General features: G+C 69.2%; 44 protein-coding genes and 9 pseudogenes (2 of these 53 cut by a window edge). 29 read left to right on the top strand and 24 right to left on the bottom strand.

Going from position 1 to position 57,671, the window contains the following annotated elements; all coding sequences use genetic code 11:
• The 4 genes and pseudogenes from metE to ACN6LD_RS12060 all read left to right on the top strand — a co-directional run.
• On the top strand, window positions 1–391 hold the 3' end of the coding sequence (metE, locus tag ACN6LD_RS12075) for a 5-methyltetrahydropteroyltriglutamate--homocysteine S-methyltransferase (RefSeq protein WP_334450133.1). The gene continues 1,928 nt to the left of window position 1, outside the view; 391 of the gene's 2,319 nt are visible here — the last part of the coding sequence; its start codon lies beyond the left edge, outside the window; the stop codon is at window positions 389–391.
• An 83-nt stretch (window positions 392–474) separates the two neighbouring features.
• A pseudogene (locus ACN6LD_RS12070) lies at window positions 475–939 on the top strand (methylenetetrahydrofolate reductase); the annotation flags it as partial.
• A gap of 26 nt (window positions 940–965) precedes the next feature.
• Window positions 966–1,169: a hypothetical protein gene (locus ACN6LD_RS12065; protein WP_443042338.1), complete on the top strand. Its 204-nt coding sequence runs from the start codon at window positions 966–968 to the stop codon at window positions 1,167–1,169.
• A gap of 22 nt (window positions 1,170–1,191) precedes the next feature.
• Window positions 1,192–1,418: pseudogene (locus tag ACN6LD_RS12060) on the top strand (short-chain fatty acyl-CoA regulator family protein); the annotation flags it as partial.
• On the opposite strand, the gene ACN6LD_RS12055 reads toward ACN6LD_RS12060, so the two are convergent.
• Window positions 1,387–2,472, bottom strand: a complete 1,086-nt coding sequence (locus tag ACN6LD_RS12055; protein ID WP_334450131.1) for an IS110 family RNA-guided transposase — start codon at window positions 2,470–2,472, stop codon at window positions 1,387–1,389. The pseudogene ACN6LD_RS12060 and the gene ACN6LD_RS12055 sit on opposite strands and share 32 nt — an antisense overlap.
• A gap of 793 nt (window positions 2,473–3,265) precedes the next feature.
• On the opposite strand from ACN6LD_RS12055, the gene ACN6LD_RS12050 reads away from it, so the two are divergent.
• The 5 genes from ACN6LD_RS12050 (at window position 3,266) to ACN6LD_RS12030 (ending at window position 11,646) form a co-directional block, all read left to right on the top strand.
• Entirely contained in the window at window positions 3,266–6,748 is a 3,483-nt protein-coding gene (locus tag ACN6LD_RS12050; protein ID WP_445035812.1) for a hypothetical protein, read from the top strand.
• 7 nt (window positions 6,749–6,755) lie between these two features.
• A complete protein-coding gene (locus ACN6LD_RS12045; RefSeq protein WP_334450127.1) occupies window positions 6,756–8,384 on the top strand; it encodes a TolB-like translocation protein in 1,629 nt (542 codons plus the stop codon).
• A gap of 146 nt (window positions 8,385–8,530) precedes the next feature.
• On the top strand, window positions 8,531–9,637 hold the full coding sequence (locus tag ACN6LD_RS12040; protein WP_334450126.1) for a hypothetical protein: 1,107 nt from the start codon (window positions 8,531–8,533) through the stop codon (window positions 9,635–9,637).
• Window positions 9,638–9,663: 26 nt separating this feature from the next.
• Complete coding sequence (locus ACN6LD_RS12035) at window positions 9,664–11,031, top strand: hypothetical protein (protein ID WP_334450124.1); 1,368 nt, start codon at window positions 9,664–9,666, stop codon at window positions 11,029–11,031.
• Window positions 11,032–11,127: 96 nt separating this feature from the next.
• Window positions 11,128–11,646: an SLATT domain-containing protein gene (locus tag ACN6LD_RS12030; RefSeq protein ID WP_334450122.1), complete on the top strand. Its 519-nt coding sequence runs from the start codon at window positions 11,128–11,130 to the stop codon at window positions 11,644–11,646.
• Here the strand turns inward: ACN6LD_RS12030 and ACN6LD_RS12025 are convergent.
• Window positions 11,639–11,752 (bottom strand): annotated as a pseudogene (locus tag ACN6LD_RS12025) (DUF6069 family protein); the annotation flags it as partial. The gene ACN6LD_RS12030 and the pseudogene ACN6LD_RS12025 overlap by 8 nt on opposite strands.
• Before the next feature lie 109 nt (window positions 11,753–11,861).
• Here ACN6LD_RS12025 and ACN6LD_RS12020 point away from each other — a divergent pair.
• The 4 genes from ACN6LD_RS12020 to ACN6LD_RS12005 all read left to right on the top strand — a co-directional run bounded on the left by ACN6LD_RS12020 (window position 11,862) and on the right by ACN6LD_RS12005 (window position 14,635).
• Entirely contained in the window at window positions 11,862–12,248 is a 387-nt protein-coding gene (locus tag ACN6LD_RS12020) for a hypothetical protein (protein WP_445036565.1), read from the top strand.
• A gap of 172 nt (window positions 12,249–12,420) precedes the next feature.
• On the top strand, window positions 12,421–12,738 hold the full coding sequence (locus tag ACN6LD_RS12015; RefSeq protein ID WP_334450118.1) for a hypothetical protein: 318 nt from the start codon (window positions 12,421–12,423) through the stop codon (window positions 12,736–12,738).
• A 90-nt stretch (window positions 12,739–12,828) separates the two neighbouring features.
• Window positions 12,829–13,275: a hypothetical protein gene (locus ACN6LD_RS12010; RefSeq protein WP_445036566.1), complete on the top strand. Its 447-nt coding sequence runs from the start codon at window positions 12,829–12,831 to the stop codon at window positions 13,273–13,275.
• Between the two features lie 133 nt (window positions 13,276–13,408).
• Window positions 13,409–14,635 carry a hypothetical protein gene (locus ACN6LD_RS12005; protein ID WP_334450114.1) on the top strand — a complete coding sequence of 409 codons (1,227 nt, stop codon included), beginning with the start codon at window positions 13,409–13,411 and terminating at the stop codon, window positions 14,633–14,635.
• A gap of 173 nt (window positions 14,636–14,808) precedes the next feature.
• On the opposite strand, the gene ACN6LD_RS12000 is transcribed toward ACN6LD_RS12005, so the two are convergent.
• The 10 genes and pseudogenes from ACN6LD_RS12000 to ACN6LD_RS11955 form a co-directional block, all read right to left on the bottom strand.
• Window positions 14,809–15,198: a hypothetical protein gene (locus tag ACN6LD_RS12000; RefSeq protein ID WP_445036567.1), complete on the bottom strand. Its 390-nt coding sequence runs from the start codon at window positions 15,196–15,198 to the stop codon at window positions 14,809–14,811.
• A 173-nt stretch (window positions 15,199–15,371) separates the two neighbouring features.
• The gene (locus tag ACN6LD_RS11995) at window positions 15,372–15,620 is read right to left on the bottom strand and encodes a CHAT domain-containing protein (RefSeq protein ID WP_445043139.1); all 249 of its coding nucleotides are present in this window, start codon (window positions 15,618–15,620) and stop codon (window positions 15,372–15,374) included.
• Window positions 15,617–15,799: pseudogene (locus tag ACN6LD_RS11990) on the bottom strand (CHAT domain-containing protein); the annotation flags it as partial. The gene ACN6LD_RS11995 and the pseudogene ACN6LD_RS11990, both read right to left, overlap by 4 nt.
• A gap of 41 nt (window positions 15,800–15,840) precedes the next feature.
• The gene (locus ACN6LD_RS11985) at window positions 15,841–16,257 is read right to left on the bottom strand and encodes a CHAT domain-containing protein (protein ID WP_445036568.1); all 417 of its coding nucleotides are present in this window, start codon (window positions 16,255–16,257) and stop codon (window positions 15,841–15,843) included.
• A pseudogene (locus ACN6LD_RS11980) lies at window positions 16,220–16,417 on the bottom strand (transposase); the annotation flags it as partial. The pseudogene ACN6LD_RS11980 and the gene ACN6LD_RS11985, both read right to left, overlap by 38 nt.
• Before the next feature lie 392 nt (window positions 16,418–16,809).
• Window positions 16,810–17,334, bottom strand: coding sequence for a peptidylprolyl isomerase (locus ACN6LD_RS11975; protein ID WP_445036569.1), 525 nt, complete (start codon window positions 17,332–17,334; stop codon window positions 16,810–16,812).
• Window positions 17,335–17,841: 507 nt separating this feature from the next.
• Window positions 17,842–19,014 (bottom strand): hypothetical protein, encoded by a 1,173-nt coding sequence (locus tag ACN6LD_RS11970; protein ID WP_445036570.1) that lies wholly within the window; start codon window positions 19,012–19,014, stop codon window positions 17,842–17,844.
• Between the two features lie 225 nt (window positions 19,015–19,239).
• Complete coding sequence (locus tag ACN6LD_RS11965) at window positions 19,240–19,383, bottom strand: hypothetical protein (protein WP_445036571.1); 144 nt, start codon at window positions 19,381–19,383, stop codon at window positions 19,240–19,242.
• 477 nt (window positions 19,384–19,860) lie between these two features.
• On the bottom strand, window positions 19,861–20,178 hold the full coding sequence (locus ACN6LD_RS11960) for a tyrosine-type recombinase/integrase (protein WP_445043134.1): 318 nt from the start codon (window positions 20,176–20,178) through the stop codon (window positions 19,861–19,863).
• A gap of 611 nt (window positions 20,179–20,789) precedes the next feature.
• A pseudogene (locus ACN6LD_RS11955) lies at window positions 20,790–20,882 on the bottom strand (hypothetical protein); the annotation flags it as partial.
• Window positions 20,883–21,934: 1,052 nt separating this feature from the next.
• Here ACN6LD_RS11955 and ACN6LD_RS11950 point away from each other — a divergent pair.
• Both ACN6LD_RS11950 and ACN6LD_RS11945 read left to right on the top strand, forming a co-directional pair.
• Window positions 21,935–22,346 (top strand): annotated as a pseudogene (locus ACN6LD_RS11950) (transposase family protein); the annotation flags it as partial.
• A gap of 434 nt (window positions 22,347–22,780) precedes the next feature.
• A pseudogene (locus ACN6LD_RS11945) lies at window positions 22,781–24,666 on the top strand (N-acetylmuramoyl-L-alanine amidase).
• Between the two features lie 168 nt (window positions 24,667–24,834).
• Here ACN6LD_RS11945 and ACN6LD_RS11940 read toward each other — a convergent pair.
• Window positions 24,835–26,331 (bottom strand): N-acetylmuramoyl-L-alanine amidase, encoded by a 1,497-nt coding sequence (locus tag ACN6LD_RS11940; protein WP_445043133.1) that lies wholly within the window; start codon window positions 26,329–26,331, stop codon window positions 24,835–24,837.
• Window positions 26,332–27,518: 1,187 nt separating this feature from the next.
• Between ACN6LD_RS11940 and ACN6LD_RS11935 the strand changes: the two are divergent.
• The 3 genes and pseudogenes from ACN6LD_RS11935 to ACN6LD_RS11925 all read left to right on the top strand — a co-directional run.
• Window positions 27,519–32,945 (top strand): annotated as a pseudogene (locus ACN6LD_RS11935) (DNRLRE domain-containing protein); the annotation flags it as partial.
• Between the two features lie 362 nt (window positions 32,946–33,307).
• Window positions 33,308–33,820 (top strand): hypothetical protein, encoded by a 513-nt coding sequence (locus ACN6LD_RS11930; RefSeq protein WP_319193635.1) that lies wholly within the window; start codon window positions 33,308–33,310, stop codon window positions 33,818–33,820.
• 719 nt (window positions 33,821–34,539) lie between these two features.
• A complete protein-coding gene (locus tag ACN6LD_RS11925; RefSeq protein ID WP_445043132.1) occupies window positions 34,540–35,289 on the top strand; it encodes a transposase family protein in 750 nt (249 codons plus the stop codon).
• On the opposite strand, the gene ACN6LD_RS11920 is transcribed toward ACN6LD_RS11925, so the two are convergent.
• The 7 genes from ACN6LD_RS11920 to ACN6LD_RS11890 all read right to left on the bottom strand — a co-directional run bounded on the left by ACN6LD_RS11920 (window position 35,267) and on the right by ACN6LD_RS11890 (window position 43,740).
• Window positions 35,267–35,725, bottom strand: a complete 459-nt coding sequence (locus tag ACN6LD_RS11920) for a transposase (RefSeq protein WP_445043131.1) — start codon at window positions 35,723–35,725, stop codon at window positions 35,267–35,269. The two genes, ACN6LD_RS11925 and ACN6LD_RS11920, sit on opposite strands and share 23 nt — an antisense overlap.
• Before the next feature lie 587 nt (window positions 35,726–36,312).
• Window positions 36,313–37,410 (bottom strand): IS110 family RNA-guided transposase, encoded by a 1,098-nt coding sequence (locus tag ACN6LD_RS11915; protein ID WP_445043130.1) that lies wholly within the window; start codon window positions 37,408–37,410, stop codon window positions 36,313–36,315.
• Between the two features lie 601 nt (window positions 37,411–38,011).
• Window positions 38,012–38,653, bottom strand: coding sequence for a DUF5959 family protein (locus tag ACN6LD_RS11910; RefSeq protein ID WP_445043129.1), 642 nt, complete (start codon window positions 38,651–38,653; stop codon window positions 38,012–38,014).
• Window positions 38,654–38,766: 113 nt separating this feature from the next.
• Window positions 38,767–40,302: an ABC transporter ATP-binding protein gene (locus ACN6LD_RS11905; protein WP_445043128.1), complete on the bottom strand. Its 1,536-nt coding sequence runs from the start codon at window positions 40,300–40,302 to the stop codon at window positions 38,767–38,769.
• Window positions 40,299–41,183, bottom strand: coding sequence for an ABC transporter permease (locus ACN6LD_RS11900; RefSeq protein WP_445043127.1), 885 nt, complete (start codon window positions 41,181–41,183; stop codon window positions 40,299–40,301). The genes ACN6LD_RS11905 and ACN6LD_RS11900 overlap by 4 nt, the downstream gene beginning before the upstream one ends.
• A complete protein-coding gene (locus tag ACN6LD_RS11895) occupies window positions 41,180–42,202 on the bottom strand; it encodes an ABC transporter permease (protein ID WP_445043126.1) in 1,023 nt (340 codons plus the stop codon). The genes ACN6LD_RS11900 and ACN6LD_RS11895 overlap by 4 nt, the downstream gene beginning before the upstream one ends.
• Entirely contained in the window at window positions 42,187–43,740 is a 1,554-nt protein-coding gene (locus ACN6LD_RS11890) for an ABC transporter substrate-binding protein (RefSeq protein ID WP_445043125.1), read from the bottom strand. Before ACN6LD_RS11890 ends, ACN6LD_RS11895 begins: the two co-directional genes overlap by 16 nt.
• 262 nt (window positions 43,741–44,002) lie before the next feature.
• On the opposite strand from ACN6LD_RS11890, the gene ACN6LD_RS11885 reads away from it, so the two are divergent.
• Genes ACN6LD_RS11885 through ACN6LD_RS11865 form a run of 5 tightly spaced genes read left to right on the top strand, consistent with a single transcriptional unit; the run spans window position 44,003 to window position 49,858 of the window.
• Window positions 44,003–44,950 carry a TauD/TfdA family dioxygenase gene (locus ACN6LD_RS11885; protein ID WP_445043124.1) on the top strand — a complete coding sequence of 316 codons (948 nt, stop codon included), beginning with the start codon at window positions 44,003–44,005 and terminating at the stop codon, window positions 44,948–44,950.
• 29 nt (window positions 44,951–44,979) lie between these two features.
• Window positions 44,980–46,017, top strand: a complete 1,038-nt coding sequence (locus ACN6LD_RS11880; protein ID WP_445043123.1) for an ornithine cyclodeaminase family protein — start codon at window positions 44,980–44,982, stop codon at window positions 46,015–46,017.
• On the top strand, window positions 46,008–47,378 hold the full coding sequence (locus tag ACN6LD_RS11875) for a Y4yA family PLP-dependent enzyme (RefSeq protein ID WP_445043122.1): 1,371 nt from the start codon (window positions 46,008–46,010) through the stop codon (window positions 47,376–47,378). Before ACN6LD_RS11880 ends, ACN6LD_RS11875 begins: the two co-directional genes overlap by 10 nt.
• Before the next feature lie 42 nt (window positions 47,379–47,420).
• On the top strand, window positions 47,421–48,464 hold the full coding sequence (locus tag ACN6LD_RS11870; RefSeq protein WP_445043121.1) for a cysteine synthase family protein: 1,044 nt from the start codon (window positions 47,421–47,423) through the stop codon (window positions 48,462–48,464).
• A complete protein-coding gene (locus ACN6LD_RS11865; RefSeq protein WP_445043120.1) occupies window positions 48,458–49,858 on the top strand; it encodes an MATE family efflux transporter in 1,401 nt (466 codons plus the stop codon). Before ACN6LD_RS11870 ends, ACN6LD_RS11865 begins: the two co-directional genes overlap by 7 nt.
• A gap of 47 nt (window positions 49,859–49,905) precedes the next feature.
• On the opposite strand, the gene ACN6LD_RS11860 is transcribed toward ACN6LD_RS11865, so the two are convergent.
• Complete coding sequence (locus ACN6LD_RS11860) at window positions 49,906–50,835, bottom strand: M48 family metalloprotease (protein ID WP_445043119.1); 930 nt, start codon at window positions 50,833–50,835, stop codon at window positions 49,906–49,908.
• The gene (locus ACN6LD_RS11855) at window positions 50,832–51,203 is read right to left on the bottom strand and encodes a BlaI/MecI/CopY family transcriptional regulator (RefSeq protein ID WP_445043118.1); all 372 of its coding nucleotides are present in this window, start codon (window positions 51,201–51,203) and stop codon (window positions 50,832–50,834) included. The genes ACN6LD_RS11860 and ACN6LD_RS11855 overlap by 4 nt, the downstream gene beginning before the upstream one ends.
• Window positions 51,204–51,319: 116 nt before the next feature.
• Between ACN6LD_RS11855 and ACN6LD_RS11850 the strand changes: the two genes are divergently transcribed.
• From ACN6LD_RS11850 to ACN6LD_RS11830, 5 genes are read left to right on the top strand one after another with little or no spacing between them, the layout of a single operon-like run.
• On the top strand, window positions 51,320–52,006 hold the full coding sequence (locus ACN6LD_RS11850; RefSeq protein WP_445043117.1) for a DedA family protein: 687 nt from the start codon (window positions 51,320–51,322) through the stop codon (window positions 52,004–52,006).
• On the top strand, window positions 52,003–52,605 hold the full coding sequence (locus tag ACN6LD_RS11845) for a phosphatase PAP2 family protein (protein ID WP_445043116.1): 603 nt from the start codon (window positions 52,003–52,005) through the stop codon (window positions 52,603–52,605). Before ACN6LD_RS11850 ends, ACN6LD_RS11845 begins: the two co-directional genes overlap by 4 nt.
• On the top strand, window positions 52,602–53,333 hold the full coding sequence (locus ACN6LD_RS11840; protein ID WP_445043115.1) for a phosphatase PAP2 family protein: 732 nt from the start codon (window positions 52,602–52,604) through the stop codon (window positions 53,331–53,333). Before ACN6LD_RS11845 ends, ACN6LD_RS11840 begins: the two co-directional genes overlap by 4 nt.
• Entirely contained in the window at window positions 53,287–53,961 is a 675-nt protein-coding gene (locus ACN6LD_RS11835) for a response regulator transcription factor (protein WP_445043114.1), read from the top strand. The genes ACN6LD_RS11840 and ACN6LD_RS11835 overlap by 47 nt, the downstream gene beginning before the upstream one ends.
• Complete coding sequence (locus ACN6LD_RS11830; protein ID WP_445043113.1) at window positions 53,958–55,328, top strand: sensor histidine kinase; 1,371 nt, start codon at window positions 53,958–53,960, stop codon at window positions 55,326–55,328. The genes ACN6LD_RS11835 and ACN6LD_RS11830 overlap by 4 nt, the downstream gene beginning before the upstream one ends.
• A gap of 3 nt (window positions 55,329–55,331) precedes the next feature.
• Here the strand turns inward: ACN6LD_RS11830 and ACN6LD_RS11825 are convergent, their stop codons facing one another.
• A complete protein-coding gene (locus ACN6LD_RS11825; RefSeq protein ID WP_445043112.1) occupies window positions 55,332–55,544 on the bottom strand; it encodes a hypothetical protein in 213 nt (70 codons plus the stop codon).
• A gap of 23 nt (window positions 55,545–55,567) precedes the next feature.
• Here ACN6LD_RS11825 and ACN6LD_RS11820 point away from each other — a divergent pair, with 23 nt between their 5' ends.
• Window positions 55,568–56,584, top strand: coding sequence for a Dyp-type peroxidase (locus ACN6LD_RS11820; RefSeq protein ID WP_445043111.1), 1,017 nt, complete (start codon window positions 55,568–55,570; stop codon window positions 56,582–56,584).
• A 127-nt stretch (window positions 56,585–56,711) separates the two neighbouring features.
• On the opposite strand, the gene ACN6LD_RS11815 is transcribed toward ACN6LD_RS11820, so the two are convergent.
• Window positions 56,712–57,671, bottom strand: the 3' portion of a protein-coding gene (locus ACN6LD_RS11815; RefSeq protein ID WP_445043110.1) for an MFS transporter. It continues 309 nt past the right edge of the window; only the last 960 of its 1,269 coding nucleotides appear in the window; its start codon lies beyond the right edge, outside the window; its stop codon occupies window positions 56,712–56,714.

The following is a 57,671-nucleotide window of genomic DNA, read 5'->3' as shown; positions in this document are numbered from 1 at the left end:
CACCAGCGGAGTGCGACCGGACACCCAGATCCACACCCACATGTGCTACGCCGAGTTCGGCGACATCGTCCAGGCCATCGACGACCTCGACGCCGACGTCATCAGCCTGGAGGCCGCCCGCTCCCACATGCAGGTCGCCCGTGAACTCGCCGCCCACGGCTATCCGCGCGAGGCCGGACCCGGCGTCTACGACATCCATTCGCCGCGTATCCCGGGCACCGAGGAAGCGGCCGAACTGCTGCGCACCGGCCTCAAGGCGATCCCCGCCGAGCGGCTGTGGGTCAATCCCGACTGCGGACTGAAGACCCGCGGCTGGCCCGAGACCCGCGCCTCCCTGGAGAACCTGGTCGCCGCCGCCCGCACCGTCCGCGCGGAACTCCCCACGTCCTGACCGCAAGTCCGGCCGGCTGGGGGAGGGCATGCCCTGCCGCCCTCCCCCGGCCCCAGCCCCGGCATCGGAGAAAGCACCCGCCCATGGCTCTCGGTATGCCCAGCACAAGGGCAGACAGCGCACTGTCCATTCGTGACCTCCTCGCGCGGGGAGGCCGCTCCTACTCGTTCGAGTTCATGCCGCCGCGCAGTACGGCGGCCGAAGCCGGGCTCTGGACCGCGATCCGCCGACTGGAGGCCCTGTCCCCCACCTTCGTCTCCGTGACGTACGGCGCCGGCGGTTCGACACGCGGCCGGACGGTCAACGTCACCGGGCGGATCGCCCAGGAGACCACACTCACCCCGGTCGCCCACCTCACCGCGGTCGACCACAGCGTCGCCGAACTGCGCAACATCCTCGGCCACTACGCCGACCAGGGCGTACGCAATGTTCTCGCCCTGCGCGGAGACCCGCCCGGTGATCCGCTCGGCCCCTGGACGAGGCATACGCAGGGCATCCGGTACGCGGCCGAACTGGTCAGCCTCGTCGGGGAGTCGGGAGACTTCTGCAGCTCAAAGCCCGCTTCGACCTCCCCGTGCTGATCTCGCCGTCCCGGAAGTCGTTCCTGCGGACGCTCACCGGGAGCAGCGTTTCCGGGATCGGTCCGGCCACTCTGGCGGCGGAACTGTACGCCGCGCGCAGCGGGGCGGACTACATTCGCACCCACGACGTCGCCGCCCTCCGTGACGCGCTCACCGTGTTCGAAGCCCTGGAATCGGCCAAGGAAGACAGCTGGTGACATCGTCTTGGAGGCTACGGCCCGTGTCGCGGCTCCGATCGGCCTCGGCTGCCGGATCTGCGGGCGCCACGGCAGTGCCCAGCGCGCCCGGCCCCCGGCCGGCGGACCGCTCGCCGTCGAACGGACCGGCGTCCGTACGTCCCCTACCCGGTGGAGAGCGCACCCCATGACACAGCCCGTAGGAGCAACATTGTGACCAGCCGCGTCACCGACGCCCCTATAACGCGGGGGCGCGGGAAACCGGTCTGACCAGGTTAAAGACCTCGCGGGCGGCATACCGCTTGAGGCATCGGACGATCTCACGTCGGGTCTTGCCCTCCTGGGTGCGGCGTTCGTAGTACGCCTGGGTGCGCGGGTCGTGACGCAGGCGGGTGAACACGATGCGGTGCAGGGCGGCGTTGGCCTGACGGTCGCCGCCGTAGTTGAGCCGGCGCGTGATTCGCCGCCCGGAGGAGTACTCGACGGGGCTGACTCCGCAAAGCGCAGCAAAGGATGCCTCGGTGTTCAGCCGCTCGGGGTTGCCTCCCATGGTGATCAGCAGCGTGACGGCGCTGTCCGGGCCGATGCCCACCGGTGCGAGTAGCTGTGGGGCGTGGTCTTCGACGAGCTGGGTCAGGCGTCGGTTCAGCTCATTGATCTGCCCGGTGAGCTGTTCGATACGCTCCGCGAGCATTCTCAGGGTCATGTGGGTGGCCTGGGCCACCGCATTCTCGTCGTCCTCGCCGTCGTCTGGTCCGAGACGTGCGCAGGTGCGGAACAGCTCGCGGTTGCCCAGGCTCGACAGTCGTTCCCGCAGCGCGGGATCGGCGATGACCAGGACGGCTTTGAGCTGGTTGATCGCCTGCGTGCGGGCCTTGACCGCGGAGTCCTTGGCGAGTTTGAACATCCGGGCGCTGTGCACCGGGCCGTCACCGGACTTGGCCCGGGCCCGGGCGCGACCGCTGAGCACGGCCCGCGCAGCAGCCTGTGCATCGAGCGGGTCCGACTTCCCCAGCAGCCTGCGGGCCGAGCGGTCAGGCCGGTTCACCTCGTACACCTCGACCTGCTGCGCCAGCAGGTAGCGGGACAGACCCGCGCCGAAGGTGCCGGTGCCCTCCCGCACCGTACCCCGCTTGCGGGCCCACACGAGCAGGTGTCGGTAGCCGGCCGCCGTCGCAGGGAAGGACTCTGTTCCCAGGATCTTCCCGAGCGGGGAGAGCACGGCGGCGACATGCACCTCGCCGTGCGTGTCCACGCCCAGAACGATCTCGCGCCGAACGGGCGGATCCGTGCTCGAGGAGGTGCGGTGTTGTCTGGTCGTCATGGTAGTTCGCCTCCCGCGTGGTGACGTGCTGGGTGGCTGGCACCAGCCTGGTCGGGCGGTCTGAACCGTGATGGCGCCTGAAAATCGGCAAGGCCCCTATTGGGACACGTCCTGTGGCTCGGTGACAGCAGACACCATCCCGCAACGACAGTCGACAAGCCTGTGACTGGACACTTCGGTCATAAATCTCATGAGTCAGACCCCCGCCCGGGACGGCGTTGCGAAACCTTCCCACCAGCACCGGCACAAAGGCAGCGTCCGATCACTCTCGGAAGACTTCGTCTGGACCGGAGACCAACTGCTGCCGCAAGCCGAGAGAAGGGCTTCACCCTTCGTCTGCTCGTGACCGGCATTGAAAGACACCCAAGTCACCCGCCGCACCAGCCAGATACGACCGGCACGCGCCCGTGGTCCGGGACGCCTCCCTCACCGTCACGCAGCGCGGCGGTGTTCCCTCAGGCGGGGCAGCGAGGAAGCGCAGGGCAGAACTGGACACGGCGACGCCGGACGGGTAGACAAGCATGCGAAGCCTCTGGTGGAGATGGTTCTCTTGGTCGAAAACCCGTCTACCAGGGGCTTCATCTCGCTGTCAGCCCAACTGCCTGGCTGGCACGTGAGGTTGGAAAGGGCTCACGGAGCCGCCCCAGCACGTAGCGGTCAACCAGTCTGAACATCCGGGTTCAGGGCCCCATCCGGATCTCCCCAAATCCCTCTTCTCCTGACACCTCGGCTGCCATCATGTGCCGGTGGACCGGTGGACGGCACGCTGCCGCCGGCGGGGGCATGGGGAGGCATGGTGGCCGACAAGCCGTCAGCAGCGTTGGACGTCGGCGCGTTGCTGACGTCGGAGCTGTCGGTCGCCGACCGGCGAGCCGCCCGGCGCGACTTGCTGTCACCGGAACAGCCCGCCCTCGCCTACCTGCGTGAACGCGTCGCCGACGAGGACACCGAGGTCCTGCGCACCCTCCGCGACGGGGATACGGACGTTCATCGGCTGCTGGCCCCCAGGGCCGCCGCGGCGACCAGCGTCCGGGCTCTTGCGGGGCACGGCCCGTACCGCGCGGACGAACCGGCCGCTGCCCAGGCCCTGCGGGCCTCCGCCGCCATGGCACTCGCGCTGGTGGGCGACGCGGAGGACGCGCCGGGTCAGTTACAGACTGGGCTGCTATGGCTGCGGCACTGCCAGGCCCATCTGCCCCTCGACGGGCTGGAGACGGCGGGCCTGCTGGACCGGGCAGCGCCCGGACACGGGGCACGGATCAACCGGCTGACGGCGGGACTCGGCGAGGACGAGCGGGACCTCGCCCTGCCGGTCCTGCTGTGGCTGCTGACTCTGGACGGGGCGCTGCCCGAGCCGCAGAAGGCGGCCGAGGCAGGCGTGCTGTTCGACGCCGGGCGGGGCGGAGCACGCGGGACACTCACGGTCGCCGTCCTGCCCGACGGGCCGCCCGCGCTGACACCCGACCCCCGCACGATGTCCGGCTTCCGTGCCGACGCGCGGTTCCAGCAGTCCCTCCGGGACGCCTGGACAGCAGCCGGGCACGACGTCACCGGGACCGTGCTGTGGTCCCTGACCGGCGCGGACGGAGTCGTGGGGATGGTGGCCGACCGGTCGCTGGGTTGTGCCTTCGGAGTGCTCATCGGCGAGGCGGGGCACCGGACCGGCATCCGGTCCGGCCCACCTTCCTCCAGACGCCCCCTGGCCTGGTTCTCCCTGCCCGCGTTACGCCGTCTCAACTCCCGTACGGCGCTGGTCGGCGGGCTCGACGGGACGCGCGCGGGTCGGCTGGTCACCGTGGGTGGCTACGCGAGCAAGCTGAAGGCGGCAGACAACGGACAGAACGTGATCGTCCCGAAGGCCGACGAGGACGAGGCCCGTCAGGCGTGGCACGGCGACAGGTCCGCGAACCTCCTGGTCGCCTCCACCGTCACCGAGGCCGCCCGCCTGGCCCGGACCTGGGACGGACCGGCCCTGGCCCGCTGGGCCAAGGTGACCGGGCCCGCGCTCCTGGTCGTCCTCGCGATGGTCACAGGAGTGGCGCTCTTCTTCGCCAAAGTGGGCGACGAGGAGGCGGACAAGGCGCTCGCGGCGGATCTCGCCGCGGAGGCCCTGACACTCCGGCAGACCGACCCCCGTCTCGCGGGCCTGCTCGGCCTCGCCGGAAGCCGTATCCAGCCGGACACCCCGCGGGCCGTCCAGGCGATGCGCGACGTACTGGACACCAACTCCGGCGTACGGCTCTCGTGGCAGGCCAGCCCCGCCAGGGTCGACAGCGTCGCCGTGGACGACAAACGCGACCGCGTCTACACCACGGGCAACGACTCGGGCGTCAAGTCCTGGGACCTGCGCACGGGGAAGCTCCTGGGGAAGGCGCCCGGGGATGTGGGTGGCCTGGTACTCAACGACACGAGCGGGCTGCTCGCCGCCCGCAGCGCCTCGGTCGTCTCCCTGTACGAGGTGCTGGACGAGAGACCTGCCCTGCGAGGCACCTTGCCGGTGCCTACCTGTGCGCGAGCGGACAGCCGGACCGTGGCTATCGCTTTCACAGTCCAGGGAGTCCGGCTCGAGGAAGTACGAAACGACGGCACGCTGGCCCAGTACGACACCACCACCCGTCAGCAGACCGACTGTCGGCGACTCAGCTCGATGGGCGTCCCGGGGCTGCCCGGTGGTGTGCGCGTAGTGGTCGACGCCTCGGTGGCTCTCAGCCCCAATCCGCGCCCCGACCGGGAGCCCGCCGAGGAGCGGGTGGTCCTGCTGTTGGCGAACAACCGTGTGCTCTCGGTCGGCCTCGACAGCCACAAGGCGGAGGTGGAGATCGAGGAGGAGGACGTCCAGGGCACGCCGACGCAGATCGGGGCCAACGACGAATTGATCGTCCTCGCCACCCCTGGAGGCGTCCAGGCTTGGGACCGAGCCCGGCGCCGACAGCTCACCTTCGCCGTGGGCAATCTGCCCACGGCCCCCCGCGCGATGGTCGAGCACAGCGGCAGTGTCGCGATCGCCGGCGACACCGGCACCGCTCTCGTACCGGTTGGCGCCGGGGACGACGCCGCCGCGAGCCGGGGTCTTGACGAGCTCCGTGGGGGTCCGGCTACCGCCGTGGCCGTGGGGGCCGATTTCACGGTGGTCTCCGCAGGGCGCGGCGGGCGCGTCAACGTCCTCGACGACCGGCCCGGGCCGCTGGGCCGCAGCATTGCACCGGCGACCAACGCCGCCTTCGGTACGGACAGCCGCCTGCTCCTCTCCTCCTTCTCGGAACTCGACCACGCCTCCACCGAGCTGTACACGGTGCGTCCGGAGACCGGGGAGAACCTGGCACTCTCCGCCGACACGGACTGGTCGCACGAGACCACCTACCGCTCCCGCGCGTTCTTCGTCAACGACGTCGCGATGAGCGCGGAGTACGTGGCCAGCGCTGGACAGTTCAGCGGGCGGGGCACGATCGCCGTATGGCGGCGGAACGGCACCTGGCTTCGGGACCTGCGGCCGTCCGGCGTGAACGAGACGGGCCGTCCCAGCGCCGAGCGGATCGTCACCGACGTCGCGTTCGTGCCCGAGGCCCACCTGCTGATCGCCCGGCACGTCACCGGCCCAGTGACGGTCTGGTCCACCCGGACCTGGAAAGAACTCGACACCGTTCCTCTCGCCGAGGGCATCGACCTCCGGGTGCACGGGACCCGTGCCGTCACCCTGGAACGGCCGGGCGAGGACGATGCGCGGCTCGTCGCCATCGACCTGACCACTCCGCAGGACGCCACCACCCGAGCGGTGAAGACGCCCGGTGCGTACGGGCTGGACTGGAGCCAGGACGGTTCCCGCCTCGCCCTCCTCGCCAACGGCAATACCATCCGCTACCTGGACGCGAAGATGCGGGACACCGGGCCCCCACTGCGCGTGCCCGACGCCGCCACCGAGGCGAGGACGGTGGCCCTGTCACCCGACGGGAGCCGGACGGCCGTCGCCTTCGCCGACCAGGTCCTCGTCCACGACACCGCGACAGGACTGCTGTCGATGCCCGCCCTGCACCGCAGCGGTGCCGGGGACATCATCCACCTGTACTGGTCCCCGGACGACCGCATGCTGGTCGCCGTCACCCGTTCGTTTCGCACGGACAACGCCGCCGAGCCGCTGAACCTCTGGAAGGTGGGCGGCATCGACTGGCAGCGGAGCATCTGCCGGTGGACCGGCGGCAAAGGGCTCACCCGCGAGGAATGGGCCAAACATGTAGGCGACCGCCATGCGTACATCGATCTGTGCGCCGAGGAGAAGTGACCGACGCATGACTCCCATATCCATGCCCTTCCGCGCCCTGGCTGCTCTCATCCTGTCGTCCGCCGTGATCGCCACCGCCGCGTGCTCGGCGGATCCCGACGACGACAAGGCCCCGGGTGCCCGGGGCGCCAGCCCCTCCTCCTCGGCGGCGAACCGACAGAGGCCCGTCCTCGCCTTCGTCCGGCCGAAGCAACAGGCGGTAATGGTGGCCGACGCCGCCGGCCGTACCTGGCAGGCGGACCGTACCGAAGGGCAGGTGCCGGACCGGCTCAGCTGGTCCCCGGACGGCCGCCGACTGGTCTGGACGGACCCGCAGAAGGAGGACACCACCGGACGGCTGCACGTCCTCGACGTCACCACCGGCAAGAAGGTCTCCCATGCCTGCCCCTGTAGCGGGGCCGGCTTCCTCGGCGAGGACGCCGTCGGTCTCGCGAGCGACGGCAGCGCGCTGCTGGTGTTCCCGGCCACGGGCGATCCGCGGCGGATTGCACTGAACCGGAGCAAGGGCCCCTACGCCAGTCTCGTCACTGGAGGGTCCGAGGACGTCACCCTTTTCACCCCGCTGCCCGAAGGCCCGGGCGTCTTCCGTGGCCAGGGCACACTCGACGCCGTCGACCGGCAGGGACGAGTCCGTCCGCTCCTGCTGGCGAAGCAGCCGTCCACCCTCACGCAGGCATGGCGGGCACCTGACGGCAAGGGCGTCGCCTGGGGCAGCGCGGACAGCGGCGGGGCTTGTTGGACGGTCTCCACACTCTTTCAGCACTCCGGTGCGGCCGGCCGGCCGACGCGTCTGCTGCCCGGAGACACCGCGTTCCGCCAGGCGCTGATCGGGGACCAGCGCTTGATCCTCTCGGCCGCATGGGCGGGGGCGGGACTGACCGTCACCTATACAGGAATCGAGAACTGCCAGGCCCGGTACCCTGGCCGGTCCGTCACCTACTACGTGCGCGACGGGAAGTGGACCTATCTCGGATCCGGCCTGCTCGGACTGGCCCTCGGGGCGGACGGACGGGTCGCGCGTCTACGCGGCGACGCTCACGTCGCCGACGGCATGAGCCTGCCCGTCGGCGCCCTGAGCCTCACCTCCGGTGGCAGGGAACAGGTATTGGCGGACGGCGTGTCCGCCTTCGTCTTCACTCCCGCGGAGAGCGCCGCCGCAGGGGCACCAACCGCCCGGCCGCAACCCCCCACCGCGGCGGTGACTACGGTCGACGACCACGGGAAGGCGCTGCCCGAGACGATGGTCCTACTAGCCCGCCGTATCGAGCGAGCCGCCGCCGACGACGACACCGAGGCACTGGTACGGCTCTGCACCGGCTGCAGAGAGGGGGTACTGCAGTGGGTCCGGCGGACGGAGGCGCCGTCCGAGATCCTCCAGGCGATCCGCGCCCATCCCCTCGTGAACGGGCCCCAAGGGTTCATGTATCCGGGCCTCACCATGTGCGTGGACGAGCCGCAGCAGGACATCACCTGCACTCCGGAGCAGCTGCACGACATCGCCGTACTGGGCCTGAAGCCGGACCGGGACGGCGACTACGGCGGGTCGGTCTACTCCGTGTGGAAGTCCGTGCCCGTGCCTCTGATCATGCGTATGGAGAACGGGGAGGCGCGATGGACCGGACTGGCCGCCGGATGACCGGCCCCGGAGCTGCCGACTCCCGGGTCGGCACCGAACCGGAGGTCCCGCCGAGTCGGGATGGCCACGCGTGGTCGGCATACGGCGCCGACTCGGGGGCCTCGGCACCGCTCAGTGCTGACGTGCGGGCCGCCGCCGGTCCGGTCATGATCGGGGACGTGCTCGACGGCAGGCTGGTCATCGGCTTCGGCTGCGCGGCCCTCGCCGTGCCGACCTCCGCCGACGACCGGCTGCTACTCGAAGGCGACGAGCACAGCGGGCCACCGTCGCGCAGCACCGACCCCGCCCGGCACCCGGCGCTGGAGCGCGTCGGCCTCCCCCCGTACGCACAACTGAAGCGGGACCGGATCCACCGCGCCGACGACCTCGCTCCCGGCCTGACCGGAGCCTTCGACGAGCTGATCCACGGGGTGCGCGGCCCCCGGTTTCTCGCGCCCCTCATCGATCGGTTCGCCGAGTCCGAGCACGGCTTCTGGCTGGCCGGGGGCGCTCCACGCGACCTGCTGTCGGGTTTCCTCCCCGACGAGGTCGGCGACCTGGACGCCACGGGAACCGCCCCGGCCGGTGCCTTCTGCGACCTCGTCGAAGACGTCCTCGAAGGGGACGGCTCCAGCGCCGAGTGCCCCCGGCGGTTCAGTCCCGACAGCCTGGTCTGCTCCGTCCTCACTCCGCAACGCGACGGCCACGTCCTGGACTACCGGGGCCTCGGCGTGCGCGGGCTGCCCTACCCTGCCACCGGTACGGACCTGGACCAGGACGGCCGGCAGCGCGACCTCACCGTCAACACCCTGCTGTACGACCCGCTGCACCGGGTCGTCGTGGACCCCCTCGGGCGGGCGCTCGGCGACCTCCCCCATCGAGGCGGGGGACCCCGCCGACTCGTCCTCGCCGGTGCGCCGGAGAACCCCGAGACCTGCGCGGAACTGCTGCTGCGCGCGCTGAAGTTCCTGCTGCGCTGGCAGCAGCCCAGCGATGCCCGCACGGCCCGGTGGCAAGACAGGCTCCGCCCCGACGGCGGGGCGGAGGGAGAACACGGCCTGGACGACAGCGCGGCGCGGGCTTGGGCCGAAGCCCTCCCTGCGGACCTTACGGCACGGCTGGACGAGCGCGGGGAGGCAACCTGGCAGCGTCTGCGGGCGCAGGCCGACACCTGTCTGCCGGGCGGGCCGAACGCCCTCCCCGCCGAGACGGTCCGCGCCTACGGCCCCGTCGTCGTCGAGCTGCTCGCTCGGATCACCGGGCCCGGAGCATGATGGGCACGCCCCAGGAGGAGGACGTGATGGCCGTGCACCGTCCGCTGAGCAGCTGGATCGCCCGCCTGGTACCGGGCGCGCCGGGTACCCCCGCGTCCCTGGGACGGATCAACGACGGTAACGAGCGGGCCGACGCCCGGGAGATGAGCCGGTTCCGTACCGCCGCCTGGACACGGACGAGCGTGACCGTCAGATGGAACGAAGCACCCGCCCGGGCGCTTGCCCTTCGGGCTCCGGACGGCTCCCTGGTGGTCGAACTGGACGACTTCGGCAGGCCGCTGCCAGTCACGGAGGACGGCGCTGATCTGGTCGCGGGACTTGAGGAGTCCTGGACTGCCGTCCCGGCCGATCCCCTGACCGTGGCACGGTTGCAGGCGGAGAGCCTGGAGCTGCGCTACCTCCTGCTGCACCGCCTCGACCGGGAGACCGCCGCCCCCGCAGCCCTCTTCCACTGTCTGCCCTGGAGCCGGGTCGAGGCCGCCGCGCACTCCGTCGCCGCGCTGCTCGGTCCCATCGGTACGCCGTCCTCGTCCGCTAACGGCGTCGCGGGGGCGCCTGAGGCGCGGGAGCTGCGTCACTGGTTCACGCCGGCTGCCACCTCGCTCGCCGGTCCGCTGTCGGTGCTCGAAGCCGGACTGCGCAGCGACCGGGGCGGCCTCTGGTTCGGGCGCGAGGCAGCCGACCTGCTCACCGGGCTGTTCACGGCGGACCCGGCGCGTCTGCCGACCCCCACCAGGTCGGCGCTCGCCGCGCTGGCCGAACGGCTCGGTGCCGATCCGGCGCTCCGTCACGGTGCCCGGCTGGCCAGCACCCGGCTGAGCGGCCCCGGCCCCGGTCCCTCGACCGTATTCGTGAATCTGTCCCTGACAGCGCGTCTCGACTCCGAGTTCGTCCTGCTTGCCTCCTCGGGGGAGCCGGAGGACGAGAACGAGCGGGTGGTAACCCTGCGCGAACAACCACTCACTGCCGAGGTGGCGGTAACGCGGGACGGCATGGTGGACGTCGAGCTGGCGATCGAGGACGACGGAAGGGCACCCGCCAGAACCGTGGCGCAGGACGGGCCGCTTTGTTACCCGGTGCGGGTGAGTCCAGTCCGGGGAACCGCCGGGGCGCGCGCCCCCTCCCGGTACTGGATGATGCTGGACCGGGCCGGCTCCGGCTGGAACGGCTTCCTCACCGTGCCCGTCCCGGACGGGCAGTTCGACATCGGTCTGGATGCGCCGCCACTCGCCCTGCCCTTCCTCGACCGGGTCCCGCTCGCGGAGCTCCGGGCTTCGCTGCATGCCAACGAGCTGATCGGGAGCACCCGTTGGCACGGGATGATCGACGGTCTGCACCGGCACCATCCCGCGCACGTGGCGCTCGCCGCGTACGACGCCGAACTCCCCGAATAGGCCCTGTCGTACGGGCTCCGGAGGACGGGGCCCGGCGGATACCGTGGACGAGTGGACACCGCTGACGCACGACCAGTTCCCGCCTCCGGTACGGGCATGACCGCCGGTGGCGACGCCCGGCGCCGCGCGCTCGAAGCGGAGTTCCGGCGCCTGGAGGAGAGCGCGATGTACAGCGCTCAGACGCAGTTCGAGGAGGCCAAGCGCTGGAGGGCGCTGCACTGGCTGTTGGGCGTTCCGGCGACTCTGCTCGCGGCGGTCGCAGGGACGACCGCACTGGTGGACTCCACGGGCGGCACAGCCGCCGGCATCCTCGCCCTGGTCTCGGCGGGCCTGGGCGCGGTACTCACCACGGTCAACGCACCGCAGCGGGCGGGGCAGGCGGCCGGCTCCGCCAACGCCTACCTGGAGATGCAGACGGCCGCACGGCAGCACCGCGAGATCGACCTGCCGGACTGGCCCCTCGGGGAGGCGCGTGAGGCGCTCGCCGCGCTGACCGCCCGCCGTGACGCGCAGAACACCCAGGCGGAAGTGCCCAGCCGCCGCGCCTACCGCAGGGCGCAGGCCAACCTGCGCGCGGGATCGCAGACCTACGCCGTGGATGAAGGCGCTAGCTGACGCCAACCCGATCGGCGGTCAGCGACACTGCCGTCCACACGAATCGCTCGGCGGGGCGAGGGCTCCAACGAAGTAGAGCGGCGGCGATGACGATGCCCACAACCGAAAAGGGGGCCTTGACCCAAGGTCCGCCCGCTGCTGCTTCACCGGCTCAACGGGCGCCGGGCAGAGATCACTGATTTCCTGGTCAGTAACGGAATTCTGGTGATCAGCTCATGAACGACACACACCACGATCTTCCCGACGCCCTCGTCCGCAAGCGCATGGAAAAGATGCTGGCCGCCTGTCACGACTCCAACCGCCGGCCGAGCGTCCTCGCATTCGCCCGCAATCTGGGCCTCAGCAACACGACCTTCCGCCGCCGTTATCCCGACCTCGTCCAGGAGACCACCGCCCGCCGAACGGCCCCATCCGACGAGCAAATATACGAACCGTCTGCCCTGGACACCCTGACCGCCCGCAACGCGAAGCTCCGAAGCCGCAACCGCGAGTTCACCGCCGCCCTCGCCCTCGCTGCTGCCCAGATCCAGTACGTCACCCTCGAAAACGTCCGCTTCCGCGAGGCACCCGAAGCCCAGCAAACAGTCACTCGCCTCCGCTGAGGCCCACGCGGTCACCGCCAGCCTCCGTCCACTACAGGAAAACCGCGCGACGGTGGGGCCAGGGGCACAGGATCATGTTGTCTGAAGGGGCGCCCAAACCATCGCGCCTCACGCCCCGCCCACGGCACGGCACGGCACGGCACGGCACGGCACGGCACGAAGGATCCTGATCATGCGTCTGATCTTCATCGACGACAGTCGGCAGAGGAACTGCCCCCGCAAGGGCCTGGGCGACCTCGTCGCCCTCGGCGCCGTCAGCGTCCCCGATAAGACGATCTCGCCGTTCGCCGAGTCCCTCCAGGAGATCAGAAACGATCTCGGCATCCCCGACGACGAGGAACTCAAGTGGAAGCCGGCCAAGGGGAGCTTCCTCGCGACCGCCGGGGGCGAACTCGTCACCCAGCTCCGCCAACGCATGCTTCAGGCTGCCATTGATCACGAGATACGGTCGATGGTGGTCATTATCGATCACTCCGCGGCCTACACCTGACGCACACTGGTCCAGGTCGGCCAGGAGATCCTCAAGTGGCTCTACGAACGCATCACCATGCACCTGGGCGATCACGGAGAGCTCAGCGTCGTGATCGCGGACAAGCCGGGCGGCGGGCCGGCGCAGGAAGGCAAGTGGCTCGCGGAGACACTCAAACTGACAAACGGTGGCACCGAGTACGTCAAGCCGGACAAGGTCGTGCTGCCCATCGTCACGGCGCCCAGTCACCACATTCCGCACCTGCAGCTTGCCGACCTCGTCGTCGCGGCGTCCACCGCGGCCGTCGCCGGCATCCCGGCCGGCCTCGCCCTCAAGGACCTGCTCTATCCACTTGCCCACCAGCACGGCCTCGGAGCCATCAACGGCGCCGGCGTGGTCATCTTCCCGGACCACCCCAACCTCTACTTCTGGGCGTTCGGGGAGACGCTCTACGCGAGGCCGGCCTACATGTCGGGCTACGACCTTCCGAGCCCTTTCGGCAGCTACTCCAACGACGACGGCCTTCAGGCCGAGACGTCAGACTCATCGTCGGAGTGAGGTCGGCTCCGAAAGCTTCAACGGCATCGGGAGCCCGATTGACGCGACCGTCGCGGACCGGAGCCGCGCGATGCCGCCGTCGCAGTCTCGGCACGGGCGGCTCGCTGTCAGTGCCATGCCGCAGACTTGGAGGATGCACCGGAACGGCAGGCTGTTCAGCAGCGGGATTCTTCGCGAGCATCTGCACAAGAAGATTCAGAAGATCACTCAGGTGGTCGACGGATGGGATCCCGAGAAGCTCCTGATGACGCCCGAGGCCGACCTCATCGAGGAGTTGATGAACGACTTCCGCATCGTGGTTCCCACGCTCGACCGCGAGGGCGTCGGGATCGAGCCGTTAAAGCAGGGGTACGGAGTCGTCGAGAGGTTCGACGACTCCTTCAGGGTCGCCCAGAACACGGTCACGCTGCTGGTTCCCTACTCCGGGGATCGCACCATCTTCGCCCTCCGGCCCAACCCCCACATGGAACCGGGACCACTGGGGACGGTGACCGAGACGGAGGTCAGGCTCGCCTGGACCGGCCAGAGTACGGATCACGAATTCGTACGCCGGGCTCTGGACGAGAGGATCGGCGAGATCATGAAGTGTCTCGACTGGGCCCGGGCTAATGTCAACGGCTACAACTCGCAGATCGAACAGGTGATCCCTCAGAGGGTTCACGTCCGCAAGCAGGCTCTTCTCGCCAGCCGGAGCCTCGAAGCGTCGCTCGGGTTCCCGATCCGCAAGCGCCAGGATGCCAAGACCTACGAGGTCCCGCTGGCTCGGAAGAAGATCAGGACGGAGTCCGCCGGGCCGTCCACGGACTCCTCCTTCGAGCCCGAGCCGGTGCTCGCCGACGCGGACTACGAAGAGGCGCTGCGGGTCCTGAAGAACGCCCGCAATCAACTGGAGCGCTCACCCTCACTGGTCGGCAAGCTCGATGAGGAGGAGATCCGGGACCTGTTGCTCCTGGCGTTGAACTCCCAGTTCGAGGGCACGGCTGCGGGCGAGGTGTTCAACTTCAAGGGCAAGACCGACATCCTCATTCGGGTCGAGGACGGTCACGTGTTCATCGGCGAGTGCAAGTTCTGGAAGGGCCCGAAGACCATCACCGGCACGCTGGACCAGCTGCTTGGCTATCTGACCTGGCGGGACACCAAGGCGGCCGTGTTGCTGTTCGTCCGGGAGAAGGCGTTCTCCGACATCGTCTCCAAGGCGCTGGGGAAGCTGGAGGACCATCCCAACTTCAAGCGGCGGGGCTCGATCAACGAGTTCGGCACCCGCCATGACTTCGTCTTCCACATAGATGGAGATCCGTCCCGCGAGGTCAAACTGGCTTTCCTTCCCTTCCATCTCCGCCAGGCCGACTCCGACAGCTGAGAAGGGCACGGTCAACGGTCAGAAGCGGACCCCGTCCACAACCTGAGCACCCACTCCGCCGGACTCCTGGTGCCGGCGACGGGTGATCCACCCTTCGCCGAGACGAGATACAGAAGCCGCGAGACACAGTCCCGTGGACCGTTCCCCTCTTGCCTTCGCGTCTCACACAGCCCCTATGAGCGGGGTCCTGGCTGTAGCTGTCCGACCAGGTGGAAGACGTCCCGGGCCGCGTAGCCTTTGAAGCGACGGACGATTTCGCGACGGGCCTTACCCTCCTTGATCCGGCGCTCGTAATAGTCCGGAGTGCGCGGGTCGACCCGCAGGCGGATGAACACGATGCGGTGGAGCGCGGCATTGGCCTGCGGTCGCCACCACGGTTGAGGCGACGGAACTGCCAGCGTCCCCAGGAACGCTCGACAGGACGGCGAAGGACGCCTCACTGTCCAGGCGTTGTGGTCCCCCACCGTGATCAGCAAAGCGACGGCCGTGTCCGGACCGATCCCCACCACGTCGAGCAACTGCGGGGCATGACACTTGACGAGCCGGATCAGACGAGTGTCCACGCTCCCGGATCTGCTCGGAGAGCTGGCCGATCCGGCACGCCAGCAGGCCCAGCGTGAGTTAGCAAGCCCTAGCCGGCGCCCCACATGACGGCGACCGTAATGGTCAGGATCGTCTACACCGGCAGGAGCTTAATCTGACTTGGACAGTGGGACCTGTCTAGTCCAGTTCCAAGTCAGGCTCCAACGTGGAGGTAGGCGGCCCACAGGAAGGGGGTCTGGGTCCGGTCGTATTGGCCGGAGAGGTCGTGGCCGTCGCGTACCCCGCGTACAGACTGGTGCAGCGCGTAGGCGGCTCGGCTGACGTCGAGGGTGCCCTCATCGGTCGTGAGGTTGGTGTAGAAGGCGTCGGCGATCTGGTCGTCGATCTCCCACAGGGTGCCGACGACGTGGGGGAATCCGGCGAGCTGGAAGGCGGCGGTCAGATGGATGGCTTCGTCGATGAGCTCGGGGTATGGATTGCTGCCGTGTGGCAGGCCGAGAGGCGCGCCAGTTGGACGTTGTCGAGACGGACAGGGGCCAAGCTGGCCACGGTGAGCGGATCACTGGCATGGTCGTGCAACAGCAGCAGGCTCTTCGACGGGTCGGCGCGGTCGCTCGCGCCATGGCAGGCGAAGTGTGCGATTTGGCATGTGGGCAGGGACTCTAGGACGTTGGCCTTGGTCGGTAGAGGACGTTGAGCGTCGGTGAGATTGCTGTCGGCCGGGCGGGTTCGCGAAGGAGTATGTGGTTGGGTAGGCGGTCGCCCAGCCTGGCGACCTCGGCGCCGACGTGGTCTAGCCAACCGTGATCGGGAAGTCCGGGGGTGGTGGGCATCGCGACGATCAGGGCTTGAGTGCGGCTCCTTGGCCCGGGAGGGTGCCGTCGGGTGTAGCGGAGTGCGCGCACGGTGGGGGTGTAGGAGGAAACTACCCGGTCTATGACAGTGCGCCGCCTTGGATCGCTGGCGCTGTCGGTGTGGTAGCCGACGGCATGGAGGGGCAGTTGGCCCAGGAGGCCGCCCGGTGCCCACCACACCCGCGGTGATCGAGGGCACGATGCCTCGGTCGCGGACCTGGTCATGGTAGGTGGCGTGATCGTAGCCCAGGTCGGCGAACAGCGCGTCGGGCTTGCGGCGCGGACGGCCCACTCGGCCGCGGACCGGCGGAATCGCATCGAGCAGGGGCAGCAACTGGGTGACATCGTTGCGGTTGCCGCCGGTCAACAGGACCGCGAGCGGTGTGGGGATCGGTGGATACCGTTCTGACCAGGTTGCCACTCGTGACCGGCATTGACGGACAGCCGCATGACCCGCCCTACCTATGAGCGTCACGGCCGACAGCCCTTTCCTGGGGTGGAACCCAGCCACACCGACTCGCTGGCAGGCTGCAGCCTGTTCACTCGCGACGCCGAGCCCGGACTCGCCCATCGGCGGGGCAGGCATCGCCTCAGACACCTCCAGAGGCGTTCGGTGACGTCGACGGTTTTGCGGACGTGCGTGACGTTGAAACCGTCGTCCGTCACCTTCTACGACAGCATCGGCGACGTCACCTGTGCGGACATCGGCAACGGCTCCTTCACATCATCGTGAGACCAGACACGTGGCTGGACCCATGGTGACCGCAGCGCAGTCCATCAGGGGCGGCAGGACGGCCGGACGCTGAGCAGTTCGGTCCTCAACACGGGCGTGCCGTCGACAGGCTCCGGGTCCTGCGTAGTTGGCTCGATTCCGCCAGCAGCGACCTTGTCGAGCGTCTTCAGGCCCGCGGCACCGACCGTGCCGAACACCGTGTAGTTCGGTCTCAGCGCGGAGTCGCCGTAGACGACGAAGAACTGCGAACCGTTCGTGTTCGGCCCGGCGTTGGCCATCGCCAGCAGACCACGCCCGTAAAGGCGACGGGTGCCGGTCGGATCGCTCGGTGCCGGCGGCAGGTCCACCGGCAGCTCGTCCTTGTACTCGTAGCCCGGCCCACCCTCGCCGGTGCCGGTCGGGTCGCCACACTGCAGGACCTTCAGCGTCGGATACGCCGTCAGCCGATGGCACACCGTACGGTCGAAGAACCGGTGCCGCGCCAGGTACACGAAGCTCTGGACCGTGCACGGCGCCTTCGCCCGGTCCAGACGCAGCGGGAGCGGGCCCTGGCTGGTCCGGACAGCCATACCGACCGCGCCATGACTGAGGGTGTGCCGCGGGTCGGGCGGCAGGGGAACCGGCCGCGCCGCCGGCTCGTCCGGGGTCTGGGTGTACTGGCAGGGACCGTGCGTTGTTCGCGGCGGGGCATTGTGGGCGGAGGCAGTGGTGCTGCCCGCGGACACGACCAACGCTGCTGCCGCCGATGCGGTCATGAGAGCTCGTTTCATCCTGCGCACCCTCCAAAAGATCGCCAGATTTCGGAGCGGTTGCAGCCTAAAGCGGGGCCTGGCAGGCGAGAACCCGCCCGCAAGCCACATCCGCCTCCCAGCCTTCGGCCCGCGGCAGGCCATTATGTTCGGGTGTGGCACAGCGCCGGCCGACCGATCAGGCCGTCCGCCCCGTGTACGACGGATGCTCCCCGAACCCGGTCGAGCGGCCTCCCCAGTCCACGCAGAGGCCCCCACCGAACGCTGCCGTGCACATGAGGTGATCTCACCGGGGTGCCGCTATCGAGACCGACGGTGCCGCTGCCGTCATCTCGGGGCACTCCGGGGGAAGGCATCGCCGGTCGGCCAGCGTTCCGGCAGATCGAGAGCGGTGTGGACGGAGCAAATCGCGGGCTGGCGCTTGACCTGGATCCCAGCCAGTTGCGCGGTTGCCCAGGTAGGGAAGATGGGGGCAGGAAGCGAGGCGGGGTCCGGGCTTTGCCAGAGAACGGGAGTGTTTTTCGTCCAGGTCCAAGGTGCTGGGTTGTTCACGACGAGCACGCCGCTGACACGGCTGTGGGCATGGTCGTAGGTGGCAGTCCAGTAACCATCGGGCTTTCGGCTGAATGTCGAACCGCTGTCGTAGGCGAACTCAACCGTACTCCCGTACAGCGCTCTCTCGATGTCCTCATCTTCGGGGAAGTCGGCTGCATGGCCTAGCGCCACGATGAATGGCAGCTCCAGGTCACCATACTTCCCGCCCTTGTGTGTGACGGCGTGGAGCACTCGCTCCGATCCGTCTTCGACCGCCCATGCCGAGGGGTAGACGCCGATTGTCCTGCTGGATGGATTGCCACGTTTGCCTGGGCTGCGGGGGATCGCTTGAAACGTGAGGCACCAGCCAGCCTCTTGCCAAGTGTGACTGGGAAGCGGCACCTTGCGCTCGTGGTCTGCGATGACCTGGTCGGGGTCCAAGCTTTCAAGCCATCGCGTCAGCCCGGACTTCAATCGTCTCTGCGGCGGCGTTGCCGTACCGGCGCTGTGCAGTTCGCACGATACGAAGAAGTTCGGACTCGGCAAGCGATCGATGGCATCGCTCAACTGCGGTGGGAGCGGGTAAGACCCTGCGTCGCGCTTCTGAGCCTTCCAGATCGCCTCGACGACGAACTGCTCGTTGTCGCGAGTAACCAGGAAGTCGGGCTTGTAGCCACCTGTTCCCGTCTGCCGCTCAACCTCCACGCTGCAACCGGAACCGAGCAACATCTGGTGCAGGTACAGCTCCCACAGCGCAGAGTAGACGTTCGTGTCGGAGTTTCGGTCCCGCAGTCGGCTGAGCAGGCCGGGCTGAGCCTGGTCAGGGAATCGCGACCACCATTCGTTGATCACATCCCGAATCTGGTCCCAGAACGGGCCGGCGACCCTCTCGAAGAACTCGGCCTGTGGCTCGGCCGCCCGCTTCGGCGCCGCATCCGTCCGATCCCGGCTCACGTATACACCCATGACAGACGATCGTAGGTCGCTCCGCGAGCCATTCTCATTCCATTTCCACTCCGTCCCAACGACCGCAGGGCTCAACCGAGTCAACCGTTCTCACACCTTCCAGGCCCCCGTTGAAGTGGCCGACCCGAGGAAGCCCACCGGCCGGTTTGGTCTCCAACGGGAGCGCAGGTGCGAGATACGCGAGGCTGGGACCAAGACCGGTCGGCGGGGGGATCGCTGGAGCGCTCAGCCTTCGATGTGATAGCGGCTCTCGGATACGACGGCTTGGCGGATCTTGGTGGTGAAGACGGTGGGTGCGATCCAGTCCACCCCGCCGGCCTTGTTACGACCCAGGACGCTCTTGAAGTTCTGCTCCAGCGTGCCTGTCATTCGGAACATCAAGCGGGGCAGGCATCGCCTCAGACACCTCCAGAAGCGTTCGAATTTGCAGAGGCGAAGGCTATGACCTGTTGCTCGCCAAGAGCCCCGGCCGCATCTACCGCAGGCGCGTGTGTCATCACTACGCCCTCGCGTCAAGTACTCGTTGGGGGACAACCCGGGCGGTGCGGTGCCACCGCCGGAGCTGCAGCACACCCGCTCGGAAGCGCCCTCCGGCCGCGTCTGCAGGGGCTTGCCGTCGAACGCCTCTCTCACAGGCGCTGTCACAGGCTGTCACCAACTACGCCGACTCTCCCGGACTGCGATGCCCTGACCTGGCACTACGCACCCGCCCTGGACTGACGTGGACGCCCGAAGACGGTCTCTACAACCTGTGCCATGTAGCACCGAGGGAGCATCCCATGACCAGGACCGGAGCCTGTTCTGGCCCGTCAAAGCGGTATTGCAGGGTTTCGACGTTCTTCTCACTCACCCGCTCACGCTCCCACATCTCACACTCTCTGCGGGATCGGGGGTGGAGACGCTCGCCAGACCTCCCCAGGTATCCGCGGCTGGACGAAGATCCTCCACGTCCGGCTTCACGTACCAGTGCTTCGTGGTCCGGACGTTGGTGTGCCCAGCCCACCGGGCAAGGAGGTGGTCCGGCACCCCGTTGTTGGCCAGGTACGTAAAGCAACTCGCGCGAGCGTCGTACAAGCGGACCCGCCGCAGCCCGTGCTCGTCCATGATCTTGTACGCCCGCTCACGCAGCTGCCGCCCGTTGAGCGCCCTGCCGAGTCCGTCCACGAGCACGTACCCGCTGTCCTCATACCTCTCCCCCGCCGCCAGCTTCTCGGCCACCTGGATGTGGCCCTGAAACACGTCAGCACCTCCCTGACCAGATCGGGCAAAGGAAGCTGCCGCTCCCCGGCGAGAGACTTCGTGTCCTTCTCCACCACGGTCTTGTTCCCCATCAACGTTCGCGTGTTGGCAACAGCCAGAGTCGCCTTGCCCAGATCGATATCGGCCCAGCGCATGCCGCAGATCTCCGCCGGCCGCAGGCCCATCAGGGACAGAAGGACAGGGCCGTAGAGGCGGTCGTCCTTTACCGCGCGCACGAAGGCATGAACCTCCTCGACGTTCCAGGGCCGAACCACCGCCTTGGCCCTGCGTTCCGCCTTGCGTACTTTCCGAGGGACCGTGACCTCCTGGGCCACATCCATGGCAACCAGGCGCCTGGCCACTGCCCGGTTCAGTGCCTCCTTCAGCCGCGCCAGGGACATCTCAACCGAGGTCACCCCCAGACCCGCGCCGGACTTCCCACCACGAACACGCCCCTCCCGAAGCGCCCACCTCATCCACGCCTCGACGTGGTCCTCGGTCAGGTCCTGTAGCCGGATGTGCCCAACCTCCCCCCGGACACGACCCAGGGTCATTGTGTAGCTGTAAACAGTGCTCTCTTCCAGGTCTTCCGACTTCTTGGCGAGCCACTGGTCGAGCCATTCGTTCACCGTGATCTTGTTGGGCTCGACGAACGACCCCTCGTAGCGGCGGTTCGTGATGCGCGCATACTCGGCCTTCGCCTCCCTCAGCGTGCCGAAGGTACGGGTCAACTGCTTGCGCTTCCTGGTGGCAGGATCGGTTCCTACGTCGACCACGAACCGATATCGGACCTGCCCCTTCGTATTCGGGGGAAGCTTCTTGATCGGATCGGACAGGACTGCTCACTCTCCTTAAGGACGTGGAACCCTCCCACGCATGCATGGGCACCGCTGTGTTTCAGCGAGGGCGCCGCGGTCATCAGGGCAGCAGGCGAGAGGACTGTGCGCTTCTCCCAGGGCCTGCGGCTCTGTTCGCTTCGTCCGGTACGGCTCCTTCGCCGAGCTCAGCCGAATGCGAACACCTTCAATGGTCGTCACAATCGCCGGTTTGGCTAACCGGCGATCATGGTCTACATTGCGCTCGCCGCGACTGAGATCCAGCCTCATCATCCCCACGCGTCCTCGATCAGAAGCCCCCCCCGAAGGACCGAAGTACAGGGTCACACCATCGGGGATGAGCACTAAAACTCATCTCTGGCAGTAATTGAAGCTGCGCGCGCCGTGCCGCACGAGGAAGTGCAGCGCGGTTACCGCCGGGGCGAGGATCTGCAACCTACCCATGCAAGCCACGGCAACCACGCGCTTCAGTACAGCTCAGAACCACCAGACCACAAACACGACAATGCCCCGTCGGAAATTCGGCCCAGTACGCGGCTTCGAGCGCAGCGTCATGGTGACCCCCGCGCTCTACATAGGCGATCCCATCCTCAGTACTGACAGACACGCCGCCGGCCACGAGCCCGTCCGTCCGCTCACCGAAAACTCCATGCTCACGCCGCTCAAGAATCCACGCAACCCCAGCCCGTTCGATCACATGGACCACTGAGCCATTTCCAATTTGTTGGTGCAGGTCAGTGGCGTGGTGAAGGTCGGTAGCCAGGTCAGGCGAGGCTCCCGGTAAAACAAGCAATCGACCACGAAAGCTGCCCTACCGGGAGCCTCGTGGCTGTCTTGCCCCGCCTCAATCCCGCTTGCACCGACTCGACCCCGGCCGGCAGGCCCTGCTCGCCCTGGCCCACCTGCGCAACGGCAATACCGTCACTCGCATGGCCGCTGGATTCCAGGTCGGGGTTGCCACCGCCTGGGCGCTATGTCCGCGAGGCGATCATCTTGCTCGCCGCGACCGCCAACGACCTGCACCAGGCGATGACCAGGATCCGGCTGCTGGCCTCCGTCATCATCGACGGCACGCTGATCCCGATCGACCGCGTGCACGATCAGAAGCCGTACTACTCCGGAGAGCACCGACGGCACAGGATGAACCTGCAGGTAATCGCGGATGCGGCGGGACGCCTCGTTTGGGCGTCGGCGGCACTTTCCAGCTCGGCACGCGCCCCGACTGCTGCGCAAACCCACTTGCTCGTCGAGACGCTTGGCCATCGCGCTGACCTGGGACTTCGACAGCCGGGCGCCTCCGAGGGAATCGGCGAGCACTTTTGCGTTTCCATTCCTCAGCCGCCCCCAACCAAAACGGCCGGATTGGGGGCCGTTAATGACGTTTCAACCCAATTCCACATGTAACGAGCCAGGTTGAATTGGGCTCTCGGATGATCATGATCAGCACTGTCTGCTAGATTCGCGCAGATCTCAGTCCGGGCCGAGTGCGGGCGGATACCGGCTGGGCTTTGGCGTAAAAGCGGCAAATGTATCTTGCGTGATGAATGTGCACGCGTTCAGAACGGCTTGCTACGTGTCAATCAGCGCCATTGAAGGGCCGTGGTGTCCCTTCAGTGGAGATTCGGGGATCCTTGATTACGACAGAGACAGGGCTGCGCCGACGGGATGTCTCACGACGTCGGCCGCTTTTGATGGCGGTGGCGATGCTGGCGGTAGCCGGGACCATCGCCGTTCCGGCGGCGGCACAGGCGACGGTGGGGAAGACACCCGGCGGGGCGGTGCGACAAAAGGATTTTGCGGCTGCTGCGGCGGAATTCGATGTGCCGGAGCGGGTTTTGCTGGCGGTGGCCTATCAGGAGTCGGCATGGGACGCGCATGCCGGCGGGCACAGCGCTGGTGGCGGGTACGGTCCGATGCATCTGACGGACGTGACGGCATCCATGCTGGCCGCCGGAAACGCAGGTGCGGCAGGACGGGCGGACCTGGCGAAAATAGCTGTGGAGCCGGCGTTGCACACGCTGCAGGCGGCGGCCCGACTGACCGGGCTTCCGGAACAGAAGCTGCGCGCTGACGCAGCAGCGAACATCCGCGGTGGGGCGGCGCTGCTGGCGTCGTACCAGAAGACGGGCGGCGAGGAGCCGTCGGCCGATCCGGGTCGTTGGTATGCGGCCGTGGCGCGTTACAGTCAGTCGACCCAGCGGCTGGGCGCGCAGGCGTTCGCCGACCGCGTCTTCGCCACTCTGAAGAAGGGCGCCGGGCGCACCACGGCGGATGGGCAGCGCGTAGCACTGGCGGCTGACCCCCAGGTCAGCCCGGCCACGGAGCAGTTGTCCCGGCTGCACTTGAAGTCGGCTGCGGCGGCGGATACCGAGTGCCCCACGACAACTGCACATTCGTGCCGGCGGCAGCGTCCAATGGGCAGGTCTCCAACCGGCCGACCAATGGTATAAGGATCGACTCGATCGTCATCCATGACACTGAGTCCTCCTACGCTTCGACCATCGCCACCTTCCAGATCCCCGGCGGCGGAGCCGCGCACTACGTGATGCGGTCCTCGGACGGCGCGGTGACTCAGATGGTGCCCACGAGGGACCTCGCCTTCCACGCGGGCAACTACTCGACGAACATGCACTCAGTCGGCATCGAGCACGAGGGGTACGCCGCGCACGGCGCGACCTGGTACACCGAGGCGCAGTACGAGGCGACCGCAGACCTGGTGAAGTATCTGGCGGGGCGGTTCGGTATCCCGCTGGACCGGCAGCACATCATCGGCCACGACAACGTTGTTGGTCCGACCTCGGGGACCGTGTCCGGTATGCACTGGGACCCGGGCCCGTCCTGGGACTGGGAGCACTTCATGGCCCTGGTCGGCGCCCCGATCACCGGTGAGCACGGAGTCGGCGATGTCGGGTCGGTGTTGACCCTCGCCCCCGGCTTCGCCGGCAACCAGCAGACCGTCCAGATCTGCCCCGCCGACGATCCGACCGGCGCCGTCACCACGTGCACGCGCAAGGAGCAGCCGTCCAACTTCGTCTACCTGCGCACCGCTCCCAGCGACGCGGCACCGCTGTTCGGCGACCAGGCAGTCCACCCCGGCACCGTCGGCACCGACCGCATCAACGACTGGGGCAACACCGCCCAGGCCGGCCAGCAGTTCGTCGTCGCCGACAAGAGTGGCGACTGGACCGCGATCTGGTACAGCGGCAGCGAGGTCTGGTTCTACAACCCGGGCGGCGTCAACACCGTCCCCGCCAACGGCGTGACCGTCGTCAAGGGCGGCCAGACCTCCGCCGGCCCGCCCGTCAAGGTCTACGGATCCAGCTACCCCGACGCCGCCGAGTACCCCGCGGGTCTGTCACCGTCCACCCAGGCTGCGTTGAGCATGTACACCATCCCGTCTCGTCAGGCTTACGTCTCCACGGCGCCTGCCGCTGCCACCGACGACTACTTCAAGTCCAGCGGCACCGTCGTCATCGGCGGCAAGTCCATGTACACCATCCAGTACAACCACCGCACCGCCCTGGTCTACGAAGGCGACGTCACCGCCACCACCGTCACTCCGACACCGACCGCGTAGCCCGCGCCTGATCCCAGACCACCCGCAGTGGTGTCCTCGGGAAATCGGCGTGCCGCTCGTGCGCTGACCAGCGGGAGAACCCCACGAACCGAAAGGGCTCGTGTCCGACCAAGGTCGGGCACGAGCCCTTTCGGTTTTGCCGAGGGTGCGGTTGCGTTCTTCAGGCTCCTACCGCAGGTAGGCGATGCCGTCGGTGGTGACGGCAGGACGCCCGCTCGTCGCGGAGACAACGATCTTGATGGTGTGCTTGCCGGCGGAGGACCAGCTCTTGGTCCACAGGGCGTTGCGGAAGGCCGTGGCGGTCGACTTCAGGTCGACGGTCGCGGTCTTGGTCCCGTCGACGTAGATGACCGCCTGTCCCGACGTGGCGGCACGCGAGACGATCCAGGCCACCGAGCGGCCGGTGAAGGTCCAGCTCAGCGAGGCGTTCTTCGCGGAACTGCTGAGCGAGGCGCCGCCGAGGTAGCTGCTGGAAGCCTTCTTGGTCCAGGTGCCGGTCTTCGTGGCGGCCGTCTCCTGGACGATCACCGCAGTGCCCGACATCGCGGCGGTGGCGGTGTTGCCCGCCAGGTCCTGGGCGGTGAGGCTGAAGGCGGTGGCCGCGCCGGACTTGGCGGTGAGCGGGGCGCTCGCTGTGGTGGGGCCGTAGGTCTTCGCTGCGGGGGCGGTCAGGCGGACCTCCTTCAGGCCCGCGGCGTCGGTGGCCTTCCAGGCGAGGGTGACCGGGACGGCGGTGGTGTCGACGGTTCCCGTACGAAGCGACAGGGTCGGCTTGGTGCTGAACACCGGCGGGGTGGTCTCCGCCGTCACCGCAATGCTGGATGTGGTGGCGGTCTTGCCGGACTGGTGGGTGGCGCGGACCTGCACGGTGTGACCGCCGGCCGCGAGGGTGACGGCTGCGGAGGTTGCGGTCCCGGTCTTGGCGGCGACACTCTTGCCGTCGACGAGGACCTCGTACTTCGTGATGAGGGAGGTCGGCGTGGTGGCAGCCCAGTTGACGGTGATGGATCCCTTGGTCAGGTAGGTGCTCCCCGACAGGGTCGCGCCGGTGACCGTCTTGATGGCGAGCCCGGCGACGGGGCCGGCGCTCCAGGCACGCAGGGTCGGCAACTGGTTGTACAGGGCCGTACCCGGGCATTCTGTTGCGTAAGCGTCGCGGTGGCCGGAGATCCGGTTGAAGACTGCGGACTGCCCGAGTGCGAACTTGCCGTTGGCCTTGCCGGCCGTCAGCGTCACCTTCCCCAGGGGATCCACCTTGTACTGGCCGAGCTTCCAAGCCGCCAGGCGGGCCAAAGAGGCTTTTGCCGCGTTGGGGGCATCATCGGTCGTGTACGTGCCGATGACGGCGACGCCCGTGGTGTTGGTGTTGAATCCCTCGGCCTGCGCACCGATCACCGGCCGGTCGACGCCGCCTTTACGGCCCTCGAAAATCGTGCCGCACTTGTCGACGACGAAGTTGTAGCCGATATCCTTCCAGCCCTGGTTCAGATGCAGGGCGCGTAGGCCCCGGACGATGGCCGCGGAGTCGGAGCAGGTATACGTGTTGGTCTGGGCGGTGTGGTGGATGAACACGGCGTTGATGGTCGTGCCGTACTCGGGGGCATCGTTGTTGAGGGACTCGTCCGCTCCCCAGGCCGCCCGGCTCACGATGGGGGGCTGCGGCACGGTCGACGTAGGTCCGGCCGTCGTGCTCGGCGACGCCGTGGGCGTCTGCGACGTCGAGGGCACTGCCGACGTCGGAATAGACGGACTGACCTGCGGAGAAGCCTCCGAGGCAGTAGGTGCGGGGGTGGCCGACGTTTCGTCCTCAGACGCGGACTGCGTCGCTGAGGGCTCGAGCGTCTCCACCGGGGAAGTTGAGGACGTGACAGGGTCGGTGGGCGTGTCATCGGGCTCGGGGCTCTCCCCCGCCATCACGAAGGCCGCTGCCTCCATACCCGTGTGAGGGGAGGTACCGGGATCGACCACGTCCAACCGCAGCCCGTCGGGCAACGTGCCGCCGGCGGCGACCTTTACCTCTACTCCGTCCGACGGGCCGAACCAAGCCGCGTCTGTGGCCCCGCGCATCCCCTTGCGCGGAGCGTCCTCCCCACCTCCGCCGTCCGACTCCAGCGTCACCCAGGAGGACCACTTCTGAGTCCCCACGGTATGGGTCCGAGCCTCGACCGCGCGCTGAAGATGCGCCTGCGGGTCGTCCCACGACAGCCGCAACATGCTGAACGGTTCGATATCGCGCCGGCTCAACGAGACCCGACCGGCGTCATCGGCACCCAGAGCAGTCGACCGCACATGTGTGACGACCGGCTCCCCTAGCCCCTTCGCCTCCGAATTCGAGCCAGGAGCGTCCCCCATCTTGACGACGACTACTCCTGCTGACACCGCGGTCGCCACAGCCACAGCCACCGCACCCCACACCACACGCCGCTTCACGCAGCCCACCCCATGCACAGTCGGATCAACAGATGACGGACCCACAGAAGGCAGCGCGTATCTCAGTCACCTGGGTCCAAGAAGGGAATCTACACGGCCAACTAGCCCTGCTAGGGGCAGGGTTGCTGTCGGCTACCGTCCCGATGCGTGCTGGTCTCGACCTGTCCAGGACGGACCTCAACACGTTGTCCACGTGCAGGGTCTGCGGAAGCCGGGTAAGTAACGTCCCGCCGACCGGCCGGGCGGCCCGCGCCGTCCGGGAGTGAGCAGCGCGACCGCCGGGACCTCCCAGCGCCAGGGTCGCAGTCCCGTGTGGCCGGCGAGTCTGGGGTGGCCGCTTGCCCTTGCCAGGAAAGGGCCCGTCAGCTTGACGGGCCCCATCGGGAAACCCGGCCGTTGGTCACCCATCAGGTTTCGGGTAAGACCTGGTGACGCTGGGTGAGGGTGATCAGCAGATCGCGCTGCAGTGGAAGGGCGATCTGCCCAAGCCTGTCCTGAAGGACAACCGGGCGACCTACCGCGGTGCGGTGGCTGACGGGGACGTGGTGGTGGAAGCCACCCGCACCGGGTTCGAGCAGTTCGTCGAGATCACCGAGCGGCCCTCGACGAGGGGTTACTCCTACACGCTGCCGCTGAAGGCCAAGGGCCTGAAGGTGGTGCAGAACAAGGACGGCAGCCTGCTCTTTAGCGACAAGAAGGGCAAGAAGCAGGCGGTGATGCCTGCTCCGGTGATGTGGGACGCGCAGATCGACAAGGTCTCCGGGGAGCACACCCATCAGGCGCCGGTGAAGCTGCAGGTCGTCCGTGGGAAGGGGACGATCAATCTGGTCTTCACCCCGGACGCGAAGTTCCTCGCCGATCCTCAGACGCAGTATCCGGTCACGGTGGACCCCTCGACGTCGGCGCTGTCCAACGTCTTCGACACCTATGTCCAGCAGGGTGAGACGGTCGACTTGTCCAGCGATGTTGAGCTGGATGTGGGCAATCCGGGCACGACCAACAGCGACGGTACGCCGCGTACGGCGCGTTCCTTCATCACCTGGAACACCGCGCCGATCTCCGATGCGTTGGTCTCGAGTGCGAAGTTGAGCCTGTGGAACTTCCATTCGGGTAACACGGACTGCAAGGCTTACCCCTGGGGTGTCTACAGCACGGGCAAGGCGTCCACGACGTCGCGCTGGACCTCCCAGCCGACCTGGGCCGCGACTGCTTCGGCGACTTCGACGGAGACCAAGGGCAATTCCGGCTGCGCCGCGGCGCCGGACGGCTGGGTCAACGCGGATGTCACCAATCTGGTGCAGACGTGGGCGTCCGCGAAGAACACGACTTCCGGCATGGGCCTGCAGGCGGCGAGCGAGTCTGCGACCGCCCAGTGGAAGCGGTTCAACTCGGCCAACGCCGCGTCCAACCCGCCCAAGCTGACCGTCACCTACAACTACCGGCCCAAGACCGGCACCGACCAGCAGGCCGGCCCGCCGTTCTTCCAGGACGCCGCCGGCACCTGGTACGTCAACACCACGACGCCGACGCTGAGCGACACCTTCATCGACGTCAACAACGACAAGGTCGACGGCACCTTCGAGATCGACGATGCCGCTACCAATGCTCAGGTCGGCAACTACCTGGTCTCTCCTTACGTACCGTCGGGGCAGCCGGCGTCGGTGACGGTTCCCTCCGGTCTGCTCACCAACGGCAAGACCTACAAGTTCCGCACCAACCCCTACGACGGGCTGCACTACAACAACGACTGGTCGGCGTATGCGACGTTCACCGTCGACACCTCCGCCCCGTCAGCGCCGACCGCGGTGACCTCGACGGACTACCCGTCCGCATCGTGGGTCAAGGGTGTCGGCCAGGCAGGCGTGTTCAAGGTGACGCCCCCGGCGGGTGACCAGAACGGCATCGAGTGGTCGCTGGACGGCACGACCTGGACGAAGGTCGCCACCAGCGGCACCACCCCGGTCAGCGTCACCATCAAGCCCGCCAAGGCAGGCACCAACACCCTGCAGGTGCGCGCGACGGACAAGGCCGACAACAAGTCCGAGGCCCTCTCCTACACCTTCCACGTCGGTCCCGGCGGTGTCACCAGCCCCGACGAGGGCACCCGCACCGCCGCCCGTCTGCCGCTGACCGCCGAGGCAGACGCATCGAAGTTCACCCAGGCCACCTTCTCTTGGCGCCGCGGCGAGGCCGACACCTGGACCGTCATCCCGACAGGTGACGTGACGGTCGCTGGCCAGCCGCTGTCCGCTTGGCCGGTGGCTCTGACCAGCGGCAAGAGTCCGAAGCTGACCTGGAACGCCACCTCCACCGTCAACCCGGACGGGGCCGTGCAGATCCGGGCCGACTTCACAGGCCCCTCGAATGCGTCCGCTTCGTCCGACCCCGTCAACGCCACTATCGACCGCGGCGCCGACGGCGCAGCGAGCGAGGAGGTGGGGCCGGGCTCGGTGAACCTGCTGACCGGCGACTACACGCTCTCCGACAACGATGCGTCCTATTTCGGCCTGTCGGTTGACCGCACCGCCTCCTCACGTTCCCCGCAGGCGGGCATCGGCGCTGGTCAGCAGGCGCCGATCTTCGGCAAACAATGGCTCTACGGCGCCCAGACGTCCATCCCGTGGACGGGTCTGGCAAAAACCGCCGCGACTTCGGTGAGTGTCGGGGCAGCGGGCGATGACACCCGCCTGAACTTCGCCCAGAACGCGGCGAAGACCGGCTGGATCCCAGAAGTCGGCGCCGAAGACTACGAACTCACCGGCAGCTTCAGCAGCAGCTTCACCCTGAAGAGCTCCGACGGCGAGGTCACCACCTTCACCGCGGTGAGCGGCAGCACCACCTTGTGGAACGCCTCCACCTCCTACCTGACGGGCCTGGCCAACACCACGACCACCACCGTCAGCGAGCCGGTCACAGTTGGCGAGACCAAGACCTCCCGCCCCAAGCTCCTCATCGCCCCGACGTCTGCTGTCGCTGCCTCAGCATGCGCAGCCGATCCGTCAACCAAGGGCTGCCGGGTGCTGGAGTTCGTCTACGCCACCGCCACCACCGCATCCGGTTCCGCGCTGGGAGACGTCAAGGACCAGGTCTCGGCGCTCAAACTGTGGTCGACCGCGCCCGGGGCCTCTTTGTCCACCGTGCAGACCATTGCGTCCTACGCCTACGACACCAGCGGCCGGCTGCGTGAGCAGTGGGACCCCCGTGTCAGCCCCGCGCTGAAGACCGCCTACACCTACGACGACGCCGGCCGCGTCACCACCTTGACCCCGGCCGGACAGCTGCCGTGGACCTTCACCTACGGACAGGCAGGATCCAACCCTGCCGCGGGTGCCGGCATGCTGCTGAAGGTGTCCCGCCCGACGCTCACACCGGGCAGCGCCAGCCAGACCAACGGCACGGCCGCCACCAGCATCGTCTACGGCGTGCCGCTGACCGGCTCCACCGCGCCGGAGGACCTCGGCACTTCGGCCCTTGCCTCATGGGGGCAGACCGACGTTCCCACTGACGCCACCGCGGTCTTCCCTTCCGATCAGGTGCCCGCGGGCAACGACGGCAGCGCCCTGGCCTCCGGCTCCTACACTCGGGCCGGTATCCACTACCTGGACGCCTCCGGCCGTGAGGTCAACGAGGCAACCCCCGGCCACCACGTCACAGTCACCGAGTACGACCAGTTCGGCAACACAATCCGGTCGCTGACCGCAGGCAACCGCGAACTGGCCCTGGGCACGACCGCAGCCCAGAAGACGGAACTGACCGGGCTGGGCATCAGCAACCTCGCCTCGGCCGAGCGGGCCCAGCTGCTGTCGACCACCAGCGTCTACAACGACACCGGTACCCGTGAGGTGGAAGAGAACGGCCCGATCCACCAGGTCGTGCTCGCCTCCAAGCTGCTCAGCGGCACCACCACCGTCGCGCAGGCCGGCAGCAAGGTCATCGCCCGCACCAGGACGCTCAAGGAATACGACAGCGGCCGCCCCACCGACGGCACCGCCGCGGTGAAGGACCAGGTCACCAGGGAGACCACCGCTGCCCAGTTGCGGGCCTGGCCGACCCTGGCCGCCGACCCGCGCGTGATCGCGACCGGTTTCGACTGGGCCAAGGGCGTGGCCACCACCAGCACCCAGGACCCGGGCGGGCTAGCGCTGACGACGACCACCACTTACGACGACCAGGGACGGGTCATCAAGACCGCCCTGGCCGCCTCCACCGGCTCCGACGCGGGCGCGACGCAGACCACCTACTACTCCGCCACCGGCACGGGCACGGGCAACGGCCGCCCGGAATGGGCGGACATGGTCTGCCAGACCGGACCGGTCGCAGCGATCACCGGGGGCGGCTCCAACCCGACCCAGCTGCCGACCAAGACCACCGAGTACGCGGTCGAGGGACAGATCGCCAAGGTCACCGAGACCGCCAACGGCACCACCCGCACCACCACAAACGGCTACGACAGCGCAGGCCGTCCGGTCACCGTCACAGTCACCGGCGGTCTCGGCACGGCCGTCCCGGCCACCACCACCGGCTACGACCCGGCGAACGGTCTGGCGAACAAGCAGACCTCCCCTGCCGGCGGCACCATCAGCAAGACCTTCGACCAGCTCGGCCGTCAGCTCATCTACACCGACGCCGACGCGGCCACCACCACCACCGAGTACGACGCCCTCAACCGGCCCTCGAAGGTCACCGACACGGTGCCCTCGACGACCACCTACACCTACGACACCGCCATCGACCCGCGCGGTCTGACCACCTCGGTCACCGACTCGGTCGCCGGCACCTTCACCGCCCGCTACGACGCCGACGGTGACCTGGCCACCCAGACCCTGCCCGGCGGCTACACCCAGAGCGACGAGCAGGACACCACCGGCTCAGCAACCGCCCGCACCTACACCCGCACCAGCGACGGCACCGTCCTGGCGGCCGACACGGTCAGCGAGAACACCCACAGCCAGATCGTCGCCCACGGAGGCACCCCCGGCGTCACCGCCTCCCAGGGCTACACCTACGACAACACCGGACGCCTGACCCAGGTCCAGGACACCGGCGCCGACGCAGTGTGCACCACCCGCACCTACACCTTCGACAAGAACAGCAACCGCAAGTCCCTGGCCACCGCCGCTGCCGGCGTCGGCCTCGACTGCATCACCACGGGCGCCACCACCACCGGCTACGCCTACGACAGCGCCGACCGGCTCGTCGACACCGGCTACGTCTACGACAACCTCGGCCGCACCACCGCCCTTCCCGGCGCCGCCCTCGCCTATTACAACAACGACCTCGCCCAGCAGCAGACTGCCGGCACCCAGCGCCAGACCTGGACCCTCGACTCCAACCTGCGCTTCCGCAGCTGGACCACCGAGACCAACACCTCCGGCACCTGGACCCAGACAGCCGCGAAGACCAACCACTACGACTCCGACAGCGACAGCCCTCGCTGGATCAGCGAAGACACCAGCGGCGGCCTGACTCGCAACATCGACGGTCCTGCCGGCGACCTCGCCGCCACCAGCACCAAGACCGGCGGCACCGTCCTGCAACTGGCCAACCTGCACGGCGACATCACTCTCCAGCTCCCCCTGGACACCGCCGTTGCCCCGACCGTTCTGGACGCCGACGAATACGGCAACCCCCGACCCGGCCAACAGCCCACCCGTTACGGCTGGCTCGGCGCCAAAACCCGCTCCAGCGAAACCCCCACCGGACTCACCCTGATGGGCGTCCGCCTCTACAACCCCACCACCGGTCGCTTCCTCTCCACCGACCCCGTCCCCGGCGGCAGCGCCAACGCCTACGTCTACCCCAGCGACCCCGTCAACCAATTCGACCTTGACGGCAAGCGATGGAGCTGGAAGTTCTGGCGCTACAAGAAGGTGAGACGCGCCGGAGCCCGAGCACTGGGATACGGGCTAGCAGGCGCCGGCCGCCTCATGGGCTACAAGTGCAGCTACCGCTACGGCATGAGAACGTGCGTCGGCGGATGGGGTCTGCACGCGCGCGGTGGCACAACACTCGGAACCACCTATTTCACGTCGAATAATTCCGACTTCCTCTCAAGGGACCGGATTGCTCACGAGAAGAGGCACAGGTCCCAATGGCTGCGCTATGGTCTTGGTTTCGGCATCCGCTACTTGCGAGCAGGCAGTAATCCCTGCCGCAACCGGTGGGAGCGGTTGGCCGACTGGGGACAGGGAGGATACACACAGTGCTACCGGTGATTCGTTCCACGCGGCAGCAGGGCATCTTGTCAGGTCTCCTGACCGTGATCGCACTGTTGGGAGCATCCGGCTGCGGCATGTTTCCATCGGATCCAGCCGACCCGCCGGAGTTCGGGGCACGGGTCGAGGGCGACGCGATCTTCGTCAAGATACCCATGTGCCCCACGGATGAAATCAGGCGCGTTGAGGTCTACGACTTCGACGATGTCAAGCACGAGAATCCGCGCGTCGTGTGGTCCGCCTCAGGACCGAACTCGACATCCACCCGGAAGGGTCTCATCACGCTTTGGTCCGGAGAGGGCTTCGCGAAGCACTCAGAAAAACCCAGCAAGTCCTCTATTCCGCCCAACATCGGAGTGAGCTACACGGATCCGACGGGCGATGGTCGCGACGATGTCTTCGCCCTGCGTACGATCGAGAGCGCGAAAGTGGAACCGGGCAAGTATTGGACCGGCGACGGTCCCATGACCGCCAAACAAATTGACGCGCAACTCCACTGCAGTGAGTAGCCGTAGCTCAACCGATCTCGAAATCCGCGAGTGAACGGAATTCCTGGTCGGGTAATCCGTCAGCCCTAGACGAACGAAGACAGGGCCTCTTGACAGCTCGGGGGTGCAACCCTTTTCCGAGCGGTTCACGGAGGCCCTGTTGTCGTTGTCGTACGCAACCGATCCCGGTCACTTCAACCCGTCTGCAGGGTCGTGTTGCTTGCGCACGCGTACGGCAACGTGGCTGATCATCCGACTGGGAGGCGCCGACATCCCGGACATGACAAGCGCGAAGTAGGCAGAGGTCCCGGCCTTTGCTGCCGGCCCTGGCGTGGCCCAGGGCAGAGACGGGCAACCCGGGGGCTACCGCTACCGCCACATACTCGACGCGATCCGCTACCTGCTCATGGGCGGGATCTCGTGAATGGCAATGCCCGCGGACCGGCGGACGCTCACACACGCCCCAGCACGCGACAACCATGCCCCGGCTCACGACCACCACCCCCTGGGACCGGTGCTGGTCCCGCCAGGCCGCGTCGCCGAAGATCGTCTATGCCGCACGCGGTGACAGCGTCACAATCTCCACCAGGCTCGGCGGCTGCCCTCGTTCACTGAGCGTTTTCAGCGTGGCCACTGATCGGGTGACGCCGGTCAGGCCGAGGTGAGGGCCGCAACGCCCAAGGCTCCCGTGCCGTTGGTGGAGGTGTTCGAAGTCTCAACCCATCGGCACAGGAGCCCTGTTGGTTCCCTATCCTGCCGCACTCCACCTCCCGCATGCCCTGGTCGAGTGGGCCACGATGCTCATCGTCACCCGTGAGGGTGACCGGCGGTGCAAACTCCCGCCGCACCAGCGGGCGCTCATCGCTCTGGTGTACCTGCGCCGCCACGACACCCTCACCAGGATCGCGTCCGGCTTCGGGATATCCGTCGGCACCGCCCACGCGTACGTCACCGCCGTGACCAGCCTGCTTGCCGACCGCGCCCCGGGCCTGCTCAAGACGCTGCGCGAGCACGATCCGGAGTTCGTCCTGCTGGACGGGACCCTGGCCGAGTGCGACCGTGTCGGCGACAGCCGAGCCGACTACTCGGCCAAACACCGCCGGCACGGCGTGAACGTCCAGGTCGTCACCGACCCCGCCGGCGAGGTGCTGTGGATCTCGCCCGCACTGCCAGGCCGCACCCACGACCTGACCGCAGCCCGCACCCACCGCATCATCCGGATCTGCGAACGCCAGAGCGTCCCGATCCTCGCCGACCGCGCCTACCAGGGCGCCGGGCCCTGGCTGACCACCGGCCTCAAACGCCCACCGGGCGGCGAGCTCACCCTCACCCAGCGCACCGCCAACCGGGCCCTGGCCGCGGCGAGGGCACCGGTCGAACGCGGCATGGCACGGCTGAAGTCCTGGCAGATCTTCCGCAGATCCCGCATCAGCCCCAACCGCATGAGCGTCATCACCAAAGCCGTTCTCACCCTGGAGAGGCAACGCTGAAAAAGCTCACTGCCGCGTCCCAGTTCATCGCCCCGTGCGGCTCGAGGGACACACTGAGCGTGGTGATGGCCACCAGGTCGCGCAGGTCGTGGCGCAGGCGGGTGAAGACAATGCGGTGCAGGACCGCGTTCGCCTGGCGGTCGCCGCCGTGGTTGAGCCTGCGCGTGCTCCGCCGGCCGGATGAATACTCGATGGGGCTGACTCCGCAAAGGGCAGCCAAGGACGCCTCGGTGCTCAGCCGATCAGGTTGTCTCCCATGGTGATCAGGAGCATGACGGCGCTGTCCGAACCGATGCCCACCCGTTCGAGCAGCTGCTGTGCGTGCGTGGCGTACGACGACCCGGGTCAGGCGCTGGTTCAGCTCATCGATCTGCCCGGTGAGCTGCTCGACGCGCTCGGCCAGCATGCGCAACGTCAGGCGGGTGGCCTGGGCCACCGCGTCCTCGTCTCCGGGCGCGGCCACTGAGCATGGCCCCGCGTCGATCGGTCCGATTCGCAGGGCAACCGGCGGGTCGAGCGATCGGGCCGGTTCAATACACCTGGATGTACTGAGCGAGGAGGCAGTGGGACAGGCTCGCTCCGAAGGTGCCGGTGCCCTCCACCCCCGCACGGCGCAACCGTATCCAGTTTGGCGGGCGCAGACGTCAGCTGCCAGCGGCCGTCGCCAAAGAGGATTCGGTGCCCATGACCTTTCCCAGCCGGGGACCGGGGCGGCGACGTGAACCTCGCCGTGCGTATCCACACTCAGGTCGACCTCACCCCGATTGGGCAGATCCGTGCTCGAGGTGGTGCTGCGCTCTCTGACGGAACCGGCTCTTCACACGCATATGCGAGTGCAATCGCAAAGTAGGCGCGCCCCGAAAACGTTACAGGGACAAGGGCCGCATGAGGTGCCGACCGCATCGTGCCCGACAGCGCAGCCGATCTCATGACGAGGCCGCGCCGAAGCTCTCCGGTGCGGCCTCGTCGTCTCACGGCTCCGCGCAAAGCCCCCAGGCGGGGCCCGCCGTATCACTGACGCCCCTATAACGAGGGGGCGGTCGATACCGTCCTGACCAGGTTGAAGACCTCGCGGGCGGCATATCGCTTGAGGCATCGGATGATCTCACGGCGGGTCTTGCCCTCCTGGGTGCGGCGTTCGTAGTACGCCTGAGTGCGCGGGTCGTGGCGCAGGCGGGTGAACACGATGCGGTGCAGGGCCGCGTTGGCCTGCCGGTCGCCGCCGTAGTTGAGCCGGCGTGTGATTCGCCGCCCGGAGGAGTACTCGATGGGGCTGACTCCGCAAAGCGCAGCAAAGGACGCCTCGGTGTTCAGTCGCTCGGGGTTGTCTCCCATGGTGATCAGTAAGGTGGCTGCGCTGTCCGGGCCGATGCCCACCGGTACGAGCAGCTGTGGGGCGTGGTGTTCGACGAGCCGGGTCAGGCGTTGGTTCAGCTCATTGATCTGTCCGGTGAGCTGTTCGATGCGCTCGGCGAGCATGCGCAACGTCATGTTGGTGGCCTGGGCCACCGCGTCCTCGTCTCCCCCACCATCGGGTGGGCTGAGGGTCGCACAGGTGCGGAACAGTTCGGCATTGCCCAAGCTCGAAAACCGTTCCCGCAGGGCGGGGTCGGCGATGACCAGGACAGCCTTGAGCTGGTTGATCGCCTGGGTGCGGGCCTTGACCGCGGAGTCCTTGGCGAGTTTGTAGATCCGGGCGCTGTGCACGGGTCCGTCGCCGGATTTGGCCTGGGCCCGGGCGCGACCGCTGAGCACGGCTCGCGCTGCGGCCTGCGCATCGAGCGGGTCCGACTTGCCGAGCAGACGGCGGGCCGTGCGGTCGGGCCGGTTCACTTCGAACACCTGGATCTGCTGGGTCAGCAGGTAGCGGGACAGGCCCGCGCCGAAGGTGCCGGTGCCCTCCACGCCGGCCCGGCGCACCGTCCCCCGCTTGCGGGCCCACACGAGCAGCCGACGGTAGCCGGCCGCCGTGGCCGGAAAGGACTCGGTGCCCAGGATTTGCCCGAGCGGGGAGATCACGGCGGCGACATGAAGCTCGCCGTGCGTGTCCACGCCCAGAACGACCTCGCGCCGAACGGGAGGATCCGTGCTGGAGAAAGTGCTGCGCTGTCTGGTCGTCATGGTGGTTCGCCTCCCGCGTGGCGATGTGCTGGGTGGATGGCACCGGCCGTCGGGCGGTCTGAACCGTGATGGCGCCTGATCTTCGGCAAGGCCCCTATTGGGACACGCCCTGTGGCTCGGTGACAGCAGAAACCATCCCGTAACGACGGTCGACAAGCCTGTGACTGGACACTTCGGTCATAGATCTCATGAGTCAGACCCCCGCCCGGGACGGCACTGCGCAACCGTCCCGTCGATCCCGGTACAACGGCATGACCCGACCACTGCCGGATGGCTTCGTCCGAACCGATGCTCAACCTGGCCTGGGGAGGCTGACAGTGAGTTGACTTCTCGCCCACTCGTGACCGGCATTGGCGGACAGCCTCGCGGCCCGCGTTACCGGCTGTCCTTCGTCGACCACGGCACGAACGGCCTCGGACCCTCTTTCGGTAAGCGGCCGGCCATAAGTCCTGTAGCTGCTGCGCGAGATCCTCGCCTGCTTCCTCTCAACTCCTCCACGAGATGGATGCTCTGCTCGGGGCGTTCACGGGCGGCGGTCAGGGACCTCACGCACAGTTAGCGGTCAGACGATGAGGGCTTCGGCTCGGCTCGGGAGTTCGCATCAGGTCCGCGAGCGGGACCGACTGCGGCTCACGCCCGCAGAAGCCGGGGTCCTCGTCTCCATCCGGCGTCGTACCCGTCGCAGGGCTCCCGCTTCAGCCAGCGCCAGCGACCTCGCCGAGCGCCCACCCTCGTCTGCCCCGGCAACCACGACTCCCGGCCGGAGTTCCGCAAGGTGCTCCTGGATCACGTGCGGTCGTGCTGATGTCGGGTCCGGCTCGGGCTGGCTCCGGACTGTCGCTGCCGCATCGGCGGAGGTGGCCGGGCGGGCGGTTCTGCTCATCCCACAGCAGGATCGTGAGCCCGTCGATGCGCAGCATCTGGTTGACCGGCCCGGCCCCGTCCCTCCCCTACGTGCACCGAGGCGTCCAGGCCCAGCTGCTCGCCGACCGCCCTGACCGCACTGGAGCGGTCGGCCTCCCGCACGATCGTAAGGATCTTGCAGCACTCGCCCGGCAGCGCATCCTCGCTGCGGTGCGGACAACGCCGGGTAACAGCGGCCGGACACGAAGGGCGTCCCGACGACGATCTCGGCATCGAGCCCGGCAGCCCACCCGGGATTACGTCCCAGGACGTTGACGGTGACGCTGTTCCCCTCGTCATCGGCGAGGGAGACGAGCTCCCCCGGAGCGATGTCGTCCACAACTACCCCTTCATCGGCGAGTACCGAGAGATCGTCGCCCCGCCGGAGTGCAATCGCCACCTCACTTCGCTAGGGGTTATTAAGCCTCTTCGGCACCGCAGGGCGGCCCGCAGTCAGGTCCTGGCGGCAGACGCGGACCTGCCCAGCAGTGCCTGTGTCGCCGCGTGCCGCGGGTCGGTGAAGACGTCGACCGTGGGGCCTGACTCGACGACACGGCCCGCTTCCAGGACGGTGACGGTGTCCGTGCGGTCGGCGATGAGGGGCAGGTCGTGGCTGATGAGGACGAGGGTCGTGCCACGACGCTCACGCAGGTCGGCGAGGAGGTCCATGATCGCGTGGCCGGTGTCAGGGTCCAGGGCGGAGGTGATCTCGTCGCAGATCAGTACCTCCGGCTCGGCGGCCAGTGCTCGCGCGATGGCGACGCGCTGGCGCTGCCCGCCGGACAACTCGTGCGGGTAGCGGGCGGCTAAGGCGGGCGGCAGTCCGACCTGTTCCAGGAGGTCGGCCACCCGTTCGCCGACCTCCCTGGCCGCGCAGCGGCGGTGCAGCCGCAGCGGGCGGCCCACGGCGGCGCCGACGGTGTGGCTCGGGTTCAGCGCGCCGAGCGGGTTCTGTGTGACGAGTTGCAGTCGGCGGCGCTGTGTACGGGTGCGTCCGCGCAGGCCGGTGCTCAGGGGCGTGCCGGACAGCTGAATCGTGCCGGAGGTGCTGCGCTGGAGTCCTACGACGGTGCGGACGAGCGTGGTCTTGCCTGAGCCGGAGACGCCGACGATGCCGGCCGCGGAACCGGCGGTGACGGTGAGGCCGACGCCGGTGAGAGCGGGCGTTCCACGGAAACTCACGTGCAGGTCCCGTACTTCGAGGGCGGGTGCACTGCTCCCCTCAGCCGTCAGGGCGGCTGAGGGCCGTGAGGCGGGCGTACGCATCGGCGGGGGCAGGTGGACACCCAGTTGTACGACCTCGTCGGCGAACTGCTCGACCACAGCGGGGTCGTGGCAGGCGAACACGACGGCGAGGTGGTGTTCGCGGGCGAGGTGCCGCAACAACTGACCTATCTCGTCGCGCAGTTCGGGATGGAGGCCGGCGGTCGGCTCGTCCAGGAGAAGGATGTCGGGGCGGCGGGCCAAGGCGCGGGCGAGGGCGACACGGCGCTGCTGTCCGCCGGAGAGGGCGCCGGGGCGGCGGGCGGCCAGGCGTCCGTCGTCGGGGAGTCGGACCTCGGTGAGGAGTGCTGCGACTGCCTCCGCGCTGCGGTCCGCGGCGAGTTCGCGGACGAGGCTGCGGACGCGCATACGGGGGTTGAGGCCGGAGCCGGGATCCTGGCCGACGTAGGCGAGCCGTGTGCCGCGCAGGACGCGCAGTTGCGAGTCGGAGAGGGCGAAGACGTCGTGGCCGAGGACGTCGACATGGCCGGCGGTGCGTGTCGTCCCGGGGGGCAGAAGGCCGGTCAGCGCACGCAACAGGGTCGTCTTGCCGGCGCCCGAGGGGCCGGTCAGGGCGACCAGTCGGCCGGGGTGTGCGGCCAGGGACGCGTCGCGCAGCAGAAGGCGGCCGTCGGGCGCGGTCACCGTCAGGCCCGTGATCTGGACAGCGGGTGTGCCGCTCGGCGGGTTCTCGGGCTTGGCGTACCGGTCGGGCGTGTGGCTCACAGGGCGGTCATCGCCTTCCGGCCGGTCTGGGGAGCGAGGGCTGCGGTCGCGAGGTTGACGCTGAGGGCGAGGAGGGCGACGGCGATGCTCGGGGCGACCACGGACCACGGGTTGAGGAGGATGCCCGGGGAATTCTCCCGGATCATCAACGCCCAGTCGGCGGCCGGGGGTTGCGGGCCGACCTGGAGGAAGCCGGCCGTGGCGACGAGGTACACGGCGGCGACGAAGCGCAGCCCGAACAGGGCGAGCAGGGTGGCGCGCAGGTTGGGCAGGATCTCCCGGACGACGAGATACCAGAGGCGTTCGCCGCCCGCTGCCGCCGCCTCCACGTACCCGGTCTCGGCGATGGGGGCCGCCGCACTGGCCGCGAGCCGGACCGCGTAGGGCACACCGAGCACGACAGCCGCGGTGATGACGGCGAGCCGGCCGCTGCCGGGCCAGGACAGGGTGACGAGGAGGATGCCGAGGACGGCCGGGAGCAGCATCATCAGGTCGGCGGTCCGTTCCACGAGCCGTCCGACGAGGGGACGTACGGCGCCGATCGCGCCGAGGATCGCGGCTGTGCCCGTGACCAGGGCCGCGACGAGCAGGGAGGACAGGACGAGGTGGCGTCCGCCGGCCAGCAGCCGGCTCAGCAGGTCCCGGCCCAGTTGGTCGCCGCCGAGCAGGGTTCCGTCCGCGCCGGGTTCCGCGTAGGGCACGGTCATCGGGATGTCCACGGCGTGCGGGACGATCCAGGGGCCGATCAGGGCGAGGCCGGTCAGGAGGACTGCCGGCAGGACGCGCAGGGCGATCCTCGTGCGGGATGTCCTCGTCGTCGGCCTCCCCTTGCTGCGGGAGGGCTTCACCGTCGGCTCGGCGTCGCTGCCGAACGTCGTCATCGTCGTCCTCTTCCTGTCACCACGGTGCGTACCAGGTCGGCCAGGAGCAGTACTGCGGTGATGACGGCGCCGGACAGCGCCGTGACGCCGGCGATGACGGGGCTGTCCCGGTCGGTGACGGCCGAGGCGAGCACTGATCCGATGCCGGGGTAGTTGAAGATGGTTTCGACGACGACCGCGCCGCCGAGCAGCATGCCGGTGGAGGTGGCGAGGCCCGTGGCGATGGCGGGCAGGGCGCCGGGCAGTACGTGGTGGGTGAGGACGCGGTGGGGCGGCAGTCCGTCGAGCACGGCGGTCTCCACGTGGGGGGCGCGGGCCTCGTCGGCGAGGGCGGCGCGCACGATCATGGTGTTCCAGCCGACCTGCGGGATGGTCAGAGCGAGGGCGGGCAGCACCAGCATGTCCCAGGAGGCGGGGGATCCGTCGGCGCCGGTGAGGGTGACCGCGGGCAGCCAGCCGGTCCACAGGGACAGCACCAGGACCAGGGCGACGGCTACGACGAACTCCGGCAGGGCGAGGACCGCGGTCGCCGAGCCCGACACGGCCCGGTCCAGGCGTCCGCCGGGCCTCAGGGCGGCCCAGCAGCCCAGGGCGAGGGACAGGACCGCGGTGAGCAACAGGGCGACGCCGCCCAGAAGCAGGGTGTTGGGGAAGGCTGCGGAGACCAGGTCGGTGACCTTCTCGCCGCGCGCGGAGATGCCGAGGTCGCCGGTGGGCAGGCCGGTCATCCAGTCCCAGAAGCGTTCCAGGACAGGGCGGTTGAGGCCCAGCAGTTCACGGCGCGCCGCAAGGTCGGCCGCGCTCTCACCGCGTTCGGAGGTCGCGTCGGCAGCGTCGCCCGGGAGCAGTTCGACGGCGACGAAGACCAGTGCGAGCAGGAGAGCCAGCAGAGCCGTCCGCTTCAGCAGCGCGCTCCCTACCCGCGCCAGGAACAGGCCGGACGCGCGGGCCGGCCGCGTCCCCGGGGCGGGCGGGGCAGCGGCCGGTGCGATGGGGTCGGAGGTCAACTGGCCAGCCATGTGCCTTCGAGCTGAACCCTTCCGTACCCTGGCAGCTTCGGCAGGCCGCGCACCTTGGCCCCGGCGAGGTCGATGCCGTCGGCCATGCCCCACAGGAGGTAGCCGGAGCTGTCGTACTCGATCTGCTGGAGCTGCCCCAGGAGTTGGGTGCGCTGGGCGTCGTCGGCGGTGCCGATGGCCTTCTGGTAGGCCGTGTCGAACTCGGTGGACTTCCAGCCGGCCTCGTTCTGGCCGCTGTCGGAGACCATGGTCTTGCTGGCGAAGAAGACCACGGAGTCGTTGGTGCCCCAGTAGGTGGTGTAAAGGTCGCCCTTGAGCCAGGTCTTGTCCCAGAAGACGGCCGACTCCTGCTTGACGACCTTGATCTTCACGCCGGCCTCGCGGACCTGGGTGGCGAACAGGGTGGCCGACTCGGCGAGACCGGATATGTCCTCGGTGGTGAGCAGTTCGTACGTCTTCGAGGTGTCGAAGCCGGCCTCGGCGAGGAGCTTCTTGGCCTGCGTCAGGTCGCGGGCGCGCTGCGGGATGCTCTTGTCGTAGGCGGGGTCGCCGGTGCCGAGGATGTCGTTGGCGACGGTGCCGTAGCCGGACAGGACCTGCTTGACCATGGCCTCGCGGTCGACGGCGAGGCGCAGTGCCTCGCGCACCTTGGGGTCGGCGAAGGGGCCGTCGGCGGTGCGCATGACGATCGGCATCGCCATGTCGTTGGGGCGGCGCACGGTCTGGACGTCCTTACGGGACTCGGCTGTCCGGGCGGCGACGGCGCCGACGTTGGAGGCGAGGTCGATCTGCCCGGCCAGCAGGGCGTTGGCCATGGCCTGTGGACTCTCGAAGATCTTCACCTCGATGGCGTCGAGGTACACGTCGCCGCCGTACCAGTCGTCGTTGCGGACCAGGCGGGCGTTGCCGGTGCGGAACCAGTCGAGTTTGAAGGGGCCGGTGCCGGGCGCCTTCGCGATGTCCTTGTCGGTGGTGCCGTCGGGGATGACGAAGGTGGTCAGGCGGGTGAGCAGCGGCAGTTCGGCGTTGGCGTAGTCGGAGACCAGGACGACGGTGTCGGTGCCCTCGGCCGTGATGTTCTTCGCCTGGATGCCGGGCAGCCGGGAGGCGCCGGCGGGTGTGGCGCGCAGGCGCTTGAGGGAGTAGACGACGTCCTTGGCGGTCACCGGGGGCCCGTCGTGGAACTTCGCCCCCTGGGCGATCTTGAACTTCCAGGTCTTGAGGTCCTCGGACGGCGTCCAGCTCGCGGCCAGCCGGGGCTCGGTGTTCGGCTTCGTGCCGGGCACGGTGAGCGTGTCGTATACGAGGCTGATGATCAGGTAGTCGCTCTCGTTGGCCTGGGAGCCGTGCGGGTCGCGGGTGATGGCAGCGGCCCGGCCGAGGGCGCCGACACGGATGGTGCCGCCCTTGCGGGGCTTGGCGGAGCCGGTGGCGGACCCGGTCGGTTCGGCGTCATCGCCGCCGCCGCAGGCGGCCAGCAGGGCGGTCGCGCCGACGGCGCCACCGGCCCACAGGAGTTGACGTCTGTTCAGGTCCACGTTGTCCTCGATTTCACGCGCGACTCAATTGCTTAGGTTTGCCTATCCTGATTTACGGCGATCACGCAAGGGGGCACTCGCTGTGATCCTGATCAACTTAGGTAAGCCTTGCCTGCGTGTTGCGGTTTGGCTATGTTTCCGTTCGGTCAACGCGGCCTCTTCATCGACAGAGGCCCACCGCCCGCCCCTCACCCGCACCGGAACGGACGGTTCACCCATGCCGACGGCAGCCACGCCTGTACGTCAGCTTCACCCCCACGCCGTGACCGAACTGCTCACCACGGCCCGTGCCCTGCTCGACGCCTTCGACGGCGTCGCCACCCACCCCGGGCTGCTCGCCCAAGTCCCTGATACCGCCGCCAAGTTGAGCGACGGCATCCGGCACGCCTGCCGCCCGGTCGACACCGCCGACGGACTGTTCGTGCTGCGCGGCCTCCCGGTCGACGACGAGGCGATCGGCCTCACCCCCGGTCACTGGTCGACCGCCGGGAACGCCGGAGCGCTGCACGACGTGGTCCTGCTCCTGCTCTCCACGGTGATGGGCACGCCGCTGGCCTGGGAGGGTCAGCAGGACGGCCGGTTCGTGCACAACATCGTCCCCTCGCCGGGACACGAGGCCGAACAGACCGGAGCCAGCAGCCGTGTGCTGCTCAGCCCGCACACCGAGGACGCCTTCCACCCCGGCCGCGCCCATCTGCTGGTGCTCGGCTGCCTGCGCAACCCGGACGCGGTCGCGACCACGGCCGCCAGCATCCGCCGGGTCGAACTGGACGCACAGGACCATGAGTTGCTCAGCCTGCCGGTACTGCCGATCCTGCCCGACGACGCCTACGCCGAGGCACAGGGCTACGACGGCACCCCGCAGCCCGTGCCGACGGTGTGGCAGTCGCCGGACGGGCCGACCCTGCGTTTCGACCCCGCATTCACCCCCCTGGACGAGGCGCCCGAGGAACACCGCGCGGCCTACGGCCGGCTGGAGGCCGAGCTCTCCCGGGTCTCCGTGGCGGTGGCCCTGACGCCGGGAGACGTACTGGTCGTCGACAACGACCTCGTCGTGCACGGCCGGGTCCCCTTCAAGGCGCGCTACGACGGCACCGACCGCTGGCTGAAACGTTCCTCCGTGCGGGTACCGGGCCGCCGTACCCGTCCGCAGGCCGAGCGGTTCGAGCACGGCTACGGCCAGGCGGCCGTCGAAGCGCACGCGAGCTGAACACCCGCCCCGCACCGGAGGAATCACTCATGCCCGACACCTCGGCAGCCCCCACCAGCACGAGCACCGGCACCCCGGCATCCGGCGACGACAGACACCTGCGCATCCTGTCCACCACCGACCTCGCCGGGATCGAGATATCCCTGGCCGACGTGGTGGCCACAGTGGAAGGCGCCTACCGCACCCTCCACGCCGGCCAGTCCGACAACCCCCGCAAACTGACCGTCAAGCCAAAGGACGGACACTCCGTCTCCTACGCCATGCTGGGCCGGGACGGCTCCCGCAACGTCGTGGCGATCAAGACCTCGTACAAGCACGGCCTGGACAAGGGCCGTGAGGAGCAGCACTACTACACGGCGCTGACGATCTACGACGACGTCACCGGCCTGCCGGTGGCGATGATGGACTGCTCCCGCATCGGCTCCCTGCGCACCCCGGCCGTCTCCGCGCTCCTGGCCCGCGAATGCGCCGCCCCCGGCGCCCGCTCGGCACTGGTCGTCGGCACCGGAACGCAAGGCCGCCTCGCCCTGCCGTTCCTGCTCACCACGCAGCCCGGCCTGGACCGACTGATGGTGTTCGGCACTCACCCCGAGGGCATCAGCGCCGTCCGCGAGCAGTTGCGCGCGCACTTCCCCGACCGGGATGTGGAGGTCGTCACCGATCTGCGGGACGCCGCAGCGAACGCCGACGTCATCGTCGCCACGGCCGGCGCCCACACCCCGGCCGCAATCGAGGCGGGCTGGCTCAAGCCGGGCGCGCTGTCCGTCCTGGTCGGACACGGACTGGCGCCCTCGACGCTGCACCAGGCAGACCGCGTCATCGCCACCAGCGAAGCGCAGATGAACGTCACCGGCACCGACATGGCCGACGCCGAAGGCAAACTCCCCGCGGTCGACACCGAGTTCCCGCCCGTGATCGCCGGGATCACGGCCGGCCGCTTCAGCGAGACCGAGCGGATCTTCGCCTACAACAGCGGGCTCGTCGTCACCGACATCGCACTCGGCCACCGCTTCGCGCAGCTGGCCATCGCCCAGGGTCTGGGTACCGAGGTGCCGTTGTGGCAGTGACCGCTCTCGGTCCTCCGGTTCTCCCGGCTCTGTCCGACCCCGCCACCGAAACCGTGCTGGCCAGCGGGCTCCTGCCCGAACTCGCCTACGCCTTCGGCGGCCCGTTCCACTTCCTGCTGCCCGACGCCTTCGACGTCAACCTGCGCGCCATGCAGGATGCCCTCGCCACGGCCGGAGTGGACGGCTTCGTCTACTTCGCGAAGAAGGCCAACAAAGCCGCTGTCTTCGCAGAACGTGCCGCCGCGCTGGGCGCGGGGGTGGACGTGGCATCTGCCGGAGAACTGCGCGAGGCCCTCGGCCACGGCGTGCGGGGCGAACACCTCGTGGTGACCGGGCCCGCGAAGAATCCGCACCTGCTGCGTCTGGCCGTCCAGCACGGCGCGCTCGTCGCGGTCGACGCGCTCGACGAACTCGACGCCGTCATCACCCTCGCGCTGAACGGGCAGGTCCCTCCGGCCCGTGTGCTGCTGCGCGTGCTGCCGCCCGTCCAGCCGCACAGCCGGTTCGGGATGACCGAGGCCGAGCTGGCCACCGCCATGGACCGCTGTGTCGTCGCGGGCGACGCGCTGCGCATGGAAGGCTTCAGCTTCCACCTGTCCGGCTACGCCCTGCAGCCCCGGGCCGACCTTGCCGCCCGGCTCGCCGAGCTGTGCCTCAAGGCTCGCGTGAAGGGGCTGGAAGCCAGCCGCATCAGCATCGGCGGCGGCCTGCCCATCAGCTACACCGACGCCGACACCTGGCACACCTTCCTCGAAACCCAGCGCCCGGCCCACTACCACGCCGGCAAGACGTTCCAGAGCAGCGACTTCTACCCCTACCACTCGCCCCTTGCCGGACCCGACGCTCTGGCTTCGCTCCTGGCGACCCGGCCGGAGCACACCGGCACCACGCTGGCCGACGTCCTCAAAGACGCCGGGCTGGAACTGCTCCTCGAACCCGGCCGCGCCCTGCTCGACCGCGCCGGGGCCACCGTCTTCACGATCCAGGGCGTCAAGGACCGCGACGGATACCGGCTGCTGACCGTCGACGGCACCAGCCTGAGCCTGTCCGAACAGTGGTTCAACAGCGAATACCTCCCCGACCCGCTGCTGATCCCCCAAGAGCCCGTCGCGCCCGCCGGGCTGTTCCCTGCCGGCGTCGGGGCGTCCACCTGCCTGGAGTCGGACATGCTCACCTGGCGCAAGATCGCTTTCCGCCGTCTACCGCGAGTCGGGGACCTGCTGCTGTACCCGAACACGGCCGGCTACCAGATGGACTCCAACGAGTCGCCCTTCCACGACCTGCCGCTGCCTCCCAAGGTCGTCATCGACCGGACAGAGCGTGCCCGGCCGCGCTGGCGCCTGGACCGTCACTTCACCTGAAACCACCCGCACTTCTCATCCGCCGCCCCACAGGAGCATTCGATGCCCGGAGCTCTTCAGCGCCCCGCCGTGGTCCCCCGCGTTTCCGACCTCATCGGCTACACCCCCCTGCTGGAACTCGCCGCCACCGAGACCGGCAGCCGACTCCTGCTCAAACTGGAGATGTTCAATCCCACCGGCACCGCGAAGATCCGCATGGCCCGCGCCATGGTCGACGCCGCCGAGGCATCGGGGGACCTGCGCGCCGGAGGCCGCATCATCGAGTCGACCTCCGGCAACACCGGTCTGGGCCTGTCGGTGATCGCCGCCGAACGCGGCTACACCTTCACCGCCGTGGTCGACAACCACGCGGCGCCCGACAAGCTGCGCGCCATGAAGGCCCTGGGCACCGAACTCGTCTACGTCGTCGACGACGGCGGCGCCGAGGAACTCGCCACCGCCGCACGCGAGGAACTCGCCGAGGACATGGCCCGCGGCCATGACAACACCATCTTCACCGAACAGCACAACAACCCCGCCAACGGCGTCGGATACTTCCCCGTCGCCCACGAACTGACCGAGGCTCTCGGCGGCGACATCGGCGTCCTGATCGGCGCGGTCGGCACCGGAGGCGGACTGTGCGGCACAGGCCGGGAGCTGGCCAAGCTGATCTCCGGCTTCACTGTCATCGGTGTCGAGCCCAAGGGATCGATCGCCTTCGGCGGACCGGCGCACGACTACTACCAGTCCGGCACCGGTACCCCCGAGGGCGCCGGGATCGGCGCCCTGGTCGACTTCGACCTGATCGACGAAGGCGTCAAGGTCGGCGACGTCGAGGCGTTCGCGACCTGCCGGGCCGTGGCCCGCACCGGCCTGCTCATCGGCGGCTCAGCCGGCGGCGTCGTCCATGAAGCACTGACCCGTCTTCCTAGCCTGCCGCCCGGCACGACTATGGTCGCCCTGATCAACGACGGCGGCGAGAAGTACATGGACACCGTCTTCAACGACGACTGGATGAGCGAACGAGACCTCCTGAGCCCCGAAACCGAGCGGGAAGTCGACGAACTCCTCACCAAACTCCGCAGGAACCGGTACACCGCATGCTGACCACACTCCTCCGCGACAGCCGTGCCCTCGGTGTCCTCGCGGTCCCGCTCATCCTCACGCAACTCGCCCAGGTCGCCCTCACGACCACCGACACGGTGATGATGGGACTGCTGGGCACCACCGAACTCGCGGCCGGCGGTCTCGCCATCGTGATCTTCAACCAGATCCGCACCATGGGCGTCGGCCTCGTCACCTCCGTCGGCAACCAGGTGGCCGCAGCAGCAGCCCGCGCCGAACAGTCGGCCGACGGGACTGACGGCGCGCAGGAGTCAGCACACGAGGAGGTACGGGCCATCGTCCGCGCCAGCCTCGCCGTCGCCACCATCGCCGGGATCGCCGGCGCCCTCCTGATGATCCTTATCGGGCAGGCACTGACCTGGCTCGGGCAGGACGCCGACGTCGTCCGTCTCGCACAGCACATGCTCTACGCGCTCGCCCCCGGTCTGCTGCCCTGCCTGTGGTTCCAGGCCATACGCCAGTTCACGGTCGGCATGCGCCGCCCTCAAGCCCTGCTCCAGATCACCCTGGTGTCCATAGCGGTGAACGCGGGCCTGAACTGGCTCCTCATCCACGGCACCTTCGGCCTTCCCCGCCTGGGGCTGACCGGCGTCGGCATCGCCACGTCGACGGTTTACCTGCTGTCCTTCCTCGCCCTCTACGCCGCCGCGAAGAAGGACACCGCGCTCGGCCCGCTCCTCACCCTCGACATCACCCGCACCGATCCGGCCGTGCTCCGGCGTCTCCTCGGCCTCGGCGTGCCGATCGCGGCGACCTACGGCTCCGAAGCCGGCTTCTTCTCCGTCACCGCGCTGATGGCGGGCTCCTTCGGCCCGGACGCGCTCGCCGCGCACACTGCCGTCAACCAGCTCGTCTACATCGTCTTCCAGGTGGCGGTCGGCCTCTCCCACGCCGCGTCCATCAACGTCAGCCGTGAACTCGCCCTCGGCAACCACGACGGCGCCCACCGGATCAAGAACACCGCCCTCGCCTGCGCCGCCGCCGTCATGACCGTCGTCGGCATCCTCTACGTCACCCTCCCCCGCCTCGTGCTCGCCCCCTTCCTCGACACCGGCTCCGATCAGGCCCTCAGCATCGCAACGCACCTGTTGATCGTCACGGCGTTCCTGCAGTTCTTCGACTGCAGCCAGAACATCGGCGTCGGCCTGCTCCGCGGTCTCGACGACACCAAGAGCGGCTTCCGCATCACCCTCATCGGCTACTGGGCCATCGGACTGCCCGCCGCCTGGCTCCTCGCCTACCCGTTGAACCTCGACACTCTCGGCATCTGGCTCGGCCTCCTCACCGGCCTCGCCACCACCGCCGTCCTCCTGCTGCGCCGCTACAACACCGCACTCGCCACCGCACACCCCATCCCGGCAACGGCCACCGCCTGACCGCGGCTACCGGGCGAGCACTCCACCTGTCGCTCGCACCGGACCGGTCAGCGGCTCTGCTCGCCCTGGGCCACCTCCACCTCGTGGTGGAAGTCGACCAAGCCCGTGACTGCGGCACCGGCGGACACGAACGCGCAGCCGGCGAGAAGCAGGGCGATGCCCCGCCTGGCCGCCGGACGGCGTGCGGGAGACGAGAGAAGGGCCGCGACGCGTTGAGGAACCGGGCCCGCCGTGGCAGCGGGGGCGAAGTCCGGGCGCGAGGAGCGGGTGGCGGCGCCGGCCAGGGCAGCGCGGGCGATGGCCCGGGCCAGCAGACGCCGGTCGCCGACCGCGGCGGCCGCGCTCTCGTCCGCGGCCCGCTCCGCGGCGAGCCGGATGTCCGCGCGGAACGAGCGCAGCGCGGGGTGGCAGTGGGCCGCGAGTTCGGCGGCAGCGAGGAAGTAGTGGTGACCGGCCGCGTTGTGGGCGCGCTCGTGGGCGAAGAGGGCTTCCCGTTCGGCGGGGCCGAGGCTGCGCAGCATGGCGGTGGTGACGACGATGCGGTGCGGCCTGCCAGGCAGGGCGTACGCGTCCGGGGAGGTCGAATCGACCACACGCAGGTCGCCGGCGGCGGGGAGGCGGTCGGCCTCGGCGCGGGCGGCGCGGAAGTCGCGGAACTGCCGTAGCGCGGAGCGTCCGAGGGTGCAGACGCCGACAGTGAGGGCCCCGGTGGCCAGCGCTGCGGCGGGCAGGACGAACACGTCGGACGGTGTGCGCAGAGGGTGGACGAGCTCGCCGAACGCCGCGAAGACAGGGAGCTTGAGCAGTCCGGTCAGCACGAGTGCGCCCAGGGCCGCCGCGCACGCACCCGCCAGCATCAGCGCCGAGACGGTGAGCGCCCACAGCGCGGCGACCGGGTCGAGGCGGGCGAGGGCGCGCCGGGCCAGCGGCGGCGCCGCGAAGGGCAGCAGCAGCGGGAGCAGCAGCAAGGCGGTCACTGTGCGTCCGCCTCCAGCAGCCGGCGCAGCACCTGCTCGTCGTCGGCGCTGAGCTGGGCGACGAACCGGGCCAGGACCGTCTCCCGGTCGGTGTCCCTTGCCAGCTCGCCGTGCATGCGTCGGGCGGTGAGGCCGGCGGCGTCCTGAACGGGGAAGTAGGCGTACCCGCGGCCCTCGCGTTCACGGCCTACGACGCCCTTGTCGTACAGGCGGGACAGGATCGTCGTCACGGTGGTGCGAGCCAGGCCGGCGCCGAGTTCGCGTTGCACGCGGTTAGGGGTGAGCGGCACGTCGGCGGTCCACAGGACGGCCATGACTGCGGCTTCGAGCTCACCCGCCGGACGCCGTTCGTCCATCTCGTGTGTCATGTGTACGTTCCTCACCGAGCACTCGTCTACAGTTGAGTAGACCGTCTACAGGATTGTAGTCGCGCGGGTGCCGCCTGGGCAGCGCCCACCCATCCAGTATGAGAGGGCCCTCGCCGATGGTCGCACCTCCCTTCTTCGCGGCGTCACAGCTCGCGGTGAACGTTCTCAGCGCCCAGTCCCTGCTGGCCGCCTTCGGCGTGCTGGGGGTCGGCGCGGTGCTGTTCGCCGAGACAGGGCTGCTGATCGGTTTCTTCCTGCCGGGCGACTCACTGCTGTTCACGGCCGGCCTGCTGTGCACCGGCGGCGCCGACCGCGGGGTGAAGCTGTCGTTGCCGCCGCTGCTGGTCGCGGCGGCATTGGGCGCACTGGCGGGCGCGCAGTGCGGGTACCTGCTCGGCAGGAAGGCGGGCGGAGCGCTGCTCACGCGCAGCCGCTCCTCACGCCTGCACGAAGGAGCGCAGCGGGCCGAGGAACTGCTGGAGCGGTACGGGTACGCGAAGGCGATCGTCCTGGCCCGCTTCGTCCCGGTGGTGCGTACGGTGCTCAATCCGATGGCGGGCGCCCTCGGCGTGCCCGCGCGGACGTTCACGGTGTGGCAGGTGGCCGGCGGGCTCGTGTGGAGCCTGGGCCTCACACTCGCCGGGTACGGTCTCGGGTCCACGATCCCCAGCATCGACACCTACCTGCTGCCGGTGATCGCGCTCATCGTGATCGTGTCGCTCATCCCGCTCGCCGTCGAGGTACGCCGTTCCCGTGACGCGGCCAGGGCCAAGGCTTCCGAGGCCGGAGAGGCGCGCGGATGACTCTCACCTTCCGCGGATCCTCGATCGACGGGCCCGCCTACACGGATGTGGTGCGGCTGTCGGACCGCGCACCCTCCTGGCTGGACCACGTGATCTCGCTCTGGTCGACCTACGGGCTCGCTCTCTTCGCCCTGTTCATGATCGTCGGCTGGTGGCGGGCCCGCCGGACCGGCGGCCAGGCTGCGCTGATCGCACTGGCCGTCCCGGTGGTGGTGGTGCTGTCGTACGCCGCGGACTCCATCCTGAAGCTGGTCGTGCGCGAGGACCGCCCCTGTCAGAGCCTGCACGTGAACACGCTGGAGGCGTGTCCGGCCGCAGGCGACTGGTCCTTCCCGAGCAACCACGCGGCCGTCGCCGCCGCGGCAGCGGTCGCCCTGTTCTTCGTCTCCCGCCGACTGGGCGCGGTCGCCGCCCTCGCCGCGGCGGCCATGGCCGCGTCGCGGGTCTGGGTCGGTGTGCACTACCCGCACGACGCGCTGGCGGGTCTCGTGGTCGGCGCGCTCGTCGCCCTGGGCACGATGGCCATGCTCAAGCGGCGGCAGGACGCCCTGGCCCGGCGGATCGCGGCAACCCGGCTGCGACCGCTGCTGATGTCATGAAGGGCCGGGAAGCGGCCGAACTCGCGGCCGGCACGGGCCTCGGCGCGTGGAGCGCCTTCGCCGTGCTGGCCGTGATCGTCACCGGCGGCGACGGCGCTCCCCTGTTCGTCGACCAGAGCCTGTTGTCCTGGTCCGTCGGCCACCGCCCGGACGTGGCAGTGGCCCTGGCCCGCGGGCTGACGGCGACCGGGACGGGCGCCGTGCCCTATGTGCTCGTCGCCCTCGCCGGCGTCGTCGCGGGACGGACGCTGCGGCAGCGGCTGGCGGCGGGGGCGCTGGGGCTCCTGTGCCTCTGGGCTGGTCAGGCCGTGCGGTTCGGCGTGATGTCGCTGATCGCACGGCCGCGCCCGCCGCTCGCTGACTGGGACGCGCACGCCTCGGGCTGGTCGTTCCCCTCCGGTCACACCACCACGGCGGCCCTCACCGCCGGACTGGTGATCCTCGCGATATGCGCCCGCGGCCCGCGCGGGCGGACGCCGGTCTGTCTGGCTGTCGGCTGCTGGGGCGTATCGGTCGGACTGACCCGTGTGTACCTGGGCGTGCACTGGTTCAGCGACGTGGTCGGTGGCTGGCTCTTCGCCGTCGGCTGGCTCGGAGTATGCCTGTACGTGGCGGCCCGCCTGCTGCCCGCCGGGCTCATCACACGGACAACGAACACGGCCGACGCGTCGTTGGAGGAACATGCGCCCCAAGATCCTGATCGTCGAGGACGATCACGCCCTGCGTGACGTTCTGCGACGCGGCCTGAGCGACGAGGACTTCGACACCGTGCCCGCTGCCGACGGCGCCGCCGCCCTGCGGCTCGCCACCGGCGACGTGGACGCGGCCGTGCTGGACGTGGGCCTGCCGGACGCGGACGGACGGGACGTGTGCCAGGCGATGCGCGCGAACGGGTTCCTCGCGCCCGTCGTCTTCCTGACCGCTCACCACCGGCCGCCGGACCGCTTGGGGGGGTTCTCAGCCGGCGGCGACGACTATCTGACCAAGCCGTTCCACCTCGCCGAACTCGCCGCCCGGCTGCGCGCGGCCCTCAAGCGCGCCGGCTCCGGCGTCGGCGCCGCCACCGCCGCCATCGCCGGAGACCTGGCTCTCGACCCGGTCCGGCACCGCGCCACAGTCCGCGGCGTGCCGGTCGACCTGACGCCGACCGAGTTCCGGCTGCTCGCCGCGCTCATGACGGCGTCGGGGGACCTCGTGCGCCGCCGCGACCTCGTCCGGGCCGGGTGGCCCGAGGGTGCCCAGGTCAGCGACAACACCCTCGATCAGTATCTGACCCGGCTGCGCCGCAAGCTGCGCGAGACGGGAAGCGGGCTGACGATCGGCACCGCCCGCGGGATCGGCCACCGTCTGTCATGACCTCGATACTCGCCCGGCTCGCGCCACGTACCCTACGCGGCCGCCTCTCCCTGGTCGCCCTCACCACGGCCGCGCTGCTGATGACCGTGCTGACCGTGGTGTTCAACATCGTCGTCCGCCACCACCTCCAGCGCCAGGCGGACGACGAACTGCGCAACCGGGCCGCCGCCGTCGCCACGACCGTCGACACGTCCGGCCCGACCGTGCGGGTGCTGGAGACGGCCAACGACGGCCTCCTCGACGCGAATGTGTGGATCTATTCCGGCGCCCGGCTGCTGGAACAGCCGCCGTCGCCCGTCCCCGCGCTGAGCCGCGCCGCCGGACGGCTCGCCGCACGCGGCGGGCCGGACTGCACTGACGTCCCCGCCGACGGCCACCAGCCCGGACGCATACGGCTGTGCCCCCTGCCCATACAGGACGGCGAGCGTCCCGTCACCGTGATCACAGCCCTGGACCTCGCCCCGTATCGGAGTTCGGCGGACACGTTCCTGCTGGGCTCTCTCGTCCTGGATGCCGCGATGCTCGCCTGCACCTACGCCCTCACCCGCCTGGCGGTGGGCCGTGCGCTGCGTCCTGTGCGCTCCATGACGGAGCAGGCCACGCTGTGGAGCACCGTGGCTTCCGAGGAGCGTTTCAGCCCGGAGCGCCGCCCGGCCGAACTCGCCCTGCTGGGCGCCTCCCTCGACACGCTCCTGGACCGCATCCGAGCGGCGCTGCGCCACGAACGGCAGCTCACCGGGGAGCTCTCGCACGAACTGCGCACCCCGCTCAGCCGGATCGTCGCCGAACTGGACTGGTGGCAGGCCAGGCCGCGGTCGACCGCCGAGACGGAGGCGTGCCACGAGGCCGTCGCCGACGCCGCGCGGTCGATGCGCACGATCTGCGACACGCTCCTGGACGACGCGCGCGACGGGACGCGCACCCTGCCGGGCACCTCCGAGGTCCGGCCCGTGCTGCGCCGTCTGGTCGGACACTTCGACGTCCCGGACGGCGTGACAGTCGTCCTCGACGATCACGACGACGCGCCCCTGGAGGCCGGTGTCCCGTCGGCCCTCCTCGAACGCATCGTCAGCCCGTTGCTCGCCAACGCCTTCCGGTACGCACGGTCGAGCGTGGTACTGAGCGCGGCGCGCGAAACCGACGGCGTGTGCGTCGAGGTCACCGACGACGGTCCCGGCGTGCCGGCGGACTTCGCCGGGCGCCTCTTCCAGCCCGGCCGGAGGGCGGACCCGGACGACGGACACGGCGGAGCCGGCCTCGGACTGCCGCTCGCACGGCGTCTGGCGCGCTCCGCCGGGGGCGAGGTGTCCCACGATCCCGGGCACGCGCCCGGTTCGCGGTTCACGGTCAGGCTGCCCGCCGGGTGACCGTCACACCGCCCGCCGGGCGAGGCGCTCCTGCTCGGTGACGTCCTTGCGGGTCACCGCCAGGTACACGACCAGGCCGAGGATGACCGTGAGGAACAGCGCGCTGGTGACGACGGTGCCGAAGCCAGGCCGCCGTCGCTGGTGGGCTGGCAGCGGTAGTCGCCCGCCGAGACGCCCAGCGGCCGGGTGAGGACGTACGCGATCCAGAAGCTCCACACGGGGTTCAGGCCGAGCGCGAAGTGCGCCACCGCCACCGCGGCGATCACCAGCGCGAGGAGGACCGCGGAGACCCATCGGGCCGGGCGAAGGCGCTGCCGTGGCGCAGATCGCCATGGAACAGCTCCGGGGCTTTACCCAGGCATTACCGTCCGACCGTCCCAGCCGACGGCCTCACCATCACGGTCGGCGTCGGCGCGTCCCTCTTCGACGACCGCTACGGCCTCGCCACAGCCAAGCCCCGCCGCCTCACCCCCATGCGGACCTTCCCCAACGACAACCTCAAGCCCGCCCAGTGCCACGGCGACCTGTCCCTGCAGATCTGCGCCGTCCGTCAGGACACAGTCGTGCACGCGCTGCGCGACATCGCCCGGCACACCCGGGGGGCCATGCAGATCAAGTGGCGCATCGACGGCTTCCAGAACGCGCCCCGCCCCACCGGCGCCCAGCGCAACCTGCTCGGATTCAAGGACGGCATCGCCAACCCCGACGTCACCTCCGCCCGAGAGAACAACCGCCTCATATGGGTCCGGGGCGGCGACAGCGAGCCCGCATGGGCCAGAGACGGCAGCTACCAGGTGATCCGCGTCATCCGCATGCTCGTCGAGTTCTGGGACCGGGTCTCCCTCACCGAGCAGGAGAAGATGTTCGGCCGCCGCAAGGACACCGGAGCCCCGCTCGACGGCGCCGAGGAGACCGACCTCCCCCGCTACGCCAAGGATCCGCACGGCAACGCGATCCCCCTCGACGCCCACATCCGCCTCGCCAACCCACGCACCGCCGCCACTGACGACTCCCGCATTCTGCGCCGCGGCTACAACTACGACCGCGGTATCGACGACGTCGGCAACCTCGACATGGGCCTGGTCTTCTGCTGCTACCAGCAGGACACCAAGCGCCAGTTCGAGGCCACCCAGACCCGTCTGATCGACGAACCCCTCGTCGACTACATCTCACCCACCGGCGGCGGCTACTTCTTCGCCCTGCCCGGAGTCCGCGACACCGAGGACTGGTTCGGCCGCGGACTGCTCGCGACCTGACTCTGATGCGGGAAGCCCTCCCCTTTTGCGGTACTGCCCCGGCTTTCGAAGGTGTCCGCCGCTCCATGCCCCGCCGCACAGCGGCGTGGTGACGAGAACGCCCGGTGCGTGCCCGCATGTTCGCCCCTCAGTGGGCGAGCGTGGACCGCGCGGCGCGGGTGACCCACAGCAGGACGAGCGCGGCGGCCTGGATGCCGGTGACGACAACGATCAGAAGTGGGACGGAGATGTCGTACAGGACCCCGGCCAAGGCGCCGCCGACCAGCGCGGCCGCGCCCATGATCCCGGCGAAAACGCCGTACGCGGTGGCCCGGCGGCCCACGGGTACGAGGTCGGCGACGGTGGCACGCAACGTGGACTCCTGGACCCCGACGGCGGCGCCCCACACCAGCGCGCCCGCCACGGCGACCCCCACCTTGTCGGTGAAGGCCAGGGCCGGAACGGCGGCGGACAGCAGCGGCAGGACGACCAGGACCTGGGCGCCGAACCGGTCGTACAGCCAGCCCGTGACCAGCGCCGCCACCGCGTCCGCCGCCATGGCCGCCGCGTAGAGCACCGGCACCATCGCGGTCGGCACCAGGTGTCGGACGACCAGGTGGTAGGAGAGCACACCGAAGGTGGCGAAACCGGTCAGGGTCGCGGCGGTGAAGACCGCGTAGGCCCAGAAGGCCCGCGGCAGCTTCCTCTCCCGGGACCCGGCAGGGCCCGGTGCCTCGGGCCGGTCCGGCTCCTCGGGCGCCGCCGCGCCGACGGTCGTCTCATATCCCACAGGTTCGGGAACCCTGGCGCGCAGCCACAGCAGCAGCGCTATGGCGGCCACGCCGGGCAGCGCGAGCACCCCGAGCGCCGGGGCGTAGTCGCCGCCGGTGAGGGCGAGGACCCCGGCCACCGTGAGCGGGCCGATGAGCGCGCCGACCTGGTCCATCGCCTCGTGCACCGCGAAGCCGCGGCCCCTTCCGGTGGCGGCGGTGGCGTGCGAGAGGAGGGTGTCCTTGGCCGGGGAGCGAACCGCCTTGCCGACCCGTTCCGCGATCACCAGGGCGCATGCCGCCCACAGCACGCCGGTCAGACCGAGCACCGGGACGCT

Source organism: Streptomyces sp. SAS_272, from assembly GCF_052543235.1.
The sequence above is the reverse complement of the archived record's forward strand: the minus strand, read 5'-3'. Positions and strand labels throughout refer to the sequence as shown.

Bases quoted from the DNA above. Each gene is read 5' to 3' on its own strand.
- ACN6LD_RS11870 (WP_445043121.1), top strand. From the start codon at position 47,421: ATGCCCGGAGCTCTTCAGCGCCCCGCCGTGGTCCCCCGCGTTTCCGAC.
- ACN6LD_RS11840 (WP_445043115.1), top strand. From the start codon at position 52,602: ATGAAGGGCCGGGAAGCGGCCGAACTCGCGGCCGGCACGGGCCTCGGC.
- ACN6LD_RS11855 (WP_445043118.1), bottom strand. From the start codon at position 51,203: ATGACACACGAGATGGACGAACGGCGTCCGGCGGGTGAGCTCGAAGCC.
- ACN6LD_RS11835 (WP_445043114.1), top strand. From the start codon at position 53,287: ATGCGCCCCAAGATCCTGATCGTCGAGGACGATCACGCCCTGCGTGAC.
- ACN6LD_RS11985 (WP_445036568.1), bottom strand. From the start codon at position 16,257: ATGACCAGGTCCGCGACCGAGGCATCGTGCCCTCGATCACCGCGGGTG.
- ACN6LD_RS11900 (WP_445043127.1), bottom strand. From the start codon at position 41,183: ATGACGACGTTCGGCAGCGACGCCGAGCCGACGGTGAAGCCCTCCCGC.
- ACN6LD_RS11895 (WP_445043126.1), bottom strand. From the start codon at position 42,202: ATGGCTGGCCAGTTGACCTCCGACCCCATCGCACCGGCCGCTGCCCCG.
- ACN6LD_RS12030 (WP_334450122.1), top strand. From the start codon at position 11,128: ATGACCGCCGGTGGCGACGCCCGGCGCCGCGCGCTCGAAGCGGAGTTC.
- ACN6LD_RS11970 (WP_445036570.1), bottom strand. From the start codon at position 19,014: ATGGGTGTATACGTGAGCCGGGATCGGACGGATGCGGCGCCGAAGCGG.
- ACN6LD_RS12045 (WP_334450127.1), top strand. From the start codon at position 6,756: ATGACTCCCATATCCATGCCCTTCCGCGCCCTGGCTGCTCTCATCCTG.
- ACN6LD_RS11830 (WP_445043113.1), top strand. From the start codon at position 53,958: ATGACCTCGATACTCGCCCGGCTCGCGCCACGTACCCTACGCGGCCGC.
- ACN6LD_RS12050 (WP_445035812.1), top strand. From the start codon at position 3,266: ATGGTGGCCGACAAGCCGTCAGCAGCGTTGGACGTCGGCGCGTTGCTG.
- ACN6LD_RS11965 (WP_445036571.1), bottom strand. From the start codon at position 19,383: ATGACAGGCACGCTGGAGCAGAACTTCAAGAGCGTCCTGGGTCGTAAC.
- ACN6LD_RS12005 (WP_334450114.1), top strand. From the start codon at position 13,409: ATGCACCGGAACGGCAGGCTGTTCAGCAGCGGGATTCTTCGCGAGCAT.
- ACN6LD_RS12035 (WP_334450124.1), top strand. From the start codon at position 9,664: ATGGCCGTGCACCGTCCGCTGAGCAGCTGGATCGCCCGCCTGGTACCG.
- ACN6LD_RS11880 (WP_445043123.1), top strand. From the start codon at position 44,980: ATGCCCGACACCTCGGCAGCCCCCACCAGCACGAGCACCGGCACCCCG.
- ACN6LD_RS12015 (WP_334450118.1), top strand. From the start codon at position 12,421: ATGCGTCTGATCTTCATCGACGACAGTCGGCAGAGGAACTGCCCCCGC.
- ACN6LD_RS11975 (WP_445036569.1), bottom strand. From the start codon at position 17,334: ATGGCTGTCCGGACCAGCCAGGGCCCGCTCCCGCTGCGTCTGGACCGG.
- ACN6LD_RS11845 (WP_445043116.1), top strand. From the start codon at position 52,003: ATGACTCTCACCTTCCGCGGATCCTCGATCGACGGGCCCGCCTACACG.
- ACN6LD_RS11850 (WP_445043117.1), top strand. From the start codon at position 51,320: ATGGTCGCACCTCCCTTCTTCGCGGCGTCACAGCTCGCGGTGAACGTT.
- ACN6LD_RS11865 (WP_445043120.1), top strand. From the start codon at position 48,458: ATGCTGACCACACTCCTCCGCGACAGCCGTGCCCTCGGTGTCCTCGCG.
- ACN6LD_RS12020 (WP_445036565.1), top strand. From the start codon at position 11,862: ATGAACGACACACACCACGATCTTCCCGACGCCCTCGTCCGCAAGCGC.
- ACN6LD_RS12040 (WP_334450126.1), top strand. From the start codon at position 8,531: ATGATCGGGGACGTGCTCGACGGCAGGCTGGTCATCGGCTTCGGCTGC.
- ACN6LD_RS11915 (WP_445043130.1), bottom strand. From the start codon at position 37,410: ATGACGACCAGACAGCGCAGCACTTTCTCCAGCACGGATCCTCCCGTT.
- ACN6LD_RS12055 (WP_334450131.1), bottom strand. From the start codon at position 2,472: ATGACGACCAGACAACACCGCACCTCCTCGAGCACGGATCCGCCCGTT.